At 72.8% G+C, this 56,470-nt stretch carries 49 protein-coding genes, 2 tRNA genes and 1 pseudogene (2 of these 52 only partly in view); 26 read left to right on the forward strand and 26 right to left on the reverse strand.

Annotation, left to right across the window (positions count from 1 at the left end; genetic code table 11):
- From ACI1MP_RS19510 to ACI1MP_RS19520, 3 genes are all read left to right on the forward strand, one after another.
- Positions 1 to 366: the 3' portion of a carbon-nitrogen family hydrolase gene (locus ACI1MP_RS19510; protein ID WP_380343135.1), read on the forward strand. Its footprint begins 432 nt before the window's first position; the window shows 366 of its 798 coding nt (coding positions 433-798); the start codon falls outside the window, past its left edge; the stop codon is at positions 364 to 366.
- A gap of 115 nt (positions 367 to 481) precedes the next feature.
- Complete coding sequence (locus tag ACI1MP_RS19515; protein ID WP_380343132.1) at positions 482 to 1,378, forward strand: GntR family transcriptional regulator; 897 nt, start codon at positions 482 to 484, stop codon at positions 1,376 to 1,378.
- A 45-nt stretch (positions 1,379 to 1,423) separates the two neighbouring features.
- The gene (locus tag ACI1MP_RS19520; protein WP_380343129.1) at positions 1,424 to 2,074 is read left to right on the forward strand and encodes a hypothetical protein; all 651 of its coding nucleotides are present in this window, start codon (positions 1,424 to 1,426) and stop codon (positions 2,072 to 2,074) included.
- 148 nt (positions 2,075 to 2,222) lie between these two features.
- Here the strand turns inward: ACI1MP_RS19520 and ACI1MP_RS19525 are convergent, their stop codons facing one another.
- Positions 2,223 to 3,008: an SLATT domain-containing protein gene (locus tag ACI1MP_RS19525; RefSeq protein ID WP_380343126.1), complete on the reverse strand. Its 786-nt coding sequence runs from the start codon at positions 3,006 to 3,008 to the stop codon at positions 2,223 to 2,225.
- A 415-nt stretch (positions 3,009 to 3,423) separates the two neighbouring features.
- On the opposite strand from ACI1MP_RS19525, the gene purD reads away from it, so the two are divergent.
- The 4 genes from purD (at position 3,424) to ACI1MP_RS19545 (ending at position 9,407) form a co-directional block, all read left to right on the forward strand.
- The gene (purD, locus tag ACI1MP_RS19530) at positions 3,424 to 4,668 is read left to right on the forward strand and encodes a phosphoribosylamine--glycine ligase (RefSeq protein ID WP_380343123.1); all 1,245 of its coding nucleotides are present in this window, start codon (positions 3,424 to 3,426) and stop codon (positions 4,666 to 4,668) included.
- A gap of 431 nt (positions 4,669 to 5,099) precedes the next feature.
- Complete coding sequence (locus tag ACI1MP_RS19535) at positions 5,100 to 6,590, forward strand: hypothetical protein (protein WP_380343121.1); 1,491 nt, start codon at positions 5,100 to 5,102, stop codon at positions 6,588 to 6,590.
- A 151-nt stretch (positions 6,591 to 6,741) separates the two neighbouring features.
- Positions 6,742 to 8,286, forward strand: coding sequence for a N,N-dimethylformamidase beta subunit family domain-containing protein (locus ACI1MP_RS19540; RefSeq protein ID WP_380343118.1), 1,545 nt, complete (start codon positions 6,742 to 6,744; stop codon positions 8,284 to 8,286).
- Positions 8,287 to 8,507: 221 nt separating this feature from the next.
- Positions 8,508 to 9,407, forward strand: a complete 900-nt coding sequence (locus tag ACI1MP_RS19545) for a phosphoribosylaminoimidazolesuccinocarboxamide synthase (RefSeq protein WP_380343115.1) — start codon at positions 8,508 to 8,510, stop codon at positions 9,405 to 9,407.
- Between the two features lie 30 nt (positions 9,408 to 9,437).
- On the opposite strand, the gene ACI1MP_RS19550 is transcribed toward ACI1MP_RS19545, so the two are convergent.
- From ACI1MP_RS19550 to ACI1MP_RS19580, 7 genes are all read right to left on the reverse strand, one after another.
- On the reverse strand, positions 9,438 to 10,052 hold the full coding sequence (locus ACI1MP_RS19550) for a response regulator (RefSeq protein WP_387995535.1): 615 nt from the start codon (positions 10,050 to 10,052) through the stop codon (positions 9,438 to 9,440).
- On the reverse strand, positions 10,049 to 11,224 hold the full coding sequence (locus ACI1MP_RS19555; protein WP_404869123.1) for a sensor histidine kinase: 1,176 nt from the start codon (positions 11,222 to 11,224) through the stop codon (positions 10,049 to 10,051). Before ACI1MP_RS19555 ends, ACI1MP_RS19550 begins: the two co-directional genes overlap by 4 nt.
- Before the next feature lie 125 nt (positions 11,225 to 11,349).
- A complete protein-coding gene (locus ACI1MP_RS19560) occupies positions 11,350 to 12,153 on the reverse strand; it encodes an ABC transporter permease (RefSeq protein ID WP_380343110.1) in 804 nt (267 codons plus the stop codon).
- On the reverse strand, positions 12,150 to 13,124 hold the full coding sequence (locus ACI1MP_RS19565) for an ABC transporter ATP-binding protein (RefSeq protein WP_404869124.1): 975 nt from the start codon (positions 13,122 to 13,124) through the stop codon (positions 12,150 to 12,152). Before ACI1MP_RS19565 ends, ACI1MP_RS19560 begins: the two co-directional genes overlap by 4 nt.
- A 152-nt stretch (positions 13,125 to 13,276) precedes the next feature.
- A tRNA-Gly gene (locus ACI1MP_RS19570) sits at positions 13,277 to 13,352 on the reverse strand.
- Between the two features lie 38 nt (positions 13,353 to 13,390).
- Positions 13,391 to 13,463: transfer RNA gene (locus ACI1MP_RS19575), tRNA-Gly, on the reverse strand.
- Positions 13,464 to 13,615: 152 nt separating this feature from the next.
- Positions 13,616 to 13,933: an Lsr2 family protein gene (locus tag ACI1MP_RS19580; protein ID WP_043915312.1), complete on the reverse strand. Its 318-nt coding sequence runs from the start codon at positions 13,931 to 13,933 to the stop codon at positions 13,616 to 13,618.
- A 421-nt stretch (positions 13,934 to 14,354) separates the two neighbouring features.
- Between ACI1MP_RS19580 and purS the strand changes: the two genes are divergently transcribed.
- The 4 genes from purS (at position 14,355) to ACI1MP_RS19600 (ending at position 18,422) form a co-directional block, all read left to right on the forward strand.
- Positions 14,355 to 14,609: a phosphoribosylformylglycinamidine synthase subunit PurS gene (gene purS, locus ACI1MP_RS19585; RefSeq protein ID WP_033250393.1), complete on the forward strand. Its 255-nt coding sequence runs from the start codon at positions 14,355 to 14,357 to the stop codon at positions 14,607 to 14,609.
- Positions 14,606 to 15,283: a phosphoribosylformylglycinamidine synthase subunit PurQ gene (purQ, locus tag ACI1MP_RS19590; RefSeq protein WP_043915310.1), complete on the forward strand. Its 678-nt coding sequence runs from the start codon at positions 14,606 to 14,608 to the stop codon at positions 15,281 to 15,283. Before purS ends, purQ begins: the two co-directional genes overlap by 4 nt.
- On the forward strand, positions 15,283 to 17,538 hold the full coding sequence (gene purL / locus ACI1MP_RS19595; protein WP_380343102.1) for a phosphoribosylformylglycinamidine synthase subunit PurL: 2,256 nt from the start codon (positions 15,283 to 15,285) through the stop codon (positions 17,536 to 17,538). Before purQ ends, purL begins: the two co-directional genes overlap by 1 nt.
- A gap of 71 nt (positions 17,539 to 17,609) precedes the next feature.
- On the forward strand, positions 17,610 to 18,422 hold the full coding sequence (locus ACI1MP_RS19600) for a sterol carrier family protein (protein WP_380343099.1): 813 nt from the start codon (positions 17,610 to 17,612) through the stop codon (positions 18,420 to 18,422).
- On the opposite strand, the gene ACI1MP_RS19605 is transcribed toward ACI1MP_RS19600, so the two are convergent.
- The 4 genes from ACI1MP_RS19605 to fbaA form a co-directional block, all read right to left on the reverse strand.
- Positions 18,419 to 19,282 carry a nucleic acid/nucleotide deaminase domain-containing protein gene (locus ACI1MP_RS19605; protein WP_404869125.1) on the reverse strand — a complete coding sequence of 288 codons (864 nt, stop codon included), beginning with the start codon at positions 19,280 to 19,282 and terminating at the stop codon, positions 18,419 to 18,421. The genes ACI1MP_RS19600 and ACI1MP_RS19605 overlap by 4 nt on opposite strands.
- 41 nt (positions 19,283 to 19,323) lie before the next feature.
- Positions 19,324 to 20,178, reverse strand: a complete 855-nt coding sequence (locus tag ACI1MP_RS19610) for a DUF3152 domain-containing protein (protein ID WP_232734252.1) — start codon at positions 20,176 to 20,178, stop codon at positions 19,324 to 19,326.
- Positions 20,179 to 20,399: 221 nt separating this feature from the next.
- Entirely contained in the window at positions 20,400 to 20,819 is a 420-nt protein-coding gene (locus ACI1MP_RS19615) for a DUF3151 domain-containing protein (protein ID WP_043915303.1), read from the reverse strand.
- A gap of 128 nt (positions 20,820 to 20,947) precedes the next feature.
- A complete protein-coding gene (gene fbaA, locus ACI1MP_RS19620) occupies positions 20,948 to 21,970 on the reverse strand; it encodes a class II fructose-bisphosphate aldolase (RefSeq protein ID WP_189277841.1) in 1,023 nt (340 codons plus the stop codon).
- Positions 21,971 to 22,220: 250 nt separating this feature from the next.
- Between fbaA and ACI1MP_RS19625 the strand changes: the two genes are divergently transcribed.
- Positions 22,221 to 22,946: a DedA family protein gene (locus tag ACI1MP_RS19625; protein ID WP_380343090.1), complete on the forward strand. Its 726-nt coding sequence runs from the start codon at positions 22,221 to 22,223 to the stop codon at positions 22,944 to 22,946.
- Positions 22,947 to 23,059: 113 nt separating this feature from the next.
- On the opposite strand, the gene pyrE is transcribed toward ACI1MP_RS19625, so the two are convergent.
- The 5 genes from pyrE to ACI1MP_RS19650 all read right to left on the reverse strand — a co-directional run bounded on the left by pyrE (position 23,060) and on the right by ACI1MP_RS19650 (position 28,538).
- Positions 23,060 to 23,596: an orotate phosphoribosyltransferase gene (pyrE, locus tag ACI1MP_RS19630; RefSeq protein ID WP_043915296.1), complete on the reverse strand. Its 537-nt coding sequence runs from the start codon at positions 23,594 to 23,596 to the stop codon at positions 23,060 to 23,062.
- 31 nt (positions 23,597 to 23,627) lie between these two features.
- Positions 23,628 to 24,488 (reverse strand): CoxG family protein, encoded by an 861-nt coding sequence (locus ACI1MP_RS19635; protein ID WP_404869126.1) that lies wholly within the window; start codon positions 24,486 to 24,488, stop codon positions 23,628 to 23,630.
- A gap of 127 nt (positions 24,489 to 24,615) precedes the next feature.
- Positions 24,616 to 26,283 (reverse strand): spermidine synthase, encoded by a 1,668-nt coding sequence (locus ACI1MP_RS19640; RefSeq protein ID WP_404869127.1) that lies wholly within the window; start codon positions 26,281 to 26,283, stop codon positions 24,616 to 24,618.
- A 79-nt stretch (positions 26,284 to 26,362) separates the two neighbouring features.
- The gene (locus tag ACI1MP_RS19645) at positions 26,363 to 26,989 is read right to left on the reverse strand and encodes a DUF2617 family protein (protein ID WP_380343082.1); all 627 of its coding nucleotides are present in this window, start codon (positions 26,987 to 26,989) and stop codon (positions 26,363 to 26,365) included.
- Between the two features lie 388 nt (positions 26,990 to 27,377).
- Entirely contained in the window at positions 27,378 to 28,538 is a 1,161-nt protein-coding gene (locus ACI1MP_RS19650; protein WP_380343079.1) for a pyridoxal phosphate-dependent aminotransferase, read from the reverse strand.
- Positions 28,539 to 28,747: 209 nt separating this feature from the next.
- Here ACI1MP_RS19650 and ACI1MP_RS19655 point away from each other — a divergent pair, with 209 nt between their 5' ends.
- The 3 genes from ACI1MP_RS19655 (at position 28,748) to ACI1MP_RS19665 (ending at position 32,050) form a co-directional block, all read left to right on the forward strand.
- The gene (locus ACI1MP_RS19655; protein ID WP_380343076.1) at positions 28,748 to 29,272 is read left to right on the forward strand and encodes a hypothetical protein; all 525 of its coding nucleotides are present in this window, start codon (positions 28,748 to 28,750) and stop codon (positions 29,270 to 29,272) included.
- Positions 29,273 to 29,276: 4 nt separating this feature from the next.
- Positions 29,277 to 30,362, forward strand: coding sequence for a peptidase (locus ACI1MP_RS19660; RefSeq protein WP_404869128.1), 1,086 nt, complete (start codon positions 29,277 to 29,279; stop codon positions 30,360 to 30,362).
- Between the two features lie 224 nt (positions 30,363 to 30,586).
- On the forward strand, positions 30,587 to 32,050 hold the full coding sequence (locus ACI1MP_RS19665; protein ID WP_232734254.1) for a DUF2079 domain-containing protein: 1,464 nt from the start codon (positions 30,587 to 30,589) through the stop codon (positions 32,048 to 32,050).
- Between the two features lie 68 nt (positions 32,051 to 32,118).
- Here ACI1MP_RS19665 and ACI1MP_RS19670 read toward each other — a convergent pair whose 3' ends face one another.
- From ACI1MP_RS19670 to ACI1MP_RS19680, 3 genes are all read right to left on the reverse strand, one after another.
- Positions 32,119 to 32,676 (reverse strand): YbjN domain-containing protein, encoded by a 558-nt coding sequence (locus ACI1MP_RS19670; RefSeq protein WP_100589127.1) that lies wholly within the window; start codon positions 32,674 to 32,676, stop codon positions 32,119 to 32,121.
- Between the two features lie 140 nt (positions 32,677 to 32,816).
- Positions 32,817 to 35,420, reverse strand: a complete 2,604-nt coding sequence (gene clpB, locus ACI1MP_RS19675) for an ATP-dependent chaperone ClpB (RefSeq protein WP_043916596.1) — start codon at positions 35,418 to 35,420, stop codon at positions 32,817 to 32,819.
- Between the two features lie 77 nt (positions 35,421 to 35,497).
- A complete protein-coding gene (locus ACI1MP_RS19680) occupies positions 35,498 to 36,427 on the reverse strand; it encodes a LysR family transcriptional regulator (protein ID WP_380343067.1) in 930 nt (309 codons plus the stop codon).
- Between the two features lie 71 nt (positions 36,428 to 36,498).
- Here ACI1MP_RS19680 and ACI1MP_RS19685 point away from each other — a divergent pair, with 71 nt between their 5' ends.
- The 6 genes from ACI1MP_RS19685 to ACI1MP_RS19710 all read left to right on the forward strand — a co-directional run bounded on the left by ACI1MP_RS19685 (position 36,499) and on the right by ACI1MP_RS19710 (position 43,147).
- The gene (locus ACI1MP_RS19685; RefSeq protein WP_404869129.1) at positions 36,499 to 37,608 is read left to right on the forward strand and encodes a TDT family transporter; all 1,110 of its coding nucleotides are present in this window, start codon (positions 36,499 to 36,501) and stop codon (positions 37,606 to 37,608) included.
- A gap of 641 nt (positions 37,609 to 38,249) precedes the next feature.
- Complete coding sequence (locus tag ACI1MP_RS19690; protein WP_100589131.1) at positions 38,250 to 39,254, forward strand: LuxR family transcriptional regulator; 1,005 nt, start codon at positions 38,250 to 38,252, stop codon at positions 39,252 to 39,254.
- Complete coding sequence (locus tag ACI1MP_RS19695; protein ID WP_404869130.1) at positions 39,247 to 40,212, forward strand: helix-turn-helix domain-containing protein; 966 nt, start codon at positions 39,247 to 39,249, stop codon at positions 40,210 to 40,212. The genes ACI1MP_RS19690 and ACI1MP_RS19695 overlap by 8 nt, the downstream gene beginning before the upstream one ends.
- Positions 40,205 to 41,155: a LuxR C-terminal-related transcriptional regulator gene (locus ACI1MP_RS19700; RefSeq protein ID WP_387995497.1), complete on the forward strand. Its 951-nt coding sequence runs from the start codon at positions 40,205 to 40,207 to the stop codon at positions 41,153 to 41,155. The genes ACI1MP_RS19695 and ACI1MP_RS19700 overlap by 8 nt, the downstream gene beginning before the upstream one ends.
- Entirely contained in the window at positions 41,152 to 42,105 is a 954-nt protein-coding gene (locus tag ACI1MP_RS19705; RefSeq protein ID WP_380343055.1) for a LuxR C-terminal-related transcriptional regulator, read from the forward strand. The genes ACI1MP_RS19700 and ACI1MP_RS19705 overlap by 4 nt, the downstream gene beginning before the upstream one ends.
- A gap of 58 nt (positions 42,106 to 42,163) precedes the next feature.
- Complete coding sequence (locus tag ACI1MP_RS19710; RefSeq protein WP_404869131.1) at positions 42,164 to 43,147, forward strand: LuxR C-terminal-related transcriptional regulator; 984 nt, start codon at positions 42,164 to 42,166, stop codon at positions 43,145 to 43,147.
- A 7-nt stretch (positions 43,148 to 43,154) separates the two neighbouring features.
- Here ACI1MP_RS19710 and ACI1MP_RS19715 read toward each other — a convergent pair whose 3' ends face one another.
- The 6 genes from ACI1MP_RS19715 to dnaK form a co-directional block, all read right to left on the reverse strand.
- A complete protein-coding gene (locus ACI1MP_RS19715; protein WP_043915284.1) occupies positions 43,155 to 43,766 on the reverse strand; it encodes a hypothetical protein in 612 nt (203 codons plus the stop codon).
- A 577-nt stretch (positions 43,767 to 44,343) separates the two neighbouring features.
- Positions 44,344 to 45,351, reverse strand: a complete 1,008-nt coding sequence (locus tag ACI1MP_RS19720) for a helix-turn-helix domain-containing protein (RefSeq protein WP_380343046.1) — start codon at positions 45,349 to 45,351, stop codon at positions 44,344 to 44,346.
- A gap of 206 nt (positions 45,352 to 45,557) precedes the next feature.
- Positions 45,558 to 46,082: a heat shock protein transcriptional repressor HspR gene (locus tag ACI1MP_RS19725; protein ID WP_229848544.1), complete on the reverse strand. Its 525-nt coding sequence runs from the start codon at positions 46,080 to 46,082 to the stop codon at positions 45,558 to 45,560.
- A 7-nt stretch (positions 46,083 to 46,089) separates the two neighbouring features.
- Entirely contained in the window at positions 46,090 to 47,235 is a 1,146-nt protein-coding gene (gene dnaJ / locus ACI1MP_RS19730) for a molecular chaperone DnaJ (protein WP_387995492.1), read from the reverse strand.
- A gap of 136 nt (positions 47,236 to 47,371) precedes the next feature.
- A complete protein-coding gene (gene grpE / locus ACI1MP_RS19735; protein ID WP_100589136.1) occupies positions 47,372 to 47,962 on the reverse strand; it encodes a nucleotide exchange factor GrpE in 591 nt (196 codons plus the stop codon).
- Positions 47,959 to 49,806 carry a molecular chaperone DnaK gene (dnaK, locus tag ACI1MP_RS19740; protein ID WP_043915278.1) on the reverse strand — a complete coding sequence of 616 codons (1,848 nt, stop codon included), beginning with the start codon at positions 49,804 to 49,806 and terminating at the stop codon, positions 47,959 to 47,961. The genes grpE and dnaK overlap by 4 nt, the downstream gene beginning before the upstream one ends.
- 304 nt (positions 49,807 to 50,110) lie before the next feature.
- Between dnaK and ACI1MP_RS19745 the strand changes: the two genes are divergently transcribed.
- The 5 genes and pseudogenes from ACI1MP_RS19745 to ACI1MP_RS19765 form a co-directional block, all read left to right on the forward strand.
- The gene (locus ACI1MP_RS19745; protein WP_380343040.1) at positions 50,111 to 52,324 is read left to right on the forward strand and encodes a (Fe-S)-binding protein; all 2,214 of its coding nucleotides are present in this window, start codon (positions 50,111 to 50,113) and stop codon (positions 52,322 to 52,324) included.
- Positions 52,325 to 52,413: 89 nt separating this feature from the next.
- Positions 52,414 to 53,502: a LamG-like jellyroll fold domain-containing protein gene (locus ACI1MP_RS19750; RefSeq protein ID WP_404869132.1), complete on the forward strand. Its 1,089-nt coding sequence runs from the start codon at positions 52,414 to 52,416 to the stop codon at positions 53,500 to 53,502.
- A 254-nt stretch (positions 53,503 to 53,756) separates the two neighbouring features.
- Positions 53,757 to 54,830, forward strand: a pseudogene (locus ACI1MP_RS19755) (sugar phosphate nucleotidyltransferase); the annotation flags it as partial.
- 173 nt (positions 54,831 to 55,003) lie between these two features.
- Positions 55,004 to 55,918 carry a Yip1 family protein gene (locus tag ACI1MP_RS19760; RefSeq protein ID WP_404869133.1) on the forward strand — a complete coding sequence of 305 codons (915 nt, stop codon included), beginning with the start codon at positions 55,004 to 55,006 and terminating at the stop codon, positions 55,916 to 55,918.
- Positions 55,919 to 56,022: 104 nt separating this feature from the next.
- Positions 56,023 to 56,470, forward strand: partial view of a metal-dependent hydrolase gene (locus ACI1MP_RS19765; RefSeq protein ID WP_404869134.1) — the 5' portion only. Its footprint extends 446 nt past the window's final position; the window shows 448 of its 894 coding nt (coding positions 1-448); the start codon lies at positions 56,023 to 56,025; its stop codon lies off the right edge, out of view.

The following is a 56,470-nucleotide window of genomic DNA, read 5'->3' on the forward strand; positions in this document are numbered from 1 at the left end:
ACCTGCTACGACCTGCGCTTCCCCGAGCTGTTCCGGGCCCTGCTGGACGCCGACGCCGAACTGCTGGTGATCCCCGCCGCCTGGCCCGCCCGGCGCGCCGAGCACTGGAACCTGCTGGCCCGCGCCCGCGCCGTCGAGGAACAGGCCTACGTGCTGGCCTGCAACACCGCCGGCACCCACGGCGGCGTCGAACAGGCCGGCCGCAGCCTGGTCGTCGACCCGTGGGGCCGGGTGCTCGCCGAGGCCGGTCCGGACGAGCAGGTGCTCACCGTCGAGTTCGACCCCGCCGAGGTCGCCAAGTGCCGCGCCGAGTTCCCGGTCCACCGGGACCGGCTGCTCGGAATCCCGGCACCCGTGCAACGCTGACATCTCGCCGCACATCGCCGTACCTTGGTCCGGATTGACCATTCCGGGGTAATCTGTGCGCGTTTTTGGGAGCTGGGTCCGGCCGCGGTCGGCACGACCCGGGGAGGGGGTGGCCATGACCGATGAAGGAGCCGGGAGCGGTCGTGCCCTGATCCGGCGCAACAGTCTCCGCGAACAGATCTCCGACGCCCTGCGCGACGAGATGATGGCCGGCCGGCTGCCCGCCGGCCGCAACTTCACCGTCAAGGAGATCGCCGACGTCTACGGCGTCTCCGCCACCCCCGCCCGGGAAGCCCTGGTCGACCTCGCCGCCCAGGGCCTGCTGGTCAGCGAACCCCACCGCGGGTTCACCGTCCCCGAATTCACCTGGGACGACTACCTGGAGATCCTCGAAGCCCGGGCCCTGCTCACCGACAACGCGCTGCGCCACCTCGGCAACCGCGACCACCCCTACGACTGGACCCGGACCGTCTCGCTGCGCCGCCGCGCCGAGGCCGCCACCCGGGCCGCCCGGGCCGGCCACCTCGACGTGCTGGTCGGCTGCGACCTGCGGTTCTGGCAGGAGGCCGCGGCCGTCCTGTGCAACGAGCGGATCGCCGACTACCTCGGCTGGCTGCGCGTCCAGTCCTGGATGTTCGCCGCTCCGCACCTGCGGGCCGTCGGCCGGTTGGCCGGCGTCTGCTGGGACCGGCACGGCGAACTCGTCGACCGGATCGAGGCCCGCGACCACGACGGCGCCCGACGACTGGTCAACCACCACAACCTGTTCACCATCGAACTGCTCGCCCGACTGCTCGACCGGTCGCTCGACGGGGTCTCCGTCCTGCACCTGCTGCGCGACCCGGCCGCGGTCGACCTGCCGTCAGCGCCACCGGCCGCGGCCCCGGAGCCCGCCCAACCACCGCACTCCACGGTCGGATTGGGGCAGGTCCCGCTGCCCAGGTTCGTCCCGTCCGGCCGGTACACCCGGTCGTTCCGGCCGGGGCACGGAGAGCCCGCCGCGGGCCGGTAGGGTTGGGGCCCATTGCCCCGTCCGACCGAGAGGATGAGCCGGCCCATGGCCTGCGACCTCTGGCTCGTCCCGCTCGTGGACGTGCTCACCCACAGCCCCGAGAACCCGTTCCGGGACGACCTCGACCGCTACAACGGGGTGCTCGCCCAGAACGGGCTGCCGCCCGTCCCGGTCAACCCCTACGTCCACGGCTTCTCCGGGGACGTCGAGACGATAGCCGCGTTCGACTACGACTCGCTCCACTTCCTGCGCCGCGCCTACCTGTTGGGGCTCACCGGCTTCGAGGTGGCGCCGGTGGACGCGCTCGGCAGCGACTACGAACAGCTGCTGGAGATGTTCGAGGCCACCGCCGAACAGTCGCACCTGGTCTGGCACTTCGACCACGCCGGAGCGTACGTCCCGGTCGACTTCCCGGTTCCGCTGGTCGCCGACGAACTCCTCGCCGCGGGCGGGCCCCTGGGTTCCTCGCAGGGACTCCTCCGCGAACTGGAGGCAGTCGCACCCCTGTTGGGCATCGATCCGCTCAACCCCCCGGCCCCCACCCGCCCCCTGGGCCCCACTCAGCTGGAACAGCCCTTCGGCCCCCCGATCGACGACTTCCAGCACCCCTTCGCGAGGGAGCGCCACGCCTGGGCCGGGCTCTGGTCGGCGGCGACGCGGAGCGTTGCCCAGGCCTCGATGATCGTCTTCGCGTAGGAGGGCGCGAACCCGCGGAGGGCACAACCAGGTGCTGGTGGGCGCCTTCCGCCTCGCGCAGTTCCGCCCCCACGGCCTCGCCCGGGGGCCCCAGCGCCCCTGGTTTCACGCCCGCCGGCCTTCGCGCTCGCGCCTGTCGGCCTGCCGACTAGCGCAGGGGCCCCTCCGGGGGACGCTGGCGCGGCATGGTGGGTCGGGTGCCCGGCGGGGGGAGGACGCGGACCTGGGCGCCGGTGCCGACCTCGGTGCGGCCGCCCCAGCTGCCCGGGACCTGGGTGGGGAGTTGGGTCATGCCGGCGCGGAATTCGAGCATCCACTCCGAGGTCTCGGTGCGGACCATCTCGGAGACGTCCTCGCAGAAGCGCCGCAGGACGCCGAGGCAGCGTTCGGCGGCTTCGCCGGCGGTGCCTTCGGTGGGGCCGAGGACCTCCCGGACGCATTCCGAGGCCCAGTCGAACTGGAACGCCTCCAGGCGGCGCTGGAGGGCCTGGGAGGTGGAGACGTCGCGCATCCAGCCGGAGGTGAGGCCGAAGGCGCGGTCGGCGACGAGCGAGGCGGCGGCGAGCGCGAGACCGGCGTAGCCCCATTCGAGGGCATGCGGGAGGACGCCGGTGAGGGAGACGATCGGGGCGGTGACGCCGCCGACGGTGAAGACGCCGGCGGTGAAGCGGAGCAGGCGGGCCCAGCGGCGCTTCCAGACGCGGTCGCGGCGGTACCACTCGATGGCCTCGACGGCGCGCTCCTCCGACCAGCGGTAGAGCTCTTCGAGGCGTTCGGCGGGCTCGCCCCAGTCGCCGAGCGGGAACTGACGGGCGCTCAGGTCGGTGCGGCGGCGGGTGGGGATCCGTCCGCCGGAGCCCGGGGCGGGCTGGTCGTCGTCGGCGACCTCTTTGCCCCAAGGACTCTCCTCGGGCTGCATTTCCGGCTGGCTCACCTGTGGCGCTCCCTGTGGCGGGGTGACTGCGGAGGCCCGGCGGGTACCGGGACTGACGGTGCGGACATCGATGCGGTGCGGGCTTGGCGGAGCCGCCCATGGTGCCGTGCCGGGCATGCGGCCGGGTCCCTTGTCCAACAGCACTTCTTACCGCCAAATGGCTGACCGTGTGGGCGCTTCCGCAGTGATCGTTATGTGATTTCACCTCCGGATGCCAAGGTCGGAGGGTTGTGCTGCCCGGCCGGATTTCACCCGTCCGAGCGAGGTGAACGGGGGCTGTCGGTGTGACTGCGCAGCTGTTCGAGCCGATCCTGTGTGTTCATACGAACAACGACTGCCGGATTCGCCCGGTACCTGGAGCTTCGTACGGAGCCGCCGACGGTGCGGAACGGGCCACCGACTAGGCTTGCCGGTCGTGAAGGTCCTCGTCATCGGCGGCGGCGCCCGCGAACACGCCCTGTGCCGCTCCCTGTCCCAAGATCCCGCTGTCACCGAGCTGCACTGCGCCCCGGGCAACGCCGGGATCGCGCGGGTGGCCACCCTGCATCCCGTCGACCAGCTGGACGGCGCCGCGGTCACCGCGCTGGCCCAGGAACTGGGCGCCGACCTGGTGGTGGTCGGCCCGGAGGCTCCGCTGGTGGCCGGTGTCGCCGACCCGCTGCGGGCGGCCGGCATCCCGGTGTTCGGCCCGAGCGCCGCGGCCGCGCAGCTGGAAGGCTCCAAGGCCTTCGCGAAGGACGTGATGGCCAGGGCCGGCGTCCCGACCGCGCGGTCCTACGTCTGCACCACCGAGCAGGAGGCCGCCGAGGCGCTGGACGCGTTCGGCGCCCCGTACGTGGTGAAGGACGACGGCCTGGCGGCCGGCAAGGGCGTCGTGGTCACCGAGGACCGCGCCGCCGCGCTGGAGCACGCCAAGGGCTGCGACCGCGTGGTGATCGAGGAGTACCTGGACGGCCCGGAGGTGTCGCTGTTCGCGATCACCGACGGCACCACGGTGCTGCCGCTGGTGCCCGCCCAGGACTTCAAGCGCGCGCTGGACGGCGACCAGGGCCCCAACACCGGTGGCATGGGCGCCTACACCCCGCTGCCGTGGGCCCCCGAGGGCCTGGTCGAAGAAGTGCTGGCCACCGTTCTCCAGCCGACCGTCGACGAGCTGCGCCGCCGCGGCACCCCGTTCTCCGGCCTGCTGTACGCGGGTCTGGCGCTGACCTCGCGCGGCACCCGGGTGATCGAGTTCAACGCGCGCTTCGGCGACCCGGAGACTCAGGTGGTGCTGGCCCGGCTGCGCACCCCGCTGGCCGGCGTGCTGCTCGCCGCCGCCAACGGCACGCTGGCCGAGCTGGAGGCGCTGCGCTGGGACGAGGGCGCCGCGGTCACCGTGGTGCTGGCCTCCGAGGGCTACCCCGCGAACCCGCGCACCGGTGACCCGATCGAGGGCCTGGACGAGGCGGAGGCCGACGGCACCGCGTTCGTGCTGCACGCCGGCACCAGGTCGGGCACCGACGGCGAGGTGCTCACCGCGGGCGGCCGGGTGCTGTCCGTCACCGCCACCGGCGCGGACCTCGCCGAGGCCCGGGCCAAGGCGTACGCGGGCCTGTCGAAGATCTCCTTCAAGGGCGCCCAGCACCGCACCGACATCGCGGCCAGGGCCGCGCAGTAAAGAGGACTGCCCCCGCGGGGCGCTGCGCCCGGACGACCCGTCCGGACGCAGCGCCCCGCGGCGTTTCCGGAGCCGGGGACGGAGTGGGCCGCACGTCGAAAAAGCAGTCCTTCGGGTGATCTGTTGGTCATCCTGCTGACGGGGCCGGAGCCCCCGCCGTAGGGTGCGCTGCATCGCGCAGGGGCGGGGGCACCGGCGTGGGCGCAGCTCGTCGCCACGACGCGCCCGGGGGATGCTGGGAGCGGTGGCGCGCCCCGCCGCAGTGTCACCAGGACGGGTGGTCTCCCCGGAGTTCCGGAACACCCGCCCGTACCGGGGCGTCGAGACTGGCAGGAAAGCGCCACGCGAGTCGTACCACCGGGTTCGGCACCCGCCGCTTCCCGTACCGGAATTGATCGAGTCGAGTCGGCTGCGAAGGGGGTGCCGCGGCGATGGCTGCAGTGGACACCGCACGCGCACGAGCCCGGGCCGTCCTGCGTCTTCGCGGACGGGCCGTGGCCGCCGCCGCGCTGCCCGCCGCCTGCGCGGTGGTGCTGCTGGTCGGGCGGTTCACCGGACGGATAGGCGCGGCCGGGTCACCGGACGCCCCGCTCTGGGACGGCATCCGCTGGGCGGTCGGCGCGGTCGCCGCGGCGACGCTGCTGCTGGCCGCCATGGTGGCCCGCGCACACCGCCGGGCCGTCCCCCCGGTCACCCCCGCGGTGCCGCTGACCAGGGCGGACGCACCCGAGCTGTACCGCCTGATCGAGGAGCTCGCCGACCGGCTGGACGTGCCGGCGCCCGCCGCGATCGCGCTCACCCCCGACTGCGACAGCTGGCTGGAGGAGCCGCACCGCCCCGGTCGGCGGGCCGTGCCCGGCGCGCCGGTGCTGGTGATCGGCTCCCCGTTCCTGTGGTGGATGCGGGCCGGCGAGCTGCGCGCCCTGTTGGCCCCGGTGGTGGCCGGCACCGCGGCCGCCGCCGACCCGGACATCGCCGCCGCTCGCCGCTGGCTGCGCACCCTGGACGCCGCGCTCGGCGACCGGCGCCGCGGCCCGGCCGCGTTGGTCGACCGGATCGACCGGCGCCTGCTCGGCGCCTGCCGCGAGCACTCCGCCGAGCTGGAGCACGCCGTCGCCGCCTGGGCGTCCGAGCAGGCCAAGGCCGTCGACTACGGGCTGCGGATTGCCGCCCAGGAGCAGGTCGGCCTGGCCTACGCCGGCTGGGACCGGCTGCTCACCCGGGTCGCGCTGCCCGCCTGGCGGCTCGGCCGGCACCCCTCGCACCTGAACGCCGGCGTGGTCGCCGCGCTCACCGAGCTGTCCCGCCGCGACCGGCTCGCCGACGGCTACGGGAACCGGCTCGGCGACCGCCCCGCCTGCGACCTGCTGGAGGAGCCCGGCCTGGTGGACACCCGGGTGTCCCGGCTGGCCGCCGAACTGCTGCACGAGGAACCGCCCGGCGGCTGGCAGCCGCTGGACTGGGAGGACTACCCGGAGCAGGTCGTCGACCACGGCTGGCGGGAGCACGCAGCGGCCCTGCAGGCCGCCCTCGGCGACGACCACCCGCACACCGGGCCCGCGCTGGACAAACTGCTCGCCCGGCTGGCTGCCGGGGAGGCCGAGACCCTGGCGGCCGCACTGGCGGGCGGGGTGGCGCGCGCCGCCGAGGTCGCGCCCCCCTTGCCTCCCGTGCGCAGCGGACGCGACCTGCTGGTCGACCACCTCAGCGCCACCGTCTGCTGCGCCGCGGTGGACGCGGGCACCGCGAGCCCCGGCCTGGACTGGCTGGACGGCCCGGTCCTGCTGTCCCGCGCGGCGCCCCGGGCCGGGCTGGCCCCGGCGGTGGCGGCCGCGGCGGAGGCCGGCCAGGACGGCCCGCTGCGGGCCTGGCTGGAACGTGCCGGGGTGCGGCTCGAACGCCCGGTACGGCTTTCCGGCTGAATTTCCGAAAGATCCCGGAAAACCCGGTTTCGCCGGTACCAATTGCTACCGTGGGGTGACACTGCGCCAGCAAACTGTGGTGTGCTGGCTGGCACGCACATCCGTATGGCAATTGCCACCCTCGACGGATGCGCACGTGTGGGGAGGGCGTGTGGGGACGGAATCCAACCGCCGGTGGGAGTCCGGCACGCTGGCGCACGGGGTGTCCGATCCGTTCGGCCAGGGCCCGCTGCCGTGGCTGCGCAGCCCCGACCACTACCTGGCGGACGGCGAGGGCGCGGTGCCCTGGTACGTCAGCGTGGACGCCCCGGGGCAGCGGCCGCTCGAAGGCGCGGCCCGGCCGCCGCGGCCCGCGGTGAGCGGCCCGCGCAACTCCGACGACGTGCGGCAGCAGATCAAGGGCTTCGCCTCCGCGGGCGTGGCGCGGCCCGGCGGTTCGGTGGACTTCCGGGTGACGGTCCACCCGCCGCAGGAGTTCCAGGTAGACGTCTACCGGATCGGCCACGACGGCGGCGACGGCGCCCGCCAGGTCGCCTCCAGCCCGCTGATCTCCGGGCTCGCCCAGCCCGCCCCGATGGTCGCCGACCGCACCGTCTCCTGCCACCACTGGTGGCAGTCCTGGCGGCTGCAGGTCCCCACCGACTGGCGGCCCGGCGCGTACGTGGCGGTGCTGACCACCGCCGACGGCGGGCACCGCAGCCACATCCCGTTCACCGTCCGGGACTTCGACCCGGCGGACCTGCTGCTGGTGCTGCCGGACGTGACCTGGCAGGCGTACAACCTGTTCCCGGAGGACGGGCACCAGGGCGCCAGCCTGTACCACGCGTGGGACGCGGCGGGGCGGCTGGTGCACGAGGAGCAGGCGGCGGTCACCGTCTCCTTCGACCGGCCGCACGCCGGGGCCGGGCTGCCGCTGCACGTCGGGCACGCGTACGACTTCATCCGGTGGGCCGAGCGGTACGGCTACGACCTGGGCTACGCCACCGCCACCGACCTGCACGCCGGGCTGGTCGACGCCGACCGGTACAAGGCCCTGGTGTTCCCCGGGCACGACGAGTACTGGTCGGAGCCGATGCGGCGGGCCGTCGAGCGGGCCCGGGACGGCGGCACCTCGCTGGTGTTCCTGTCCGCCAACTCGCTCTACTGGCGGGTCGAGCTGACCGCCGGCCCGAACGGCGAGCCGTCCCGGCTGCTGAACTGCCGCAAACGGCAGAAGGTCGCCGCCGACCACCCCGCCGCAGGCACCGCGGGCGCGACCAGCGCACTGTGGCGGGACGCCGGCGAGCCCGAGCAGCACCTGCTGGGCATCCAGTACGCGGGCAGCGTGCCCGCGCCGGTGCCGCTGGTGGCCCGGAACACCGCGCACTGGCTGTGGCAGGGCACCGGCCTGGCCGAGGGCGAGGAACTGCCCGGCCTGGTCGCGGGGGAGGCCGACCGCTACTACCCGAAGGTCGCGCTGCCCGCCTGCACCGAACGCACCCTGCTGGCGCACTCCCCGTACCGGGACGCCGCCGGGCGGCTCACCCACCAGGAGACCTCGCTGTACCGGGCTCCCAGCGGGGCCTACGTGTTCGCGTCCGGGACGTTCGCCTGGTCGCCCGCGCTGGACCGGCCCGGGCACACCGACGAGCGGATCCAGCGGGCCACCGCCAACCTGCTCGACCAGCTGTGCAAGGAGGGGCGCACCGGCCCCTGATGCGGTGCTGTTCCGTCGCGTGGGGCGGGGGCCGCACCGGCCCCCGATCCGCCCCTCGTGCTGTGCCTGTCTCCCCGCGTGGGGCGGGGGCGCACCGGCCCCCGACCTGCTCCTCGTGCTGTGCCTGTCTCCCCGCGTGGGGCGGGGGCGCACCGGCCCCCGATCCGCCCCTCATGAAAGACTCCCTCGCAGAGCCCCCCAGCTGTGAGGACTGACTGACCGTGAGCGGATTCGTCACCAAGCCCGAGCCGGTCCAGGTGCCCGGCCTGGTCCACCTGCACACCGGCAAGGTGCGCGACCTGTACCGGGACGGCAACGGCAACCTGGTGATGGTGGCCAGCGACCGTACCTCCGCCTACGACTGGGTGCTGCCCAACGAGATCCCCGACAAGGGCCGGATCCTCACCCAGCTGTCGCTGTGGTGGTTCGAGCGGATCGCCGACCTGGTGCCCAACCACGTGATCTCCACCGAGCTGCCCGAGGGCGCCCCCGCCGACTGGGCCGGCCGCACCCTGATCTGCCGCAGCCTGGAGATGGCGCCGGTGGAGTGCGTGGCGCGCGGCTACCTGGCGGGCTCCGGCCTGGAGGAGTACCGGGTCTCCCGCACGGTGTGCGGCATCGCGCTGCCCGAGGGCCTGGACAACGGCTCCGAGCTGCCCGCCCCGATCTACACCCCGGCGCTGAAGGCCGAGGTCGGCGAGCACGACGAGAACGTCTCCTACGAGGAGACCGCCCACCGGGTCGGCGCCGACCTCGCCGCCACCCTGCGGCAGACCACCCTCGCCGTGTACTCCCGGGCCCGCGAGATCGCCCGCGAGCGCGGCCTGATCCTCGCCGACACCAAGTTCGAGTTCGGCCTGCTGGACGGCGAACTGGTCATCGGCGACGAGGTGCTGACCCCCGACTCGTCCCGCTACTGGCCCGCCGACGAGTGGCAGCCCGGTCGCGACCAGCCGTCCTTCGACAAGCAGATCATCCGCGACTGGCTGACCTCGTCCGCCTCCGGCTGGGACCGCAAGAGCGACAACCCGCCGCCGGCGCTGCCCGCCGAGATCGTCGAGCACACCCGGCAGCGCTACATCGACGCCTACGAGAAGCTCACCGGCCTCGCCTGGAAGTGACGCCGTCGCGCGGCCGGCTGTGGCGGTGCGTCACAGCCAGCCGTGCTCGCGGGCGATCCGCACCGCCGCGTGCCGGTTCTCCGCGCCCAGCTTGCCCGCCGCCGAGGACAGGTAGTTGCGCACCGTGCCCGGGGACAGCGACGCCCGGTCGGCGATCTCGGCGATCGAGGAGCCGTCCGCGGCCAGCTCCAGCACGTCCGTCTCGCGCGGCGTCAGCGGGGAGTCGCCCGCGCTGATCGCCTCCGCGGCCAGTTCCGGGTCCACGTAGCGGCCGCCCGCGCGGACGGTGCGGATGATGCCCGCCAGGTCGGAGGCGGAGACGGTCTTCGGCAGGAAGCCGCGCACCCCGACCTCCAGGGCCCGCTTCAGGTAGCCCGGGCGGCCGTGCCCGGTCACAATCATCACCCGGCAGTCCGGCAGCCGGTGCCGCAGTTCGGACGCCACCTCCAGGCCGTCCAGGCCCGGCATCTGCAGGTCCAGCACCGCCACGTCCGGGCGGTGCGCGGCGGCCATCGCCAGTGCCTCCGGGCCGGACGCCGCCTCGGCGACCACCGTCAGGTCGTCCTCCAGTGCCAGCAGCGCCGCCAGCGCCCCGCGGATCAGATGTTCGTCGTCGGCGAGCAGCACCCGCACCCGGTCCGTCATGCCACAGACTCCCTTGCTGCCGTCGGTAGTTCGGCGGTCACCCGGAACCGCCCGGGGCCGGGGCCGGCCGCCGTCAGGGTGCCGCCGTGGGCGGCCAGTCGCTCGCGCAGGCCGCGCAGGCCGCTGCCCGCGCCCTCGGTGCGGGACGGCGGGACGGCGGGCACGCCGTCGTTCTCCACCTCCAGCACCGCGGTGCCGCCCGACACCCGCAGCCGGAACGAGCAGTTGGCGGCCTCGGAGTGGCGCAGCACGTTGGTCGCCGCCTCCCGCACCACCCAGCCGAGCACCGACTGCGTCTCGGTCGGCAGTGCGTCCGTGCCCGCCAGTTCGGTCCGGCAGTCGACGTTCGCGGCGCGCAGCACCGAGGCCGCGCCGATCAGTTCGGTGTGCAGTTCGACGGTGCGGTAGCCGCGCACCACCTCGCGGACCTCGCGCTGCGAGTCCTGGGCGATCCGCTGCACCTCGGTCATCTGGTCCACCGCCTCCGGGCGTTGACGGCGGGCCAGCTGCACGGCCAGTTCGCTCTTCAGTGCGATGGTGGCGAGGTTGCGGCCCAGCACGTCGTGCAGGTCGCGGGAGAACCGCAGCCGCTCCTCGGCGACCGCGAGCCGGGCCTGGGCCTCCCGGGCCCCGTCCAGCTCCCACACCACCTTCGCCGTCCAGGACGAGCAGCGGGCGGTGGCGCCGGCCATCGCGGCTCCGAGCAGGCAGCCCACCACCAGGCCGGCCACCCCGGCCGGGTGGGCGCCGGTCAGCAGCAGCGGCACCGCGAGCAGCGTCAGTGAGACGGCCGCGGTCAGCAGTGCCTCGCGCACCGACAGGGCGAGCACGCAGGCACCGAGCCAGAATGTCACCGTCATCGGCGCGATCGCGGCCGGCACCATCGCGTCGTCGCCGGTCATCGATGCGGTGGGCAGCATCATCGCCAGTGATGTTCCGACCGCCACCGCCCCCGTCAGCGTCACCCAGCCGTACGGGTGCGGGCGGCGGCCCAGGTAGGCATCCAGCCCGGTGCGGAACAGCACCACGTTCAGCGCCGCCGCCAGCAGGACGCCCGGCACCGCCAGCAGGAGCTGGAAGGTCGGCACCTCCCGTCGGGCGGCCACCGACCCCACCACCAGGAGTGCGGCGAGCAGCTGCATCACCGACACCAGGTACAGCGACCAGCGCACGTACAACTCGGTGCGCTGAGGTTTCGACAGGGACCGCCAGCGCCCGATCGGCCTCGGCCTGTTCACCGCTGGGTACCCCGCTTCCTGACGACTCCCCAGCATCCTGCCAGCCCGCCCGCGACCGCTCAGCGCCGCGGCTCCCAGCGGAACCAGCGGCGGCCCGCCCATGTCGCGACGCCCGTCCACAGTGCGGCCATCAGCAGCGGCGTCGCGCCCTGCGACCACGTGCCGGCGAAGCCCTCGGCCGGGCCCGAGCCGTCGGTGCCGAACCAGCCGATCCGCAGCAGCTGCAGGGCCGGGGTGGTCGGCAGCAGGCGGCAGACGTTCGCCACCGAGTCCGGCAGCGACTCCAGCGGGAGCATCAGGCCGGAGCCGAGCTGCGCCACCAGCAGCAGCGGCAGGGTGGTGATGCCCGCGGTCTCCACGGTCTTGGTGACGGCGCTGGACAGCGCGGCCAGCCCGGTCAGCAGGGCCACCGTGAGCGCCAGCCCGGCCACCAGCAGCAGCGGGTTCGCCGGGGCGGGCAGGTCGAGCAGCAGCGCGCCGCCGACGCCCAGCAGCAGGCACTGGGTGAGCGCCAGCCCGATCGACGGGACGGCGGTGCCGAGCAGGATCTCGGTGTCGGTGGCCTCCCCGGTGCGCAGCCGCTTCAGCACCAGGTCGCTGCGCCGCGCGGTGTAGGCCGAGGTCAGGTTGCAGTAGACGACGATCAGCAGCACGACGCCCATCGAGCCGACCACCAGGTTGGCGTTCACGTCCAGGCCGGGGGTGCGCTCGGCGGCGGCGTCGAGGACCGAGCGCATCGAGGCGACCAGCACCAGCGGCAGCGCCAGGGCCATGAACATCGCGGTGCGGTTGCGGCGCAGCAGGGTGGCCTCGGCGCGGCCGAGGGCGAGCAGGCGTCCGGCGGGGGTGGTCGCGGCGGTCATGCGGCACGTCCGATCTGCGGCAGGGTGGCCGCGTCGGACGCGGCGATGGCGAGGAAGGCCTCTTCCAGCGAGGCGCTGCGGGCGTCCAGCCGGCCCAGGGCGACCCGGTGGCGGGCGGCCCAGCCGAGCAGTTCGGTCAGGGTGCCCTGCAGGTCGGTGGTGCGCAGGGTGATCCGGCGGCCGTCGATCCGCAGGTCGGCGCCGGGCAGCGCGGGCAGGTCGAGCGAGGCGTGCGGGCCGGAGCGCTCGGGCAGTTCGAAGCTGATCCGGGCGGGGTGGTCGGCCAGCACCTCGTCGACGGTGCCGCCGGCCACCACCCGGCCGCCGTGCATGATCGCCAGTCGGTCGGCGAGTTCCTCGGCCTCTTCCAGGTAGTGGGTGGTGAGCAGCACGGTGGTGCCGGCCGCGCGCAGCTCCCGGATCAGCCGCCACACCGAGGCGCGGGCCTCCGGGTCCAGGCCGGTGGAGGGCTCGTCCAGGAACAGCACCTCGGGGCGGCCGAGCAGGGCCATCGCCAGGTCGAGGCGGCGGCGCTCGCCGCCGGACAGCTGTTTGACCCGGACCGTGCGCCGAGGCAGCAGGCCCACCAGGTCGAGCGCCTCGTCCACGGCGCGGGCGTCGCTGGTCAGTCCGTTCCAGCAGCGCCCGGTCTCGGCGACGGTCAGCTCGCCGGGGAAGCCGCCCTCCTGCAGCATGATGCCGATCCGCGGCCGGAGCGCGGCCCGCTCCCGGGCCGGGTCCAGGCCGAGCACCCGGACCTCGCCGGCGCTCGGCGCGGCCAGGCCCTCCAGCACCTCCATGGTGGAGGTCTTGCCGGCGCCGTTGGTGCCGAGCAGCGCGAACAGCTCGCCCCGGGCGACGCCGAGGTCCAGGCCGCGGACGGCCTCGAAGCCGGCGGTGCCGGACGGTCCGTAGCGGCGGTGCAGGCCGCGGGCCTCGACGGCGGGACGGGGACGGCTGGTGTCGGTCATGGCTCCAGCCTTCCGCCGGGCCGGGCCGTCCAGTAGTGCGGGCCGTCACCGGGTGCCGGTGGAGTTCCACGGGTCGGCGATGACAAATGTCATCGGGTGCCGCGGTGGGCCGGAAACGCCGAAGGCCCCCTCGACGAGGGGGCCTTCGGAACTGGAGCGGACGACGAGATTCGAACTCGCGACCCTCACCTTGGCAAGGTGATGCTCTACCAACTGAGCCACGTCCGCATGATATTGAGTTGTGACAGCTTGTCACGCTAGCTGCGAGCGGACGACGAGATTCGAACTCGCGACCCTCACCTTGGCAAGGTGATGCTCTACCAACTGAGCCACGTCCGCACGGTGCCTGAGCACCGGCCGCCCCGATCGGGTTCCCCCGGTTGCGGCGACGAGAAGAACTCTACAACATCAAACGGCCTGCTCGCCCCATCCTTCCCCGGCGGCGTGGCCGGGGAAGGCGCCGGCGGCCCGCGACGGGCGGCCGGGAGGGGTCAGTTGTTCTCGGAGAACGCCTCGTACACGTGCTTCGGGATGCGGCCGCGGGCGGGCAGTTCCATGCCGTTCGACTGCGCCCAGGCGCGCACCGCGGCCGGGTCCGGGGTGAGCGCGGTGCGGCGGAAGGACTTTCCGCTGCGGCTCTGCCGGCGGCCCGCGGCGACGAACGGGGCGAGGGCCTCCCGAAGCTTTTCCGCGTTGTCGGCGGACAGATCGATCTCGTACGACTTCCCGTCCACGCCGAAGTGGACGGTTTCCGCGGCGGTGCCGCCGTCCAGGTCGTCGGAGAGCGTGACGACTACACGCTGAGCCATGGGTGTCAATCCTCTCGGGCAATTCGGCCGACGGAGGTCTCGGATGCCCCGCCGGTCCGCTGGGCCGGGATCACGGCATCCGTCGGCGGGCAGGGGGCCCACGCCGAGATGCGGCGCGTTCGGCTGCCGGTCGCCCTATTCTGCACCCGGAACCTGCTGAAATCGAAGAGTTCGGGATTCCTTTTTTCCGGATATTCACGGGGTTCCCCCGGATGCCGATACGGTCTCGTTACAGACGGGATTAAACCGACGAAATGGGATGGCAACGGGGACCCGGACGGCCCGGTGGCCGGGCCCGGAAGCCTTGGCACGTAAGGGGCATTGGTCTACGCGCGTTGCCGCAGGTGGGCCGCAAGATGACCGTCCGGCACAGGTAGGCTGAAGGTCCCCCGCCTGAACGCAATCACCACCGGGAGTGCCAGTGGCACGCGTCGTAGTCGACGTCATGCTCAAGCCGGAGATCCTCGACCCGCAGGGACAGGCGGTGCAGCGTGCACTGCCCCGTCTCGGATTCGCCGGGATCGCCGACGTCCGCCAGGGCAAGCGTTTCGAACTGGAGCTGGAGGGGCCGGTCGACGACGCCGCGCTCGCCCGCATCCGTGAGGCCGCCGAGACCTTCCTCGCCAACACCGTGATCGAGGACTTCACCGTCCGCGTCGAGGAGGAGGGCAAGTGACCACCCGCATCGGCGTCGTCACTTTCCCCGGTTCCCTCGACGACCGCGACGCCCAGCGTGCGGTCCGCCTGGCCGGCGCCGAGCCGGTCGCCCTCTGGCACCGTGACAAGGATCTCCACCAGGTCGACGCGGTCGTCCTGCCCGGCGGATTCTCCTACGGCGACTACCTGCGCTGCGGTGCCATCTCCCGCTTCTCCCCGGTGATGGACACCATCATCGAGCAGGCGAAGCTCGGAATGCCGGTCCTCGGTATCTGCAACGGCTTCCAGGTGCTGTGCGAATCGCACCTGCTGCCCGGCGCGCTCACCCGGAACGACTCGCTGCACTTCATCTGCCGCGACCAGAAGCTCCGCATCGAGAACGCCGACACCGCCTGGACGCGGGATTACTCGGCCGGCCAGGAAATCGTCGTTCCGCTGAAGAACGGCGAAGGCCGGTTCGTCGCCGACGAGCACGTCCTGGACGAACTCGAGGCGGAGGGCCGCATCGTCGCCCGGTACCTCGATGTGAACCCGAACGGTTCGTACCGCGACATCGCCGGCATCACCAACGCCGCCGGCAATGTCGTCGGCCTGATGCCGCACCCGGAGCACGCCGTGGAGCCGCTCACCGGTCCGACCACCGAGGGCCTGGGCTTCTTCACTTCCGTCCTGAAGCAGCTGGTGAACGCCTGATGAGCCTCGACACCGTCAAGAACGCCGAGCAGACCCCGGACGCCGGTCAGCCCTGGGCCGAACTCGGCCTCAAGGAGGACGAGTACGCCCGGATCCGCGAGATCCTGGGCCGCCGCCCGACCGGCGCCGAGCTCGCCATGTACTCGGTGATGTGGTCGGAGCACTGCTCGTACAAGAGCTCCAAGGTCCACCTCAAGCAGTTCGGCGAGAAGGCCCCGGAGAACGACGCGATGCTCGTCGGCATCGGCGAGAACGCCGGTGTGGTCGACGTCGGCCAGGGCTACGCGGTCACCTTCAAGGTCGAGTCGCACAACCACCCGTCGTACATCGAGCCCTACCAGGGCGCGGCCACCGGCATCGGCGGCATCGTGCGCGACATCCTGGCGATGGGCGCCCGCCCGGTCGCCGTGATGGACCCGCTGCGCTTCGGTGCGGCCGACCACCCGGACACCCGGCGCGTGCTGCCCGGGATCGTCGCGGGCATCGGCGGCTACGGCAACTGCCTGGGCCTGCCGAACATCGGCGGCGAGGTCGTCTTCGACTCCTGCTACCAGGGCAACCCGCTGGTCAACGCGCTGTGCGTCGGCGTGATGAAGCACGAGGACATCCACCTCGCGAAGGCCTCCGGCCCCGGCAACAAGGTCATCCTGTACGGAGCCCGCACCGGCGGCGACGGCATCGGCGGCGTCTCCGTGCTGGCCTCGGAGACCTTCGACGCGACCGGCCCGGCCAAGCGCCCCGCCGTCCAGGTCGGCGACCCGTTCCAGGAGAAGCTCCTCATCGAGTGCACCCTGGAGATCTTCAAGGAAGACCTCGTCGCGGGCATCCAGGACCTCGGTGGCGCCGGCCTGTCCTGCGCCACCTCGGAGCTGGCCTCGGCCGGCACCGGCGGCATGCGGATCGAGCTGGACACCGTGCCGCTGCGCGACCACACGCTCTCGCCGGAGGAAATCCTCATGAGCGAGTCGCAGGAGCGCATGTGCGCCATCGTCGAGCCCGGCAAGGTCGACCGCTTCCTGGAGATCTGCGAGAAGTGGGACGTCATCGCCACCGTCATCGGCGAGGTGACCGACGGCGAGCGCCTGGAGATCTTCTGGCACGGTGAGCTGGTGGTCGACGTGCCGCCGCGCACCGTCGCCCACGAGGGCCCGACCTACCAGCGCCCGTACGCCCGCCCGTCCTGGCAGGACGCCCTGCAGGCCGACGCCCCGACCGCCGAGCGGCTCGCCCGCCCGGCCGACGGCGACGAGCTGAAGGACGCGCTGCTGAAGGTCGCGGGTTCGCCGAACCAGGCCTCCAAGGCGTGGATCACCGACCAGTACGACCGCTACGTGCTGGGCAACACGGTGCTCGCCACCCCCGAGGACTCCGGCATGATCCGGATCGACGAGGAGACCAACCTCGGCGTCTCGGTCGCCACCGACGGCAACGGCCGCTACGCCAAGCTGGACCCGTACACCGGCGCCCAGCTGGCCCTGGCCGAGGCGTACCGCAACGTCGCGGCCGGCGGCGCCAAGCCGCTCGCGGTCTCCGACTGCCTCAACTTCGGCTCCCCCGAGGACCCGGACGTGATGTGGCAGTTCGCCGAGGCCACCCGCGGCCTGGCCGACGCCTGCCAGGTGCTCGGCACCCCGGTCACCGGCGGCAACGTCTCGCTGTACAACCAGACCGGCGACGTCGCCATCCACCCGACCCCCGTGGTCGCGGTGCTCGGCGTCATCGACGACGTCACCCGGCGCACCCCGGTCGGCTTCGCCGAAGAGGGCCAGCTGCTCTACCTGCTCGGCGACACCGCCGACGAACTGGGCGGCTCCGCCTGGTCGCAGGTCGTGCACAACCACCTCGGCGGCCTGCCGCCCAAGGTGGACCTGGAGCGCGAGCGCCTGCTGGGCGACATCCTGATCGCCGCCTCCCGCGACGGCATGATCGACGCCGCCCACGACCTCTCCGACGGCGGCCTCGCGCAGGCCCTGGTGGAGAGTTGCCTCAAGGGCGGCAACGGCGCCCGGGTGGTCGTGCCCGAGGGCGTCGACCCGTTCGTGTTCCTGTTCTCCGAGTCCGCCGGACGTGCCGTGGTGGCCGTCCCGCGCAGCGAGGAGCTCCGGTTCAACGACATGTGCGGCGCCCGCGGCCTGCCCGCGGCCCGGATCGGCGTGGTCGACGGCGACGCCCTGGAGGTCCAGGGTCAGTTCACCGTCACCCTGGCCGAGCTGCGCGACGCCCACACCGGCGTCATCGAGGCGCTGCTCGCCTGACACGGCATCGTTCGACGGGCGGTCGGTTCGGATTCCCGGACCGGCCGCCCGGCTTTTTGTACGCTGCGGGCATGCCCACTGCGAAGCCTCGGACCTACGACCCGGTGAAGGTGCGCGCCGCGCTCACCGGGCAGCTCGACGCGATCTCCGCCACCGTCCGCTCGCTGGACGACGAGCAGCTCGCCCTCCCCACCCGGCTGGGGGACTGGCGGGTGCGTGAACTCGTCGCCCACCTCGGCATGGTGGTCAGTTGGGTGCCGCGGCACCTGCACGACCCGCTGCCGCCGCAGGCCTTGATCGCCCCGTCGGACTGGGCGTCGCGGACCCGCACCGCGGCCGCGTCGATCAACGCCACCGCGCTGGAGCTGGTGGCCGAGCAGTTCGCCGGGGACGCCGCCCAGGTGTCGGGCGAACTCGACCGGCAGATCGGCGAGTTGTGGCGCGCCCTGGACAGTGAGGAGGGGCGGCAGCCGGGCCGGGTGATCCTGATGCGCTTCGGGCCGATGCTGCTGGCCGACTTCCTGGTCGTCCGGCTGGTGGAGACCGTGGTGCACGCCGACGACCTGGCCGATGCGCTGGGCCTGGCCGACTTCCCGCACGACCGCTTCGCGCTGGCCTCCGTCACCCGGCTGCTGGCCGACGCGTTCGCCGGCCAAGTGCCGGGCGGAGCCGTCGAGTTGCGGATCCCGCCGTTCGCCGTGGTGCAGGCCGTCGAAGGCCCCCGGCACACCCGGGGCACCCCGCCGAACGTGGTCGAGGCCGACCCGCTGACCTGGATCCGGCTGGCCACCGGCCGCCTCGCCTGGGCCGACGCACTGGACGCCACCCTCACCGCGAGCGGCGAACGCAGCGACCTGGCCGGCTTCCTGCCCGTGCTGGGTTAACCCCTCGCGGCCAGGGCGGCCGCCAACTCCCGGATGCCGGCGTCGCGTTCGGCCGCGGTGTCGCCGTAGTCGAAGCTGTGGCTGAACGCGGCGTCCGGGAAGGTCCGGGCCAGCCACACGCTGCAGTAGTGGCCGGGCTGGAAGCAGGCCTGGAGCTCGGTGTAGACCTCCAGCACGTCCGCCGGGTCGAGGCCGGCCGCGGTCAGCTGCTGCCGGAGCGTCTCCTCGGGATGCAGCGCGAGCGAGCCGTCGGCGGTGAGGACGAACGGCTCGCCGTCCTGCCCGCGGACCTTGAACGCGGCGTACCCGGGCACGCCGAGGGTGTGCCGGACGTCCTCCAGCACCCGCGGCCACCACTGCTCGTCGCTCTCGAACGCCCGCAGGTCGGTGCCGCGGATCCGGCTCTCCGCGGTCGAGAGCAGCCGGAAGATCTCCTCCGGGTGCTCGGCGGCCGCCAACTCCCGCAGGTTCTGCTCCACTTCGCACAGGTTGCCGAGGAACGCCGCCAGGTCGGCGTCGACCAGGACCGGCGGCTCGCGGAACGCCAGGTACACCGCCCAGACGCGCCCCTGCCCGTCCAGGCACAGCTCCGCGCCCCGGTCGGTGCCCAGCCGGGCCCAGTCGGCCTCCGGACGGCCGTCGACCGACAGCCCGGCCCGGTGGGCCCAGTCCGCCAGCCGCAGCGGCTCCCCGGCGGACGCGGTGAAGTACGGTCCGACCCGCAGCGGCAGGCCGGCGGCGGACAGCAGCGCGGCGGCGGCGGCCGGGACGGCCGTGGCGGCGGTCTCGGCGGGGGCGGGGCGGTACAGGCCGGCCGGGCCGAAGCGGTCGAGCAGGCGCTGGGTGAGTTCGGTGGTCATGGTTCCTGGTTCGGGGTCGGTGGCCGGGGCGGCGGGGCCCCTCAGGGGACGGACGGCCCGCTGAGGTAGCTGCCCTTGGCGTCGTACGGCCAGGCGTTGGCGGTGCAGCCCTTGAGGCCGTAGATCTGCTGCATCATCGCGGGGGCGGGCTTGCCCGGGCCGGGGCAGTCCTCGTGGCCGTGGCCGATCCGGTGGCCGACCTCGTGATTGACGATCAGCGCCCGGTAGTCGTCCAGGCTGCCGTCGAACTGGGGCGAACCGGTCAGCCAGCGCTTGGAGTTGACCACCACCTGCTTGCCGACGTCGCAGTTCACCTCGCCCTTGGTGTCCAGGCCGCCCGCGCCGCAGATCCTGTCGGTGGTGTCAGGGGAGGCGATCTTGACGGTGAAGTCGTAGGAGCCGGAGGAGACCAGCTTGAAGCTGTTGCGCTTGTCTGCGGTCCAGCTGCGCTTGTCGGCCAGCACCGCCTGCACGGCGGCGGCGGCGGTCTTCGGGTCGATGTTGATGCCGTCCTCGACCTCGACCTGGTAGCGGCGCACCGTGCCGCCGGTGCCGACCGTGGTGCCGGACGCGGCGGCGGTGGTGAAGCTGCCGCTACCGTGCTGGACGACCTGCGGGGCGGCGGGCGGCGTGGTCTTCGGGGCTGCGGTCTGCGGCGGCGGGTTCTCCTCGGTCCGGACGGGCTCGGGGGATTCGCTGACCGGCGGGACGGGTCGGGCCTGCGTGGTGGACCCGGCCTCCGGCGACTGCGCGGCGGTCGAGTGGAGGAGAGTGAATCCGGCCGTGCCGAGCACGGCCAGCGCCGCGGTGCCGCCCAGCGTGAGGGCCAGCCGGCGGCGGCGCGTCCTGGCGCGGCGTCGGGCGGACCTGCCGGGTGACCTGCGGGCTGCGGGCATCTGGTTTCCCTCGGGACGACGACATGGCGATCCGTGCGGCCCGGTGACCCGATTCGCACGAATGTGCTGCATCGTGAACATACGCGGTATGGCCGCGGTTGGTTCCCCGGGGCCCCCGGTCCCGGGCCGTGCGTCCGGCGCCGTGCGGAGCCGACGGGACGCCGGTAAGCCGTCGGCGCCCCGTCCCGGCCCGGAGGCGGGAGGGGCGCCGACGGACGGGGTCACTGCTTGAGTTCGGCGTACGCCTCGGCGCTGCTGTCCTTCAGGAACTGCCAGCAGCGGGCCTCCTCCTCGGTCTCGCCGATCGACCCGGCGGCCCGGGCGAGCGCGGCCAGGCAGCGCAGGAAGCCGCGGTTGCCGCGGTGCTCCCACGGGATCGGGCCGTGTCCGTGCCAGCCGTTGCGGCGCAGCGCGTCCAGGCCGCGGTGGTAGCCGGTGCGGGCGTACGCGTAGGACTCGACGGTGCGGCCGGCCGCGAAGGAGTCGTCCGCGAGCATCGCCCAGGCCAGGCAGAACGCCGGGTAGTCGGCCGCCACCTGGGTCGGCGACGCGGACTCCTCGGCCAGCATCCGGTACGGCTGCTCCTCCTCGGGCAGGAGGGTCGGCTCGGGCCCGTCGAGCAGGTTCTTGTGCATCTCCATGGTGTGCCAGTCTGCCACTCGGATCTTGTGGAGCAACCATGCTCGACCCGAAGGGGAGGCTGCCGCGAGCAGAACGCACGGTGCCCCCGTACCCGGGCGGGTACGGGGGCACCGTGCCGGGCCGTGCCCTACTTCATGCGCTTGCCGGCCGAGCGCAGCTGCTGCGCGGCCTCCAGCACGCGGGCGGCCATGCCGGCCTCGGCCAGCTTGCCCCAGGTGCGCGGGTCGTAGGTGTTCTTCTTGCCGACCTCGCCGTCGACCTTCAGCACGCCGTCGTAGTTGCGGAACATGTGGTCCACGACGGGGCGGGTGAAGGCGTACTGGGTGTCGGTGTCGAGGTTCATCTTGACCACGCCGTTCTCCAGCGCGGTCCGGATCTCCTCCGCGGTGGAGCCCGAGCCGCCGTGGAAGACGAAGTCGAACGGGTCCTGCTTGCCGTACTGCTTGCCGATCTCGGTCTGCAGGTCGGCCAGCAGCTCCGGACGCAGCACCACGTTGCCCGGCTTGTACACGCCGTGCACGTTGCCGAACGAGGCGGCCAGCAGGTAGCGGCCCTTCTCGCCCAGGCCGAGCGCCTCGGCGGTGCGCACCGCGTCGTTCACGGTGGTGTACAGCTCGTCGTTGATCTCGTGCGAGACGCCGTCCTCCTCGCCGCCGGTCGGGGTGATCTCGACCTCGAGGATGATCCTGGCGGCGGCGGCCTGGGCCAGCAGCTCCTGCGCGATGGACAGGTTGTCGGCCAGGGTCTCGGCCGAGCCGTCCCACATGTGCGACTGGAACAGCGGGTTCTCGCCGCGGGCGACGCGCTCGGCGGAGATCGCCAGCAGCGGGCGGACGTAGCCGTCCAGCTTGTCCTTCGGGCAGTGGTCGGTGTGCAGGGCCACGGTGACGTCGTACTTGGCCGCGACGATGTGCGCGAACTCGGCCAGCGCGACGGCGCCGGTCACCATGTCCTTGTTGTGCTGGCCACCCAGGAACTCCGCACCACCGGTGGAGATCTGGATGATGCCGTCGCTCTCGGCCTCGGCGAAACCGCGCAGCGCGGCGTGCAGGGTCTGGGACGAGGTGACGTTGATGGCCGGGTAGGCGAACTTGCCCGCCTTGGCCCGGTCGAGCATCTCGTTGTAGGCCTCGGGAGTTGCGATGGGCATGCGAATCCGCTCCTGTCGGTGTGGGGCGATCGGACGACGCTGTCCGAAGGCTCGATACGCCTGTGGTTCACGACGGATGCGGTACGAGCTGAGGGTGGTTGCTCGACCGCGGGCCGGACACCTCGGTCATCCTCCCAGACTCGCCCCGCGGACACACCCAGCGGCCCGCCACTTGGGACGGCAGCTCCGACAAGGGCTTCGCGGGTCGCCTGTTGCGGCTTTGCCGGGTGAGTCGGGCTATCCTGCGCGCGTGGAACACATCCAGCTCGCCGTCAACGTCCTTGACGCCAAATCGCTCGTCGCCTCCGTCGGCGCCATCGGGATCCTGGCGATCATCTTCGCCGAGACCGGCCTGCTGGTCGGGTTCTTCTTCCCCGGTGACTCGATGCTCATCCTGGCCGGTGTCGCCGCCTCCAGCGCCGCGCCCGCGGTGCTCGGCGACGGCGCCCAGATGAACATCGGGATGCTGCTGGTCGGCGCGCCGCTCTGCGCGATCGCCGGCGCCCAGCTCGGCCATCTGCTCGGCCGCAAGGTCGGCCCGAAGATGTTCGACAAGCCGAACTCGAAGATCTTCCGGCCCGAGTACGTGGAGAAGGCCGAGGAGTACTTCGAGAAGTTCGGCCCGGCCAAGGCCGTGGTGCTGGCCCGCTTCATCCCGATCGTGCGGACCTTCCTCAACCCGGTCGCCGGCACCCTGCAGATGCCCGCCAAGACCTTCCTGCTCTGGAACGTCGTCGGCGGCGTGCTGTGGACCGAGTCCATGCTGCTGATCGGCTACTTCACCGGCGACCAGCTCGCCCCGGTGATCGACAAGTACCTGCTGCCCGCGATGGCGCTGATCATCCTGATCTCGGTCTCGCCGATCATCGTCGAGGTGATCCGCGAGCGGAAGAAGAAGAAGGCCGGCGAGGGCGCCGTCGAGGCCGAGGCGCCGACCGCCGAGTCGGTCGCCGGGGGCCGGCACCGCAAGCACTGAGCCCGCACCGCGGGACGCGAGAGGCCCCGGCCACCCGATGAGGGTGGGCCGGGGCCTCTCGCCGTTCGACGTGGTCGACGTGGAACCGGCCCCGTCCGGGCCGGCCCCGGGGCTCACAGGCCCAGGTCGTCCAGGGTGTACGCGGTGATGTACGGCAGGCCGGTCTCCGCGATCGCCGGGGCCGCGCCGCGCTCCACGATCACCGCGACGCCGACCACCTCGGCGCCCGCCTCGCGCAGCGCCTCCACCGCGGTCAGCACCGAACCGCCGGTGGTCGAGGTGTCCTCCACCGCCAGCACCCGGCGGCCCTTCACGTCCGGGCCCTCGATCCGGCGCTGCAGGCCGTGCGCCTTGCCCGCCTTGCGGACCACGAAGGCGTCCAGCTTGCGGCCGCGGGCCGCCGCCGCGTGCAGCATCGCCGCGGCCACCGGGTCGGCGCCCAGGGTCAGGCCGCCCACCGCGTCGAACTCCAGGTCCGCGGCCGCGTCCAGCATCACCTTGCCGACCAGCGGGGCCGCCTCCGCGTCCAGGGTGATCCGGCGGAGGTCGACGTAGTAGTCGGCCTCCCGGCCCGAGGAGAGGGTGACCTTGCCGTGCACGACGGCCTTGTCCTTGATCTGCGCCAGCAGGGCGTCCCGGTCGTTGCTCATGGTCAGCGATTTTACGGGCCGCCCGGCCCGGTCAGCGCCGCCGCAGGGCGCGGACCAGCACCACCGCGCCGCCGAGCAGCGCCACCCCGCCGCCGATCACCCACGGCAGCGCGCTGCGCTCGCCGCCCGCACCCGGCACCAGGGCCGGCTCGCCGCCCCAGCGGGTGGCCGCCCGGGCCCGCGCGCTGTGCGCCGGCGGGGCGGGCGCGTACCGGCCGTGCGGCGGGGCGTGGTCCACCTCCTCGGCGGAGCGGCCGACGATGCTGCGCCGCACCGGGGCGCTCTCCTGCTCGAACGCCGCGTCCGGGCGCGGCACCGGAACCGGCTCGGGCAGGTCGTCCTCGCTGAACGCGATCAGGTCCGACAGGTCGTCGTCCAGGTCCGGGCCCTGCGCCCGCTCGTCCAGGAACACCACGGTCGCGCCGTCCGCCGGGTCCTCCTCGGCGTCCTCGCCGGGCCCGGACAGCTCGGCCACCAGGGCCGCCACCGCCCGGTCGATCAGCCGGCGGCCGGCCGTCTCCAGCACCGGGCCGTCGAAACCGGCCAGTCGGCCGGAGGCGGTCAGCGAGGTCGTGAAGCACACCGCGGTCTCGCCCGGCCGCTCCCGCAGGGTGACCCGCAGCTCGGCGGTCACCGGGGCCGCGCCGCGGATCTCCTCGCCGGTCAGCCGCAGCTCCAGCGCGTCGTCCTGCCAGCCGCCCACGGACAGCCGGCCGGCGAAGGTGATGGTGGAGCCGGCGATCCGGATCCTGAGCCGGCTGTCCGCCGCCGAGGGTGCGGACGTGGACGCGACCGCGCTCAGCCCCGGCACGCAGCGGGCCACCAGCTCGCGGTCCACCAGCGCCTCCCGGACCACCTCGGCGGGCACCGGGACGACAACCTCATGCTCCATACCGGCGAGCCTACCGACCGGCCGCCGCCGTGCCGAGCCCCGCACCCGAAGCCGGGCCGGGAGTGCCGCGAACGGGCGCACGGCGGGCGGTCGTTCGCCGGAACGGGGGCGGCCGGACGGAGACCGGTCAGGGGCCGATCAGCGAGTGCGGCGGGGGCAGCGGCGACGGCCGGCGGGCGGACAGCCGGGCCGCCGTGCCGCGCAGCGCGTCGACGGTGAGCGAACGCGGCGCCGGCGCGTCCGCGGCCAGCGCCAGCGCGGGGGCGTCGTGTCCGGCCAGCAGGAACGCCGGGGCGGGCCCGGCCTGCCCGCAGTCCTCGGCGGCCGGGGCGACGCCCTGGTACGGGACGGCGTCCAGCCCGGCGGCGGCCAGCCCCGCCTCGGAGCTCCACAGCACGCCGTCCGGGGCGCCGCCGCGCACCGCCAGTCGGCCGTCCGGGGCGAGCCGCCGGGCGGCCAGGCCGTAGAACTCGCGCGAGCGGTACTTGCCGTGCGCGGCCTCGTCGTCCAGGTCGGAGACGATCACGTCGAACTGCCCGGCGGTCCTGCGCAGCCAGCCCATCGGCTCGGCGGTCACCAGCCGCACCCGGGGGTCGTCCCAGGCGTGCTCGGTCAGCGCGTCGTAGGCGTCGTCCCGGCGGGCCAGCGCGGACAGCTCCGGGTCGCGCTCGACCACCAGCACGCTGCGCACCGCCGGGTGCCGCAGCACCTCGCGCAGGGCCAGGCCGTCGCCGCCGAGCACCAGTACCCGGGAGCTGGGGCCGTCGCCGAGCGCGGGGCGGACCAGCGCCTCGTGGTCGCGGTACTCGTCGGGGCCGCAGACCGCGAGCCGGCCGTCCAGGAAGAGCTTCAGCGGCGGCGGGGTGCGCTGCTCGGCGCCGGCCGGGCCGCCGGTGAGGACGATCTCCTGGTAGCGGCTCTGCGCGACGAACCGGATCGGCCCGCCGTACAGGGCGTGCCGGGCCGTGCGCTCGATCGCGCCGGTGCAGGCGGCGGCCAGCGCGAGGACGGCGAGCACCAGGCCGCAGCCGGTCCACAGCAGCAGCCGGGCGCGGGGGGTGGGTTCGGCGCGGAACAGCCAGAGCACCACCACCGCCCCGGCGACCGCGTTGACGGCGCCGGTCACCAGCGCGCCGGCGGCCTGCCCGAGCGCGGGCAGCAGGACGAACGGGAAGGCCAGGCCGCCGATCAGCGCCCCCACGTAGTCGGCGGCGAACAGGTCGGCGACGGCCCGGCCGGCGTGCTCCCGGCGGATCCGCTGGATCAGCGTCATCAGCAGCGGGATCTCGGCGCCGATCAGCAGGCCGATCAGTACGGTGGCGGCGACCAGCGCGATCAGCGTGGCGTGCGGCTGGCGCAGCCACGCCCAGCCGCAGTACAGGGCGAGCGCGGACAGGCCGCCGGTCAGCGACAGCGCGTACTCGACCAGGGCGAAGGAGGTGGCCGGGCGGCGGGTGAGGCCCTTGGCGAGCAGCGAGCCGACGCCCATCGCGAAGACCATCACGGAGAGCACCACGGAGGTCTGGGTGACCGAGTCGCCGAGCAGGTAGCCGCCGAGCGCGACCAGTTCGAGTTCGTACACCAGGCCACAGGCCGCGCAGACGAACGCGGCCAGCAGCACCAGGATCCGGGCCGGTCGGGCGGGCAGGGCGAGCGGTATGGCGCCGCCGGCCCGGACCGCGCCGCCGAGGCCCGCGGTGCGGGGGGCGGTGGTGGGCCGGTGCTCGGCCGTCTGCGGGGGAGCGGGGGCGTCCGGAGCCGGCTGCGCGGACCGTCCGACCGGATGGTTGATCATGAAGGGAACGCTAGGCGAGAGCCCGGGCGAATGGCTGCGCCCAATCGGGGGACAGCAGGCGGCGTCCGGTTGACGCCGGTCACCACTCTGCCTGCGGCTCCGGACCGTTGTGGCGGGCGCTGCCGCGGCCGCTGTGCCCGCCGTGCCCGACCCGGCCCCCCTGGGCGTCGACGGTGCGGCGCAGCGAGAGCGAGGAGCGGGTGCACACCAGCCGGCCCTCCTGCGGGTAGGCGTGCCAGGTGCGCCAGTGCACCCGGCGGTCCCCGCAGTGGGCGACCAGGGCGGTGAACGCGCTCGGGTCGCCGGGGAAGATCCCGGCCAGCGCCCGCGGGTGCCCCTCGACCAGGGCCAGCAACTCCTGGGCGCGGGCCGCGAACACGTGCGGCGGGAGCTCCTCGATCCGGGCGGCGAACTCGTACTCCCAGCCGGCCACCTGCTCGGCGACCCGGGCCGGCAGCGGCGTGCGGCGGCCGGGCAGGCAGGCCACCGTCTCCAGGCAGTCGCCGGGCCCGGCCGCCAGGACGACCTGGTGGGAGGCGCCCAGCAGCCGCAGCTGGAGGGTGCCGCCGAAGGCGTCGGAACGGCCGGTCCCGTCGTCGAGCCCGATGTCGCGGACCGCCAGTGCGGGCAGCGGCTCGCCGCCCAGCTGCCAGGCCAGGTCGCCGGCGCGGGTGTCCGTGTAGGAGGTCTGCAGGGTGGTGAGCATGCTCGGCTCCGCGTTTCAGCTCCGTACGCGCCCCTTCGGCCGGAGTCCACTCCTCGTGCGCGAGGCTGTTCGAGACTGTCCGATCCGGGGCGCGGCCGACCGTGGAAGGAGGGATTCCGGCTGGAGATTCAGCAGCAGAGAAGCACGAATTCTCCGGGTCCGTCAGGGATTTACCCATGTTTGGCACTCATTCACCGCTCTGAGGCCTGTGCCCGACTGGGTGTGATCGGTCCCGGGTTGCACTCTGTCCGGCGAGCGCTGCCACGCCCGTCGCGTGCGCCGTGCACTCCTGGAGCGATTGCGGGGCGAACGGCCTTCGGACATGCCGGGGCGCCCGGCGGCGGTCCCCGGCCACCGGGCGCCCCGGCTGCAGCGTCCGCTCCGGCCGCTACAGGCGGTGCAGCCGCTCGACGGCCTCCCGCAGCACCGACTCCCGCTTGCAGAACGCGAACCGCACCTGGGCGAGGCCGATTTCGGTGCGGTCGTAGAAGACCGCGTTGGGAATGGCCACCACGCCGCATCGCGCGGGCAGCGCACGGCAGAATTCGATTCCGTCCTTCTCGCCGAGCGGAGTGATGTCGGTGGTGATGAAATACGTCCCCTGCGGCTCGAACACCCGGAACCCGGCCTCGGTCAGACCGGCCGCCAGCAGGTCGCGCTTGCGGTGCAACTCGGCGCGGAACTCCGCGAAGTACGCGTCGGGCAGCCGCAGCGCCTCGGCGACCGCGTACTGGAACGGGCCGGCTGAGACATACGTCAGGTACTGCTTGGCGGTGCGGACCGCGGCGACCAGTTCGGGGGCGCCGGTGACCCAGCCGACCTTCCAGCCGGTGAACGAGAAGGTCTTGCCGGCCGAGGAGATCGCGACGGTGCGCTCGCGCATCCCGGGCAGGGCGGCCAGCGGATGGTGCGCGCCGTCGAACACCAGGTGCTCGTAGACCTCGTCGGTGATCACCAACAGGTCGTGCTCGACCGCCAGTTCGGCGATCGCGGCGAGCTCCTCGGGGGTCAGCACGGTGCCGGTCGGGTTGTGCGGGGTGTTGATCAGCAGCAGCCGGGTGCGCGGGGTGATCAGTGAACGCAGCTCGTCCAGGTCGGGCCGGAACGCGGGTTGACGGAGCGTCAGCGGAACCCGCACCGCGCCGGCCATCGCGATGCAGGCCGCGTAGGAGTCGTAGAACGGCTCGAACGCGATCACCTCGTCGCCGGGTTCCAGCAGGGCGAGCAGCGCGGCGGCGATGGCCTCGGTGGCGCCCGCGGTGACCAGCACCTCCCGGTCGGGGTCGTACGTCAGCCCGTGGAAGCGCTGCTGGTGCTCGGCGATCGCCTCCCGCAGTTCCGGCACGCCCGGCCCGGGCGGGTACTGGTTGCCGCGCCCCTCGCGCAGCGCCCGCACCGCCGCCTCCCGGACCTCCTGGGGCCCGTCCGTGTCGGGGAACCCCTGCCCGAGGTTGATCGAGCCGGTGGCGGTGGCCAGGGCGGACATCTCCGCGAAGATCGTCGTGCCCATGCCCGCCAGCCGGCGGTTCAGCAGTGGCCTAGCACCCATTGCGGCTCCTCGCAGCTCGTGTTCGGCCAATCCTCCGACGGCTGCGGGCCGCGGACAAGCTTCGGTCGGCGGGAGCGTGGTCATCCCGGTGGCGGAGACCGGTGCGCGTCGACTTGCGGGGGTATGGCGCGCTCGATTGTCTGATCGTACGTCAAAGGGCGTGCTCAATCGGCATGTCCGCCGGTCGGGGGGATACTTCGGGAGCCACTGTGCGTGCACGAATCCTGTCCGCTGCGGCTGCGGCCGCCGCCCTCGCTCTGGCCCAGCCGGGCCTCGCCCTCGCGGAGGAGGAGGGCGACGATCCCAGCACCACCGTCACGTTCGTCGTCACCTCCGGGGCGCTGACGCTGTCGGTGCCGGCCTCCGCCGCCCTCGGGTCGGGAGCGCCCGGCACCTCGATCGGCGCGCCGATCGGCCCCTGCACCGTCGTCGACAACCGGGCCCTGCTGTCGGCGAGCTGGACGGTGACCGCGGCGGAGACGGACTTCGTCAACGGCCCGTCGACGATTCCCGCCACCGACGCCACCTACACGGTCGGGTCGGTGACCACCACCGGCACCATCACCGTCACGTCGACCAACGTGACGCTGAGCAATTCCGCGCAGACGGTGCTCACCGGGAGCGCCGGGGTCGGGGACAACACCGCGACCTGGGACCCGACTGTCACGGTCAGCGTGCCCGCCAGTGCCGTCAGCGGGCTCTACACCGGCACGCTGACCCAGTCCGTTGCCTGACGTGGTGAGGGGTGCGCGCCGGTCCTGGGCGGTGCTGACGGTGCTGGCCGTGGTGTACGCGGTCGGGGTGGGACCGGCGACGGCGGACGGGATGGGCGGGCCCTCCGCGGTGCCGGGCGTCACGGAGCACGAGCACGAGGCGCACGAGCACGAGACGCCGTCCCCGGAGCCGAGTCCGACGGCGCAGACCATCGGCATCAAGCTGCTCGACGCGCCGGAGAACCGCCGGGACGACCCCCGGGCGCAGGCGTACATTGTCGACCACCTCGCGCCCGGCTCGACCATCGAGCGGCGGGTGGAGGTCGTCAACGAGTCGTCCGCGCCGATGCACGTCGACGTCTACGCCGCGGCGGCCGCCATCGTGAAGGGGCAGTTCGCCTTCGCGGCGGACCGCGCCGCGAACGAGCTGACCGGCTGGACGTCGCTGGACGCCTCGGGGCTCGACCTGGCGGCCCACGGGACGGCGAAGGTCCGGGCCACGATCCGGGTGCCCAAGGAAGCCGCCGCCGGCGAGCGGTACGGCGTGGTCTGGGCGCAGACGAGTTCGCCGGCGGACCGCCGGCACAACCTGGCGATCACGGGCCGGGTGGGCGTCCGGATGTACCTGGACGTCGGCCCGGGCGGCGAGCCGGCCTCCGACTTCGAGATCGAGCAGCTCTCGCCCGCCCGGGGCCGCGACGGGCGGGCCGAACTGCACGCCCGGATCCACAACACGGGGGGACGCGCCCTGGACATCAACGGGGTGGTCTCGCTGTCCGACGGACCGGGCGGACTGCGCGCCGGACCCTTCACGGCGAAGACCGGCACCACGCTGGCCCCGGGCGACCGCGCCGAGGCGGTCGTCCCGCTGGACTCCCGGCTGCCGGACGGCCAATGGAACGTGGAACTGACGCTCAGGAGCGGACTGGTCGAGCACACCGCGCGGGCCGCCGCCACGTTCCCGACGACGCCCGGCGGCGCCGGGGCGGTGACCGCGTCGGCCGCGCAGTCGGAGAGCTACCCCACTCCCGTGGTCGCGGGGCTGTCGGCGCTCGTCCTCGCCGCGGGGAGCTTCCTGTTCCTCAGGTCCCACCGGCGGCGGCACCGCTGACGACCCGTTCGGTCGCAGGGCACGCCCCAGGGCCGCGGAAGCGCCGGACACCGTCCGGCGGGTCCGCGGCCCTCGCCCGCTCCTGGCCCAAACGGATCGTTCACCCGCGGAGGCTGGTCTAGTCTGCCGCCACAGGGGTGATCCTCGTTCGGGGATCCGCGGGCCGGGGGGAACCGGGCCCGCGTGGGGCTATCGGAAGTGAAGCAATGGCGTCCGGAACAGTCGTGTCGTCGTCTCCCGTCCGGCCGCGCGAGGGCGACGGCGATCCACCGGCCGGGTGGCGCGGGATCACCCGGGCGCGGCTGCTGCCGTGGGGCCTGGCCGCCGGGTTCTTCGCGTTCTACGCACTGTTCTGCCTGCGCCGCCACGGGCTGCTCCTGACCACCGGGTACGACCTGGGGATATTCGAGCAGGCGGTGCGCAGCTACGCGCACTTCGAACTGCCCGTCGCCTCGCTGAAGGGCGACGGGTACAACCTGCTCGGCGACCACTTCTCGCCGGTGCTGCTGGCGCTGGCGCCGTTCTACCTGGTGTGGCCGACCGCGAAGACGCTGCTGTTCGCGCAGGCCGCCCTGCTGGCGCTGGCCGTGGTGCCGATCTGCCGTTGGACGCAGCGGGAGCTGGGCGCCGCGGCGGCCGTCGCGGTGGGGATCGGCTACGGGTTCTCCTGGGGCGTAGGCTCGACGATCGGCTTCGACTTCCACGAAGTGGCTTTCGCCGCACCGCTGTTGGCGTTCTCGGCGGTGGCGCTGGCGGAGCGGCGCTGGGTGGCCGCGGCGGCCTGGGCGGCGCCGCTCTGCCTGGTGAAGGAGGACCTCGGCCTGACCGTCGCCGTCATCGGCGGCTTCATCGCCTGGCGCGGGGCGCGGCGGCTCGGGGCGGCGACGGCGCTGTTCGGCGTGCTGGCCAGCGCGCTGGAGTTCCTGGTGCTGCTGCCGGCCATGAGCCCCAGCCACGCCTACAACTACTGGGACAACCTGGAGGCCGCCCCGGGGACCGAGCCGAGCCTGCTGGAGCGGGTGTTGGCGGTGCCAGGGCACCTGCTCACGGCCACCGTCCAGGGGCAGCTGCTGTTCTTCCTGCTGATCCCGACCCTGCTGCTGGCGCTGCGCTCGCCGCTGTTCCTGGTCGCCGTCCCGACGCTGGCCTGGCGGCTGCTCAGCAAGAACGAGATGTACTGGGGCACCCGCTACCACTACAGCGTGGTGCTGATGCCGATCGTGTTCGTCGCGTTCGTCGACGGGCTGATCCGGCTGCGTGCCGCGAAGCCGCACTGGGGCCGCTGGGCGACGACGCCGTTCCTGTGCGGCAGCGTGCTGGTCACCGCGGTGTTGTTCCCGTTCTTCCCGATGGCGTCAGCGGCCGACGCGGGCTTCTGGCGGGATTCCGCGCACGTGCGGACGGTGCAGTCGGTGCTGGCCGACATACCGTCCGGCGCGAAGGTCGCGGCCGGCAACCGGCTGGTGCCCCAACTGACCGGCCGCTGCACGGTGTTCGAGTTCGGCTGGCCCAAGGACTGGCGCACCGCGGAGTGGGTGGTGGTGGACACCCGGAACCCGATGGGGTGGCCGCTGAACGGGGCGCAGGAGGCCGAGGAGATCGCGAAGCTGCGGGCGGAGGGCTTCCGGACGGTGCGCGAGGACGAGGGGGTCCTGCTGCTGCGCGCGCCGTCGTCCGAGGGCCGGTAGCGCCGGGCACGCGGAAGGGCCCGCCCACCGATCCGGTGGGCGGGCCCTTCTGACGGTTCGTCGGAGGCTCAGGCCTCGTCGGCCGGGCCGTCCTCGCCGTCGGTGGCGTCCTCGACCTGCTCCTGCAGGCCCAGGCGCTCGACCATCCACTGCTCGAAGCCGACCGCGGCCTGCGTCCAGTTGGCGGTGGTGCCGACGAAGTACTCCAGGCTGACGCCGTTGCCGACGATCATCTGGGACTCGCCGATCAGGCGGACCACGCCGTCCTCGTGGGTGTGGGTGTAGACCTTGGGCCACAGGGTCTCGCGGTTCCACTCGTCGATCAGGTCGAGGATCTCGCCCTTCTTCTCCATCGGGAACGCGCGGTCGTAGAAGGCGCGGACCGCGAACAGCTCCTTGTGGTCGCCGCGGAACATGTAGTAGACGCGGAAGTTCTCCCAGGGAGCAGTGAGGTCGCCCTCCTCGTCCACCACGTGCTTGAGCTGCATCTGGTCGAGCAGCTGGGCGACCAGGTTCTGGTCCGGGACGATCACCGGCGGCGGCCCGGCCGGAGCGCCACCGGGCTGTCCGCCCTGCGGCGGCTGCGGCAGGCCGAAGGACGGGATGGACGACGGGTCGATGCTCACGGGGGTGTCCCTTTCACGGTGCACAAGGTCGGCTGCCGATGGGGGGCCGCCTTCTCATACCCCCATCCTGCCTCATTCGGAGCTCCCGGCACAGAGTGACTCGGGGTGCGCCTCGCCTGCTCCCGACCGGCGTGCGGACGTCACTTCACCAGCGAGGGCTTCGGGCCGACGCTGAGCCGGTCGTTCGCCTCGTCCCGGTCGACCAGGACGGTGTCACCGTCGTGGACGCGGCCGGAGAGGATCTCCTTGGCGAGCTGGTCGCCGATCGCGGACTGCACCAGACGGCGCAGCGGGCGGGCGCCGTACGCCGGGTCGTAGCCGGTCAGCGACAGCCAGTCCCGGGCGGCCGGGGTGACGTCCAGGGTGAGCCGGCGCTCGTGCAGGCGGCGGGCCAGCGCGGCGATCTGGAGGTCGACGATCCGGCTGAGCTCCGCGGTGCCCAGCGGGTCGAAGACCACGATGTCGTCCAGCCGGTTGAGGAACTCCGGCTTGAAGGACTGCCGGACGGTCTCCAGCACCAGCTCCTTCTTGCGCTCCTCGGGGGTGGCCGGGTCGACCAGGTAGGCCGAGCCGAGGTTGGAGGTGAGGATCAGGATGGTGTTGCGGAAGTCGACCGTGCGGCCCTGGCCGTCGGTGAGGCGACCGTCGTCCAGCACCTGGAGCAGCACGTCGAACACCTCGGGGTGGGCCTTCTCCACCTCGTCCAGCAGCACGACGCTGTACGGGCGGCGGCGGACCGCTTCGGTGAGCTGGCCGCCCTCCTCGTAGCCGACGTACCCGGGCGGGGCGCCGACCAGGCGGGAGACCGAGTGCTTCTCGCCGTACTCGCTCATGTCGATCCGGACCATCGCCCGCTCGTCGTCGAACAGGAAGTCGGCGAGCGCCTTGGCCAGTTCGGTCTTGCCGACGCCGGTCGGGCCGAGGAACAGGAACGAGCCGGTCGGGCGGTCCGGGTCGGCGATGCCGGAGCGGGTGCGGCGCACCGCGTCGGAGACCGCCTGGACGGCCTCCCGCTGGCCGATCAGGCGTCGGCCCAACTCGTCCTCCATGCGCAGGAGTTTGGCGCTCTCGCCCTCCAGCAGCCGGCCGGCCGGGATGCCCGTCCAGGAGGAGACCACGTCGGCCACGTCGTCCGGGCCGACCTGCTCCTTGACCATGGTGGTGTTCGGCTCGTCCGCCGCGCGGTCCTGGGCCTCCGTCAACTCGCGCTCGGCGGCGGGGATCTCGGCGTACATCAGCTTGGAGGCGCGCTCGAAGTCGCCGTCGCGCTGGGCGCGGTCCAGTGCGCCGCGCAGGTCGTCGAGGCGCTCCTTGAGCTCGCCGACCCGGTTCAGGGACTTCTTCTCCTGCTCCCAGCGGGCGTTGAGGGTGCTCAGCTGCTCCTGCTTGTCGGCGAGGTCGCGGCGGAGCCGGCCGAGCCGCTCGACCGAGGCCGGGTCGGACTCCTTGTCGAGCGCCAGCTCCTCCATCCGCAGCCGGTCCACGGCGCGCTGGAGCTCGTCGATCTCCACCGGGGAGGAGTCGATCTCCATCCGCAGCCGGGACGCCGACTCGTCGACCAGGTCGATCGCCTTGTCGGGCAGGAAGCGGGAGGTGATGTACCGGTTGGACAGGGTGGCGGCGGCGACCAGCGCGGCGTCGGTGATCTCCACCTTGTGGTGCGCCTCGTAACGGCCCTTCAGGCCGCGCAGGATGGCGATGGTGTCCTCGACGGTGGGCTCGCCGACCAGCACCTGCTGGAAGCGGCGCTCCAGGGCCGGGTCCTTCTCGATCCGCTCGCGGTACTCGTCCAGCGTGGTGGCACCGACCATGCGCAGTTCGCCGCGGGCCAGCATCGGCTTGAGCATGTTGCCCGCGTCCATCGAGGAGTCGCCGCCGGCGCCGGCGCCGACCATGGTGTGCAGCTCGTCGATGAAGGTGATCACCTGGCCGTCGGAGTCCTTGATGTCGTTCAGGACGGCCTTCAGGCGCTCCTCGAACTCACCGCGGAACTTGGCGCCGGCGACCATCGCCGCCAGGTCGAGCGAGACCAGGCGCTTGCCGCGCAGCGACTCCGGCACGTCTCCGGCGACGATGCGCTGGGCCAGGCCCTCGACCACGGCGGTCTTGCCGACGCCGGGCTCGCCGATCAGCACCGGGTTGTTCTTGGTGCGGCGGGAGAGCACCTGCACCACCCGGCGGATCTCCTGGTCGCGGCCGATCACCGGGTCGAGCTTGCCGTCCCGGGCGGCCTGGGTGAGGTCGGAGCCGTACTTCTCCAGCGCCTTGTAGGTGCCCTCCGGATCCGGCGAGGTGACCCGGGCGCTGCCCCGGACGTCCTTGAACGCCGCGAGCAGGGCCTTGGCGGTGGCGCCGTGCTGCTTCAGCAGCTCGGCCACCGGGCCGCCCTCGGCGGCCAGGCCGACCAGCAGGTGCTCGGTGGAGACGTACTGGTCGTCCAGGTCGGCGGCGCGCTTGCCGGCCTCCTCCAGCACCGCCAGGGTGTCCCGGGCGAGCTGGGGAGCGGCCACCGTGGAGCCCTGGGCGGCGGGCAGCGCGGCGGCCTGCCGGCGGGCCTCGACGGCGATCGGCGCGGCGTCCGCCGCGACGGCCTTGAGCAGCGGGCGGGCCAGTCCCTCCGGCTGTTCGAGCAGGGCCAGCAGGATGTGCACCGGCTTGACGTCGGGGTTCCCCGCGGCGCCGGCCTGGCGGATGGCGGAGGACAGGGCCTCCTGCGTCTTGCTGGTGAACTTACTGGCGTCCACTGCGGGCGTACCCCTCTCGTCTTCGGGACAGCTCAAGTCTGCTGACTACAGCATGCACTAAGTTGAGTCTATTCCGCTCAACTTTTTTTGGAAGGGTGCCCGGGGTTCGGCCCGCGGGTCAGCCCGAGCAGCAGCCGGGCCGGTCCGGCCGGGCGCTGACCGGCCGGCCAGACCGCGCGCAGCGGCCGCTGCAGGTCCAGGCCGGCCAGCGGGACGGCGACCAGCCGGCGGGTGGCCAGCTCCTCGGTGACCGCCAGTTCGCTCAGGCAGACCGGGCCCGCACCGGTCATCGCCGCGGCCTTCAGCGCCGTCGAGGAGGCCAGCTCCAGCCGGGGCGCGGCCGGCCCGCCGTACGGCGCGAGCGCCTCCTCCAGCACCTCCCGCGTCCCGGAGCCGACCTCGCGCAGCACCAGCGGGGTGGCGGCCAGCTCGGGGCCGGTGACGGGGGTGCGGCGGCGGGCCCAGCGGTGCTCGGGGGAGACCACCACCACCAGCCGGTCCGCGGCGACCACCACGCCGGACAGGCCGGGCGGGGTGGAGGTGCCCTCGACGAACCCGAGGTCGGCCTCGCCGGCCAGCACCCGGGCCGCGACGTCCGCCGAGTTCGCGGTGCGCAGCGTGACGGCCGTGCCGGGGCTGGCCTCGTTCAGCGCGAGCAGCCAGCCGGGCATCAGGTACTCGGCGACGGTCAGGCTGGCCACCACCCGCAGCCGGGCGTCCCGGCGTTCGCGCAGCGCGTCGATCCCGGCGTCCAGTGCCTGGGCGGCCTCCACCACCTGCCGGGCCCACTCGACCACCAGCCGGCCCGCCTCGGTGGGCCGGGAGCCGCGCGGGGAGCGCTCCAGCAGAGCCACCCCGATCTGCCGCTCCATGCCCTTGATCCGGGCGCTGGCGGCGGGCTGGCTGACGCCGAGTTCGGCCGCGGCCCGTCCGACGCTGCCCAGCCGGGCCACCGCGAGCAGCAGCTCCAGGGCGCCGAGTTCGGGGACGTGCGGAGAGAGAGCCATAGGCTCAGGCTATGTCCTCATAGCGGAGGCCTCGCTACCGCCTTCCCGCGGGCGGGAGGACGGTGGGTGCCATGGCAACCCTCCTCGCGCCGCAGACCCGCCCGCACACCGCCGGCTCGCCCGCACTCTCCCGGCTCGGACCGAACTGGTACGCCGCCGTGATGGGCACCGCGATCACCGGCAACGCCGCCGCCGCGCTGCCGATCGACCTGCCGGGCCGGCTCGCCCTGGCCGAGGCGGTGTGGACGCTGTCGCTGCTGCTGCTGGCCGTCCTGCTGGCGGCCCGCGCCGTGCACCTGGTGCGCCACCGCGAGCAGGCCCGCCGGACCCTGCTGGAGGACCCGTCCGCCGCGGTGTTCTACGGCTGCCCGCCGATGGCGCTGCTGGCCGTCGGCTACGGCGCGCTCGCAGTCGGCGGGCCGGTGGTCGGCGAGCCGGCCGGCCTGGCGCTGGACGTGCTGCTGTGGGGCGCCGGGACGCTGTACGCGGTGGCGGTGGCCGCCGGGCTGCCGTACCTGATGATCACCCGGCACCGGCTGTCCGCGCTGGAGGCCAACCCGACCTGGCTGCTGCCGGTGGTCGCCCCGATGGTGGCCGCCGCGCTCGGCCCCGCGCTGGTGCCGCACCTGCCGGAGGGGGTGGCCCGGCAGGCGCTGCTGTACGGGTGCGTGGCGATGTTCGGGGCCAGCCTGCTGGCCACCCTGGTGCTGCTGCCGGTGGTGTTCGGCGGGCTGGTGCACAGCAAGCTGCCCGCGGTGGTGCTCACCCCGTCGCTGTTCCTGGTGCTGGGCCCGCTCGGCCAGTCCACCACCGCCGTCCACCAGTTCGCCGACGCGGTGCCGCTCGCGCTGCCGGCCGCCGGGGAGCAGGGGGCGGCGGTGGCCCGCGGCCTGGCCGAGGTGTACGGGGTCGCGGTGATGGGCTTCGCGCTGCTCTGGCTGGCCGTGGCGCTGGTCGCCAACCTGCGGGCGCTGCGCGCCGGGATGCCGTTCGCGATGACCTGGTGGGCGTTCACCTTCCCGGTCGGCACGCTGGTCACCGGCACGGCCGCGCTGGCCCGGCACACCGGGTTCGGCGGCTTCACCGGGCTGGCCGTCGCACTGTGGCTGCTGCTGTTCACCGCCTGGGCGGTGGCCGCGGGCCGCACCCTGGCGGGACTGCGGGCCGGGCGGCTGCTGTAGCGGCGGGGGAGCGCGCCGGCCGCGGATCGGGGGCGGCGACTCGGCGCGGGCGATTCCGGATCGGCGGATTCGGAAAAGATTCGCCGAATTCTCGGATCCGGCAGTGACATTTCGGCGGCCCATGACGCCACCGCTTGGGCGACCGGCCCGGCGGGTACCGAATGCCTGTTCGGAGAGGGGGGAAATGCTGCGGGATTCAGGATTCCGGTCACTCGATCGAGTGGTTTGTTGCAGGTTCCTGCACTTGCGGGAACCTGCAGCCTGAGACCACTTGTTCGACGTTCCCCGCACTGTGAGGGTGTAGTCACGCCAAGTCGTCCCGGGCCGCCGCAGCCCGGTCGGCGACTTGCTCTTCGCGTGGGGGCGACAGGTGCGTTCGTATCTGCGCTACGGGGGGAAGAGCACCGGTCCGGACGCCATGTGTGGTGATGGCCGACGGACGGGTATCGGTGAGGCGTTGCTGCTCCGCCTCGCCGAAGCGCCTTGACGCTTGGCGTGACACGAGCGGGTCCTCCGGGGCCGGGTGCCCGGCATCCGCCCCGGAGGGACCGCCCGTCCCGCGGGGGCTCCCGCCGTCGAGCCGGACCGCCCTGCTGAGATCATCATCCGCAAGCGGAGGAACACGGCAGGGAGAGCTCGACGTGGCTGCGGACCACCCGACGTCCGACCCGGACGACACACTGCCCGAGGACGACGCCGCCCGGCTGTACCTGGCCATCCTGACCGCCGGCGGTCGCGTCCCGCTGGAGGACCCGGCGCTGCCCGGCTCCGACTTCGCCCCCGAACGCCAACGGGCCCTGCTGGCCCAGCTGGTGGCCGTCGGGCTGGTGCTGCCCAACCGGGCCGACGGCTGCTACGTCGCGGTCAGCCCGCGCGCCGTCGCCGAACGCCTCGGCACCGACCTGCGGGCCCGGGCCACCCGGCTGCTGCTCGACGCCGACCGGCTGCCCGCCGCCCTCGACCCGCTCGCCCGCGCCTACGACGCCGTTCCCCGGCCCGCCGACCGGGCCCGGCAGGCGGTCTACGTGGACGGCCAGGAGAGCATCCGGCTGCGGATCGCCCAGCTGGTCTCCGACTGCCGGCTCGAACTGCTCAGCGCCCAGCCCGGCCTGCGCCCGCCCGCCGTCCTCGAACTCGCCCACACCCAGGACCAGTTGATGCTCCGCCGGGGCGGCACCATGCGCACCCTCTACCAGCCGGTCGCGCTCACCGAGGACAGCGCCGTCCGGCACGCCACCGCGATGGCCGAGCAGGGCGCCCAACTGCGCGTCCTGGACGAGCCGTTCCTGCGCATGATCGTCATCGACCGGCGGATCGCCGTGATCCCCGCCGCCGACGACCACAGCCGCGCCGCATTCGTCGAGGACCCCGCCGCCATCGCCTACCTGGTGGCCGGCTTCGAACGCGACTGGGCCCGAGCCGACCACGTCCACTGGAACAGCCTCGACGGCCGCACCCTCACCCGCACCGCCACCCACCGGGTCGGCCGGCTGCTCGCCCAGGGCCTCACCCAGCGCGCCGTCGCCACCCGCCTCGGCCTGTCCGAACGCACCGTGGCCGGCCACATCTCCCGGCTGCGCGAACTGCACAACGCCCAGACCCTGTTCCAGCTCGGCTGGTTGATGAGAGGCGGCGGACGTGGCTGACCCCGCGCCCACACCGGTCGGCGACCTCGCCCAGTGCCTCTACCTGGAGATCCTCGACGCCGGCGGCCGGATCGCCACCGAGCGGATCGCCGACCCGCAGCGGCCCGCGCTCGCCGAACTGCTCCGCACCGGCCTGCTGATCTCCGACGGCCTGGACGGCGCCTACCTGGCCGTCGACCCGCGGCTGGTGGCCGAGAGCCTCGGCACCGAGATGAACACCGAGGCCGCCCGCCTGCTCAACCGCGCCGAATGCCTGCCCGGCCGCCTCGACCCGCTGATCACCGCCTACGAGAACGTCCGCCACCCGATCGAACCCGCCGTCTGCGACGTCCAGGTGATCGGCCGCGAGCAGGTCCGCCGGCGGATCGCCCAGCTCGCCGCCGACTGCTGCGAGGAGACCCTCACCGCCCAGCCCGGCGAGCTCCTCCCCAGCGTCCTGGAGACCTCGCTCCACCAGGAGCTCCCGATGCTGCGGCGCGGCTGCCGGATCCGCACCCTGTACCGGCCCGGCGTGCTCGCCGAACCCTCCGCGATCCGCTACGCCGCCGCCCTCACCGAGGCCGGCGGCGAGGTCCGGCTGCTCGACGAGCCGTTCCAGCGCGCCCTGGTCTTCGACCGCACCGCCGCCGTCGTCCCCGCCGCGGAGGACCACAGCCGGGCCGCGCTGATCCTCGACCCCGCCACCGTCGCGACGATCGTGGCCGGCTTCGAACGCGACTGGGCCCGGGCCGAACGCGTCCGCTGGGACCTGCTGCTCGACACCGCCCCCGCCCGCACCGCCGCCGACCGGGTCGGCCGGCTGCTCGCCCAGGGCCTCACCCAGCGCGCCGTCGCCACCCGCCTCGGCCTGTCCGAGCGCACCGTGGCCGGCCACATCTCCCGACTGCGCGAACAGCACGGCGCCGACACCCTGTTCCAGCTCGGCTGGCTGATGCGCGGAGGCGAGGACCGTGACTGAGCCGGACGCCGTCCCCCCGACCGAGGCCGAGAAGGCGCTCTACCTCGCCGTCCTGCGGGCCGGCCGGGTCTCGCTGCGCGAGGCGATGGAACAGGACGCCGCCGCGGCCGCCCGGCTGCTGGAACTGGGACTGCTGGAGCACTACCTGGTCGGCGGCTGGGTGACGGCCGTCAACCCGCGCACGATCGGCAACCGGCTCGGCACCGCCCTGCGCGAGCACGCCACCGGCCTGCTCGCCCGGGCCGAACGGACGGCGGCCGACTTCGACGAACTGGCCGAGTCCTACGACGCGGCGCAGCGGCGCACCGAACCGGGCGCCGGGATCGCCCACCTGACCAGCGTCCAGCAGATCCGGCAGCGGCTGCTGCAGATCGAGGCCGGCTACCACGAGGAGGCCCTGGCCGCCCAGCCCGGCCCGCGCGCCGCCGAGTACCTGGAGGACAACTCCCGGCTGCGCAGGGCGCTGGCCCGCGGCGCCGTCGTCGACGTCCTCTACCAGCCGCTCACCCGGCACACCCCGCACACCGTCGCCTACGCCTCCGACGCCACCGACTGGGGCGTCCGCCTGCGGGTCCTGGACGAGCCCTTCGCCCGGATGATGGTCTTCGACCGGCGGGTGGCGGTGATCTCCGCGTCCACCGAGACCCTCGCCGCCGCGTTCATCGAGGACCGCGCCGTGGTCGACCACCTGGTCGCCGTGTTCCGGCGCGACTGGGCCCGCGCCGTCCGGGTCCCCTGGCACGACCTGACGGGCCGGCAGATCCCGGAGACCCCCCGCCGGGTCGGCGAACTGCTCGCCACCGGCCTCACCCAGCGCGCCGTCGCCTCCCGGCTCGGCCTGTCCGAACGCACCGTCGCCGCCCACATCGCCCGGCTGCGCGAGCGCTACGACGCCGAGACGCTGTTCCAGCTCGGCTGGCTGATGCGGGACGGCGCCCGGTGAAGGACCGACTGCCGGACGAGAGCGAGCGGGCGCTGTACCGCCAAGTGATGGAGCAGGGCGGGCGGGTGATGTTCCGTGAGGCGATGCAGCAGAACGCCGCCGCCACCCTCCGGCTGATCGAACTCGGCCTGCTGATCCACCACGACGTCGACGAGTCGCTGAGCGCCGTCAACCCCCGCTCGGTGGCCGACCGGCTGAGCGCCGACCTGCGCGACGCGGCCATCCGCAAGCTGGCGCGCTCGCAGCGGGCCTCGGCTCAGCTGGAGGACCTGGTGCACGCCTACGACCAGGCCCCGCGCCGCCCCGACCGGGCGCACGCGGTGGAGCGGGTGCACGACCGGCTGCAGATCCGGCACCGGATCACCCAGCTCGAGTCCGAGATGCACGAGGAGACCCTGGCCGCCCAGCCCGGCGGCGCCCGCCCGGTCGGCCAGATGCAGCAGGCCCTGAAGCGCTCGCTGGCGTTCCTCGCCCGCGGCATCGGCATCCGCACCCTCTACCAGCCGGGCGCGCTCGCCGACCCGCCCACCGTCGACTACGCGGCCACGCTCGCGTCCGGCGGCGAGCGGATCCGGGTCCTGGACGAGCCGTTCCGGCGGATGCTGATCTTCGACCGGCGGATCGCGATCATCACCGCCTCGCCGGACAACAACCAGGCCGCCTTCGTCGAGGACCCCGCCGTGCTGGCCACCCTGATCGACCTGTTCGAGCGGGACTGGGCGCGCGCCACCCGGATCGACTGGCACGCGCTGGCCGGCCGCCCGCGCGGCACCGGCGTCCCCAAGGAGGTCGGCGCCCTGCTCGCCCAGGGCCTCACCCAGCGCGCCATCGCCTCCCGGCTCGGCCTGTCCGAGCGGACGGTGGCCGCCCACATCGCCCGGCTGCGCGAGCTCTACGATGCGGAGACCCTGTTCCAGCTCGGCTGGCAGCTGCGCGGAGCGCCGGAATGACCGATCGGAACCGACCGCCCGGGCGCCGTCCCGGGGCGGCCCGGAAGGAGTGGGACCAGTGAGCGAGTCGACCGGAGCCGCCCTGCCGACCGAGTCCGAACGACGGCTCTACCAGCGGATCCTGGACCAGGGCGGCCGGGTGGACTTCCGCGAGGCGGTGGAACAGGACCCGGCGGGCGTGCTGCGACTGCTGGAGCTCGGCCTGCTGGCGCACGACGGGGCCGACCAGTCGCTGACGGCCGTCAACCCGCGCACCGTCGGCGACCGGATCAGCGCCGACCTCCGCGCCGAGGGCACCCGGATGCTGCTGCGCGCCGAGGAGATGCCCGTCCTGCTGGAGGACCTCACCCACGCCTACGACGCCACCCCGCGCCGCGCGGACCGCTCCAGCGTGGTCCAGCACGTCGACCGGACCGACCGGATCCGGGAGCGGGTGCGGCAGCTGGAGAACGAGGCGGCGGAGGAGGTGCTGGCCCTGCAGCCCGGCGGGGTGTTCCCGGGCGACCACCAGGCCGACTCCCTGGAGCGGGTCCGCTGCTTCCTGAGCGGCGGCGCCGTGCTGCACACGGTCTACGAGCCCGCCGCGCTGCTCGACGAGACCACGGTCCGCTGGGCCGAGGCCGTCACCGGCTGGGGCGGCCGGTTCCGGACGCTGAGCGAGCCGTTCAGCCGGATGACCATCTTCGACCGCCGGATCGCCGTCGTCCCGGCGTCGGCGGACAACTCCAGCGCCGCGGTGGTCGAGGACCCGGCAGTGGTCTCGTTCCTGGTCGCCGCCTTCGAACGGGACTGGGAGCGGGCCGAGCGGGTCCGCTGGCGCTCGGCCGACCGCGAGGGCGAGAGCGTCGTCCCGGTCCACGAGCAGGTCGGCCGGCTGCTCGCCCAAGGGCTGACGCAGCGTTCGATCGCCACCCGCCTCGGCCTGTCCGAACGGACCGTGGCGGGCCACATCTCCCGGCTCCGCGAGCTGCACGACGCGGAGACCCTGTTCCAACTCGGCTGGCAGATGCGGGGATCCGAGGACCCCGCGGCGGCGGGCTGACGGCAGGTCAGCCGGTGGCGATCTCGGGGGACCAGAAGCCGTAGGGGCCGGTGTGCTCGCGGCGCGGCCGCGGGAACTGCTCGCCCGGCGCGGTCCAGAAGCCGCTGCGCAGCGACAGCGCCATGCCGGCCCAGTCCAGCGCGGTCTCCACGGTGTGGTGCAGCGCCTCCTGCGACCAGGTGTCGTCGAACACCAGCGGCAGCACGGGGGAGACCTGCTCGATGGTGGCGATCAGCGGGTTGTGGGTGATCGCCTCGTCCACCAGCATCACGATCGGCTTGCGCAGCGCCGAGGCCCAGCCCAGCTCCAGGCTCACGCCGGCCGACAGCGGGGCGCCGACGTACGCGAACACCAGGTCCGCGCTCTGCATCGCCCGGAAGTCCGAGGGCACCCGCTGCTCCGGCGCCCGACCGGCCACCGTCCACGCGTCGCTGTGGTGGGCGCTGTACACCGCGGCTCCGCTGCGCAGCAGCGTGCTCCGCAGCGTGGTCAGTCTGGTGCGGCTGGCCAGCGTCACCACGCTGTCCGCCGGCCCGGTCAGCCGCATCAGGGGCGCGGCGAGGAAGACCCGTGCGCGCCGCCCCTCAGAGGCCTGGTACTGCAGGTGGGGCTCACTCATGTCGACTCCGGGTGTGGTGATTCGGCCGGCTCGGCCCGGATGATCCTGTCCGGTGGACGCGGTACAGGCCCGAAGACTGCCGCACTTCGGGGTCGAGCGGGCCGACGTGGAACTCGCTGATCATGCCGCTTTGGCTACGACTAGCTGATCGTCCATCTCCGAGCGTCAGGGAGTCCACTGGCGCATGGTGGCATCTGACTGCCTGGCGGATAGATGACACCTCTATCCATCATCCGGACTTCTAAGCGCCGACATGCACATTTCATGGCCCGGGGGGAGTCTGCCAACCCCGGTAGGTGACGGCGGGGCGGTTGATGAGTAATCATATGGTGCCAATTGATGCGAACATCGATCGGGGGACGATGCTCGCTATGGATTTGTCCGAAAGGGGTGATTTTGTGCTGAAGGCCCGCCGTATCCTGATCTCGACGCTCCTCCTGGGCATCACCGTGTTCCTCGGAGCCGGCCCGGCGAGTGCGGACTCTCACTGGTTTGCGTCCCAGACCCCCAGCCAGGTGGTCTCCTTCGACAGCTACTGGTAGAGCCCTGAAGCGTGGGACGGAGGGGCCGTCGGCGTCTAGGCTGTCGGCCCCTCCGTTTGCGCCAGTTTCCAGCCCAGTTGGAAAAGCGTGTCGACCCCGTACTCCTCGCGCATTTCGGCGATGTGTCGGGCCAGCGTTCGTTCACTGAGGCCCAGACGTCTGGCGATCGTTCGGTGCGCGATCCCTTCCAGCAGCATCCGTACGATCTGCCGGCGCATTCTCGTGACCACCTGGGGTGGAATCCCGTGGTCGCCGGTGAACGGAATCGCCCGTTCCCATTGGCTGTTGAACACCCCGACGATGTAGTCGATGACGGACTCGTCCCGGATGAACGCCGCCCGATCGCGGTTCTGCTCGTCCCCCACGGTGATGACGGCGACTTTGCGATCGATCACGATGAGCTTGGTGAAGGCCTCGTCGAGCGTCCTGACCTGGCATCCTTCCTGGGTGACCGCCTGGACGTAACTGACCGTCGGGTTCGAATAGCGGGCGCTGGGCTGATAGATCGTCCGGATCGTGCCGCCGCGTTCCACGAATTTCAGATCGCGGGCGATCGCAATTTTCAGCGCGTCCTCCCCGCGGCCGCCGCCGGGTTGCGCGGTGAGCATTTCCTCCGAGCCGTTGGCCATGGTCGTCGCCAGCTGCTGGTTGATGTTTCCGCGACCCTGGACGTAGGCGATGGAACCTCCGGACACCGGGTGGCTGACGTAGGTCTGATATTCCCGGTGCAGGTCCTGCAGGGTGTGGTGGAGCGAGACCGAGCGCCGGAGTATTTCGCCGGCTTCCCGTTGGAACTCCAGCGCCAGTGATTCCGCCAGTTGTTGGGGATCCTTCACGGCGTAGGTGCCGGAGGGTCCCACCTCCGACTGGAGCAGACCGAGAGCGAGCAACTCCTGCAAGGGGCCGTCGATTTGATCGGACGACAAGGCGTCGGCTTCGCACTCGGTCAGTCGGCCTCCGGTCTGCACGGCGCGGACGTAGAGGGACCTGGCCTCCGGTGACAGGGCCGGGGCGCCGGCACTGCTCCTCTGCTCAGTACTCATGTCCATGACTCCTCGCCTGAGCTGGGGGCTTCTGGCAGTTCGGGGGCGTCTTCCGGCCCGCATCATAGAGCGAAGGGCGCTCGGTTCCCCCGAATTACGGATCGATACGGGTCGGAAGCCTGTCCTCATCAAGACTCTGACAGCACACCGAAACCGCCGACACCCCCCGGTGGGAAGGAATGTCGACGGTTCCTGGTCGGGTCGGGTCAGCGCTTGGGGCGCCAGACCACCAGTGCGCTGGACTGCTGGACCTGCTGGTAGGGCACCAGGTCACGGCGGTAGGAGGCGTGCACGGCGGCCTCCCGCTGCTGGAGCGTGGCGGCGGCGCCCTCCAGGGCGTCGACCAGCTCGGAGACCCTGGACTGCAGGGCAGCGACCTGGTTCTCCAGTTCGATGATCCGCTTGATGCCCGCCAGGTTGATGCCCTCGTCCTGGGAGAGCCGCTGGACCTCGCGCAGCTGCTGGATGTCGCGCGCGGAGTAGCGGCGGCCGCGCCCGGCGGTGCGGTCGGGGCAGACCAGGCCGAGCCGGTCGTACTGGCGCAGCGTCTGCGGGTGCAGGCCGGAGAGTTCGGCGGCGACCGAGATCACGTAGACCGGGGTGTCCTCGGTGAGGACGTACGTCGGCGGGCCGGCGGGGCGGGTGCGGCCGCCGCCGCCGGGCAGGCCCTCGCCGATGCCGGAGCCGATCCGGCCCTCGTTGCCGTGCGGGCTGTCGGGGTGGGGACTCATCGGGGTCTCACGCTCCCTCTGCCGCCTTGAACAGGGCGGCTCGCGGGTCGTCCGAGGCGGTGGCCTCGCGGTACTGCTCCAGTGCGCTCAGGGCGTCTCCGCTGACCACTTTGGGCACGGCGACCTCGACGGTGACCAGCAGATCGCCACGGGTGCCGTCCTTGCGGGTGGCGCCCTTGCCGCGGGCCCGCATGGTCAGGCCGTTGGCGCTGCCCGGGGGCAGCTTGAGCTTCACGGCCGGGCCGTTCAGGGTCGGCACCTCGATGGTGCCGCCGAGCGCGGCCTCGGGGAAGCTGACCGGCACCGTCACGGTGAGGTTGTCACCCTTGCGTCCGAACACCGGGTGCGGGTCGACGTGCACGGTGACGTACAGGTCGCCGGGCTGGCCGCCGCGCTCGCCCTGGGCGCCCTTGCCCTTGAGCCGGATGCGCTGGCTGTCCTGCACACCGGCCGGGATGCGGACCTGCATGGTGCGGGCCGAGGAGGCCCGGCCGCTGCCGTGGCAGACGGTGCACGGGTCGTCGACGATCATGCCGCGGCCCTTGCAGTCCCGGCACGGCTCGGAGAGCGCGAAGGCGCCCTGGCCGCGGCTGACGGTGCCCGCGCCGACGCAGGTCGGGCAGACCCGGGGGGTGGTGCCGGTCTTGGCGCCGGTGCCGGCACAGGCCCGGCAGGCGGCCTGGGAGGTCATCCGCAGCGGCACCGTCGCGCCGTCCACGGCCTCCTCGAAGTTGAGGGTGACCTCGGTCTCGACATCCGCGCCGCGGCGCGGCTGCGCGGTCTGCCGGCCGCCGCGGTTGAACAGGCCGCCGAACACGTCGCCGAGCCCGCCGCTTCCGCCGCCCCCGCCGTTGAACAGGTCGCCGAAGTCGAAGCCGCCGGCGCCGCCCGCCCCGCCGGGCCGGAAGCCGCCGCCGGCGAACAGCGAGCGCGCCTCGTCGTACTCCTTGCGACGCTTCTCGTCGGAGAGCACGTCGTACGCCTCGGAGATGTCCTTGAACCGCTCCTCGGCCTTGGCATCGCCCTTGTTGGCGTCCGGATGGAACTCGCGCGCCAGCTTGCGGTACGTCTTCTTGATCTCGGCGGCGGTGGCGTCCTTGGGCACGCCGAGGACCTTGTAGTAGTCCTTCTCCACGTAGTCCTTAGCGCTCATGGCCTTTGACCGCCACCTCCCGTAGTTCTGAAGTCTGTTGGTGAAGAGTGCTGTTGCGAAAGAGCCGGGATACGGCGCTGCGGAGCCGGCCGCCGTACTGGACGACGTACGACTCCGCAGCGCACGGGGACCCTACTCAGCTGTCGGACGAGCCGTCAGCCTTGTCGCCGTCCGGTTCGCCGGTGGTCTGGGCGCCCGGCTGGGGCTCCGCGACCGCGACCATCGCCGGGCGGATGATCCGCTCGCCGATCCGGTACCCGGGCTGGAGGATCTGCACGCAGGTGTCCTCCGTGACGTCCGACGAGTAGCTGTGCATCAGCGCCTCGTGGATGGTCGGGTCGAAGGGCTCGCCCTCCTTGCCGAACTGCTGCAGCCCGAGCTTGGCGACGACCGTCTCCAGCGACTCGGCGACGGACTTGAAGCCGCCCGTCACCTCGCCGTGCTCACGGGCCCGGCCGATGTCGTCCAGCACCGGGATCAGCGATTCCACGATGTTGGAGACCGCGATCTCCCGGACGGTGGCCCGGTCGCGCTCGACCCGCTTGCGGTAGTTCTGGTACTCGGCCTGGAGACGCTGCAGGTCGGCGGTGCGCTCGCCGGCCTCGCGCTTGGCGGCGGCCAGCTCGTCGGCACCCGCGCCTGCGACAGCCTCTTCGGCGGCCTTCAGCACGGCTTCCTCGGCGGCGGAGTCGTCGCCGGGCTGTTCGCCCTGCGGCTTCTCCGTCATGCCGCACCGCCCTTGGGCTTCTCGTCGTCGACGATCTCGGCGTCGACCACGTCGTCGTCCTTGGCGCCGGCCTCGCCGGCACCGGCCGCACCGGTGGCCGCACCCGCGCCGTCGGCCTGCGCGTACAGCGCCGCGCCGAGCTTCTGGGCGGTGGTGGAGACCTTCTCGGTGGCGGTGCGGATGGCCGCCATGTCCTCGCCCTTGAGGGCTTCCTTGAGCTCGCCGATGGCGGTCTCGACCTCGGTCTTGACGTCGGCCGGGAGCTTGTCGGCGTTGTCGGCGATGAACTTCTCGGTCGAGTAGACGAGCTGCTCGCCCTGGTTGCGGGTCTCCACGGCCTCGCGGCGCTTGTGGTCCTCCTCCGCGTAGCGCTCGGCCTCCTCGCGCATGCGGTTGACCTCGTCCTTCGGCAGCGAGGAGCCGCCGGTGACGGTCATCTTCTGCTCCTTGCCGGTGCCGAGGTCCTTCGCGGCCACGTGCATGATGCCGTTGGCGTCGATGTCGAAGGTGACCTCGATCTGCGGCAGGCCGCGGGGGGCCGGCGGCAGGCCGGTCAGCTCGAACATGCCGAGCTTCTTGTTGTACGCCGCGATCTCGCGCTCGCCCTGGTAGACCTGGATCTGCACGGAGGGCTGGTTGTCCTCGGCGGTGGTGAAGATCTCGGAGCGCTTGGTCGGGATCGTGGTGTTGCGCTCGATCAGCTTCGTCATGATGCCGCCCTTGGTCTCGATGCCCAGGGACAGCGGGGTGACGTCGAGCAGCAGGACGTCCTTGACCTCGCCCTTCAGCACACCGGCCTGCAGGGACGCGCCGATGGCGACGACCTCGTCCGGGTTGACGCCCTTGTTGGCGTCCTTGCCGCCGGTCAGCTCCTTGACGAGCTCGGCGACGGCCGGCATGCGGGTCGAGCCACCGACCAGGACCACGTGGTCGATCTCGGACAGCTGGATGCCGGCGTCCTTGATGACGTTGTGGAACGGGACCTTGCAGCGGTCCAGCAGGTCGGCGGTGAGCTGCTGGAACTGCGAGCGGGTGAGCTTCTCGTCCAGGTGCAGCGGGCCCTCGGCGGAGGCCGTGATGTAGGGCAGGTTGATCGAGGTCTCCGAGGAGGAGGACAGCTCGATCTTGGCCTTCTCGGCAGCCTCGCGCAGACGCTGGACGGCCATCTTGTCCTTGGACAGGTCGACGCCGTGGCCGGACTGGAAGACCTTCACCAGGTGGTCGACGACGCGCTGGTCCCAGTCGTCACCGCCGAGGTGGTTGTCGCCGTTGGTGGCCTTGACCTCGACCACGCCGTCGCCGATCTCCAGCAGGGAGACGTCGAAGGTACCGCCACCGAGGTCGAAGACCAGGATGGTCTGGTCGTCCTTGTCCAGGCCGTAGGCCAGGGCGGCGGCGGTCGGCTCGTTGACGATGCGCAGGACGTTGAGGCCCGCGATCTCGCCGGCCTCCTTGGTGGCCTGGCGCTCGGAGTCGTTGAAGTAGGCCGGGACGGTGATGACGGCGTCGGTGACCGTCTCGCCCAGGTAGGCCTCGGCGTCCCGCTTGAGCTTCTGCAGGACGAAGGCGGAGATCTGCTGCGGCGTGAAGTCCTTGCCGTCGATGCCGATCTTCCAGTCGGTGCCCATGTGGCGCTTGACCGAACGGATGGTCCGGTCGACGTTGGTGACCGCCTGGCGCTTGGCGACCTCGCCGACGAGCACCTCGCCGTTCTTGGCGAAGGCGACGACGGACGGCGTGGTCCGAGCGCCCTCGGCGTTGGTGATGACCGTGGGCTCACCGCCCTCAAGAACACTGACGACGGAGTTCGTCGTACCGAGGTCGATGCCGACCGCGCGTGCCATCGTGAATACCTCCGGGGAGAAGTTGAGCAGTACAGGCTCAAGGATGCACGACCGACGCGGAAGCGTCAACAGCTTTGAGTCCTTGTCGCTCAACTTTACTGAGCGCTTATGTCGCGAGCCGTCCGACGTGGGTTTTCGGTGTGCTCCGGACGGGTGAGTCCGGGCATAGTGACTGCCGCCATACCTTGAACATCTTCTGGGTGGGTGTTAACGCGCGGTAATGTCCGGCCCGTCGACCCGGAAAGTTACCGACCAGTACACTCCGGGTAGGACTCGGACCATAGCCGCTGGAGACGGAGAGCCGATGCAGCTAGCAGCGATCGTCATCTCGCTGGTCACCTTTGTGATCGGCACCGCGCTCGCCGCCCGGGCGGCGCTGTACATCTACAAGGTGGTGCGCACCGGCTCTGCCGACAGCACCCGATTCGGGCAGCCCGCGCAGCGCGTTGCCACCGTGGCCAAGGAGTTCCTCGGCCACACCCGGATGAACCGCTGGGGCGTGGTCGGCGTCGCCCACTGGTTCGTCGCGGTCGGCTTCTTCTCGCTGATCCTCACCCTGGTCAACGCGTTCGGTCAGCTCTTCGACGCCGAGTTCGCGCTGCCGATCATCGGCCACTGGCTGATCTGGAACATCTTCGTCGAGCTGATCGGCACGCTGACGACCCTGGGCATCGCCGTCCTGATCGTGATCCGGCTGCTCAGCCTGCCGTCCCGGTCCGGCCGCAAGTCCCGGTTCGCCGGCTCGATCGCCTGGCAGGCGTTCTACGTCGAGTACACGATCCTCGGCATCGGCATCTGCATCATGATGCTGCGCGGCCTGGAGGGCGCCCTCGAAGGCGTCACCTCCTACGACCCGACGTACCTGATCTCGTACCCGATCGTCGCCGCGTTCGAGGGCACCGCCCACGGCACCCTGGTCAACCTGATCTACCTGTTCGCGATGCTGAAGATCGTCATCTCGTTCGCGTGGGCCACCACCATCGGCATCAACCCGTCGATGGGTGTCGCCTGGCACCGCTTCCTGGGCTTCTTCAACATCTACTTCAAGCGCGAGGAGGACGGCGGCACCGCGCTGGGCGCCCTGCGCCCGATGACCAGCAACGGCGCCCCGATCGACTTCGAGGACCCGGCCGACGACGCGGTGTTCGGCGTCTCGCAGGTCGAGCACTTCTCCTGGAAGGGCATCCTCGACTTCTCCACCTGCACCGAGTGCGGCCGCTGCCAGTCGCAGTGCCCCGCCTGGAACACCGGCAAGCCGCTGTCGCCCAAGCTGCTGATCATGAGCCTGCGCGAGCACGCCTTCGCCAAGGCCCCGTACCTGCTGGCCGGTGGCGGCAAGGACATGGAGGGCGAGGAGAAGGCGTCGAGCGAGCAGCTCGCCGGGGTGCCGGCCGAGGCCCTCGCCGAGGCCGAGCGCCCGCTGATCGGCACCGCCGAAGAGGGCGGCGTCATCGACCCGGACGTGCTGTGGTCCTGCACCACCTGCGGCGCCTGCGTCGAGCAGTGCCCGGTCGACATCGAGCACATCGACCACATCGTCGACATGCGCCGCTACCAGGTGATGATCGAGAGCAACTTCCCGACCGAGGCCGGGACGATGCTCAAGAACCTGGAGAACAAGGGCAACCCGTGGGGCCTGGCCACCAAGGCGCGCCTGGACTGGGTCAAGGAGCTGAAGAAGGAGACCGGCATCGAGGTGCCGGTGATCGGCGAGGACATCGACCCCGCCGAGGTCGAGTACCTGTACTGGGTCGGCTGCGCCGGCGCCCTGGAGGACCGGGCGAAGAAGACCACCAAGGCCTTCGCCGAGCTGCTGCACACCGCGGGCGTCAAGTTCGCGATCCTCGGCAAGGAGGAGACCTGCACCGGTGACTCCCCGCGCCGCCTGGGCAACGAGTTCCTGTTCCAGATGCTCGGCGCGCAGAACGTCGAGACCCTGAACGCCGCGCTGGAGGACGCGCCGACCAAGCGGATCGTCGCCACCTGCCCGCACTGCTTCAACACCATCGCCAACGAGTACCCGCAGCTCGGCGGCCACTTCGAGGTCATCCACCACACCCAGCTGCTGCAGCACCTGATCGACGAGGGCAAGCTGCTGCCGGTCAACCCGGTGGAAGGCCTGATCACTTACCACGACCCGTGCTACCTCGGTCGGCACAACAAGGTCTACACCCCGCCGCGCGAGATCATCGGCAAGGTGCCCGGCCTGCGCAACGAGGAGATGCACCGCCACAAGGAGCGCGGCTTCTGCTGCGGCGCCGGCGGCGCGCGGATGTGGATGGAGGAGCGGATCGGCAAGCGGATCAACAACGAGCGCGTGGACGAGGCGCTGTCCCTCAACCCGGACATCGTCTCCACCGCCTGCCCGTTCTGCCTGGTGATGCTCTCCGACTCGGTCAACGGCAAGAAGAACGAGGGCGCCGCCAAGGAGCACCTGAAGGTCGTGGACGTCGCCCAGCTGCTGCTGGAGTCGGTCAAGGCCCTCCCCGCCGCCGACGCGGAGCCGGTCGAGGCCTGACGCCCGCTCGCTCCCCGGACCCCGGACGCCCGTTGCGGCTCCGGGGTCCGGGCGTTCTGGATGATCAACGATGACCTAGCATCTGCCGCATGACTGCTGACGGGGGAATACCGGGGCCCGGTGGCTTCGGCGGGAGACCCTCCTACCAACTGCCGCCGGTGACCAGCACGGCTCCCGACTGGGCGGCGCTCGCCGAGGCCAACGAACGCGAGCACCGACGTCGCCGCCTGCGGCTGCAGATCGGCGCCGGCGCGCTCGGCGTGGCCCTGATCGGCGGCGCGGTCGCCACCGCCGTCGCGCTCTCCGGGCCGTCCGACAACGCCAGGAACACCTCCGCGCCCGCCGTCACCGCCCAGCCCGACGGCCCCGCCTCCGGCGCACCGAGCGCCGACCCGAGCCCCGGCCCGTCCGACCCGGCGTCCGCGTCCGCCCCGGCCTCGGCGTCCGGCTCCGCGCAGCCATCGGGCTCGGCGTCCGCCCGGACCGGCGCCAAGCCCACCGGGAGCGCCACCGGAAAGCCGAACGCGCCCGCGCCGACGCTGCCCGGGCTCACCCTCGGCGGCGGCGCCGCGGTCGGCGGCACCGCCGGCCACACCGGGTCCACCCTGGTCCTGCACGGCAACACCGACGGCTGGGCGGACAGCGGCAGCCCCGTGGTCGACACCTCCCGGTCCTTCACCGTCTCGGCGGTGGTCCGCAACAACGCGCCGACCGGCGGCCGGGCCGTGGTCACCCAGGGCGGTGACAGCTACTACTCCTTCTACCTGGGCCGGGACGACTGGGGCACCCACAACCAGTGGGTGTTCAAGGTGCAGACCGCCGCCGGAGCCCAGGACAACACCACCTACCAAGCCTTCTCCGCCGCCGCCGGCGCCGCCACCACCGGCCGGTGGACGCTGCTCACCGGCGTCTACGACGCGGGCGCCAAGAAGATCACGCTGTACGTCGACGGGGTGCTCCAGCAGACCACCGCGGTCCAGGGCGTCTGGCAGACCACCGGCGGACTCCAGCTCGGCCGGGTGCGCTACAAGAACACCTGGAGCGACTTCTGGGACGGCGCCATCTCCGACGTGCAGGTCTGGGACCAGGCGCTGCCCGCCACCGCCGTCGCCCAGTTGAACGGATCCGGTGGCACCGGCGCCGGAACCACCGCCAAACGCTCCTGGCTGCTGCCGTAGGGGTCGCGGCCCCAGGGCCGGTGGCCTGCGGCGCGGGTGCGAGGACGGGGCCCCGGACCCGGTCGATGCCCGTACAGCTGCCCGACGGGGTCAGTGGTTTTGACACGGTGTTCGAGCAAATAGAGTATGCGGCGGGGCCAGGTAAGGTGCCGGTTCCCGTCGGAGGCCACCTGATGCCGGCCGACACAGTCACCGAGCAGCGCACCGGACCCAGTCGAGCCGGGCCGCCGAAATCTGACCAGGGGAGATAGCACATGACCGAGGCGATCATGTTGGTCGGCGGCAAGGGCACTCGACTGCGCCCGTTGACCACGCACACGCCGAAGCCCATGCTGCCCGTCGCCGGCGTCCCGTTCATCGCCCACCAGCTGGCCCGCGCCGCGGCCGCCGGTGTCACCCGCGTCGTGCTCGCCACCTCCTACCTGGCCGACGTCTTCGTCGACCACTTCAAGGACGGCAGCCCGTACGGCCTCGAACTGGTCTACCTCACCGAGGACGAGCCGCTGGGCACCGGCGGCGCCATCCGGAACGCCGCGGCCGGCCTGACCTGCGGCCCCGACGAGCCGGTGCTGATCTTCAACGGCGACATCCTGTCCGGCCTGGACATCGCCGGCCTGCGCGACGAGCACGCCGCCTCCGGCGCCGACGTCACCCTGCACCTCACCCGGGTGGCCGACCCGCGCGCCTTCGGTCTGGTCCCGACCGACGAGAGCGGCCGGGTGCTCGCCTTCCTGGAGAAGCCCGAGACCCCCGAGCAGATCGTCACCGACCAGATCAACGCCGGCTGCTACGTCTTCACCCGTTCGGTGATCGACCGCATCCCGGCCGGCCGTGAGGTCTCCGTCGAGCGCGAGACCTTCCCCGAGCTGCTCGCCACCGGCGCCCTGCTGCGCGGCGTCGTCGACACCTCCTACTGGCTGGACCTCGGCACCCCGGCCGCGTTCGTCCGCGGCTCCGCCGACCTGGTGCTCGGGAAGGTCGACTCCCCGGCCGTCCCCGGCCCGACCGGCGAGGCCCTGCTGCTGGCCGGCTCGCAGGTCGACCCGGCCGCCGTGCTCAGCTCCGGCACCGTGGTCTCGGCGGGCGCCGAGATCGCCGCCGGCGCCATCGTCGAGGGCAGCGTGGTGCTCCAGGGCGCCCGGATCAAGGCCGGCGCGTACGTCAAGGACTCCATCGTCGGCGCCTTCGCCGAGATCGGTGAGCGCTGCTCGCTGGACGGCGTGGTGATCGGCGACGGCGCCGCCCTGGAGGCCGAGAACGAGCTCTCCAACGGCCTGCGGATCGCCTGCGGCACCCGCCTGCCGGTCGGCGCCGTGCGCCTGTCCGCCGGCCCCGGCGGCTGCGAGGCCGGCCTGAGCAACGCCGCCGCGGTGCACGCGCCCGGCAGCCGCGTCGCCGGCTGACGCACGCCCCACGCGGCCGCGTCACAGGACGGCTGCAATCCGGCCCCGCCGTCATGATCACCCGACCGGGGCCGGCCCCTTGCGGGTACCGTCATGGCGTGGCTGGCAATCGACACGACGACGGACGGGGTGCCGACCCCCAGTACGGCTGGACGGCACCCCAACCGGGCGCCCCGCAGGGCGACCCGTACCGCGGCGCGCCCACCGGCGTCCCCGAGTACTTCACCGCCCCGACCCCCGGCTACCCCGGCCCCCCGCCCGCGCAGCCCGGCGACCGCTACGGCGACCAGCCCGGCCACACCCGGGCCTTCGCGGTCGGCGAGCAGCCGTACGACGCGTCCTACGGCGAGCCGTACGGCGGCGCGGACGACGGCTACTACCAGCAGCCGTACGAGCAGGGCGGCCGGCCGGTCGAGGACAACGTCGCCGTCTACCGGGCCGGCGGGCAGGCCGCGCCGCACCTCGGCGGGCCCCGGCTGCCCTGGCGGGAGCTGCTCGCCGGGATCTACCGCCGCCCGAGCGCGACCTTCGACCGGATGCGCGACCACCAGGTCTGGCTGCCCGCGCTGTGCGTGTCGCTGCTGTACGGCGTGCTCGCGGTGTTCGCCCTCGACAGCACCTACGACGAGGTGGTGCACTCCACCTTCGCGGTCGCGCTGTGGGCGATCGCCGCCGCCGCGATCGGCTTCACGGTGGCCGGCGGCATCCTCAGCGCCGTCACCTACGCGCTGGCCCGGCAGTTCGGCGGCGACGGCCCCTGGCAGTCGACGATCGGCCTGTCCGTGCTGGTCAGCTGGACCACCGACGCCCCGCGGCTGCTGCTCGCGCTGTTCCTGCCCGCCGACAACCTGGTGGTGCAGGCCGTCGGCTGGGCGACCTGGGTGGGCTGCGCGGCGCTGCTGACCATCCTGGTGCGGCGGATCCACGACCTGCCCTGGGGCAAGGCGGCCGGAGCGGCGGCGGTGCAGCTGCTCGCGCTGCTGGTGCTGATCAAGCTGCCCACGCTGGGCTGAGCCGCGGCCGCTGCGGCCGCCGCGGAGCCCCGGCCGTCCGGATGGCGGGATCTTTGTAGGGTGAGGTGTTCGGCCCACCCTCAGAACCCGTCCGGAGCCCGCGCATGAGCCTGCCCACCACCCACGTCAGCTTCCCGGCCGGGGCGGTGACCGGCGCCTCGCCGATCCTCGCCGTGCACACCCTGCCGGACGGGCGCACCGCCGTGGTCACCGAGGCCACCCCGTTCCACCCCGTCGACCACACCTGGCCCGACCAGCCCGCCGACCTCGGCACCCTCACCGTCGACGGCGTCGCGCACCCCGTCGTCGACTGCCTCACCGGTGGCCACGGCCCGGCCGGCGAGTTCGCGGCCGGCGCCGACATCCCGGTCCGGCGCGGCGACGAGGAGTGGTCCTGGCTGGTGCTGCACGTGCTGCCCGCCGACGCGCTCGGGCCGGAGGCCGTCGGCCGCACCGCCGAACTCGCCGTCGACGCCGAGCGCCGGGCGCTGCTGTCCGCCGCGCACACCGGCTGCCACCTGCTGGCGCTCGCCCTGAACGCCGCGCTCGCGC

The sequence above is a fragment of the Kitasatospora griseola genome, from assembly GCF_044999035.1.
Classification (GTDB): Bacteria; Actinomycetota; Actinomycetes; order Streptomycetales; family Streptomycetaceae; genus Kitasatospora; species Kitasatospora griseola.

Bases quoted from the DNA above. Each gene is read 5' to 3' on its own strand.
- fbaA (WP_189277841.1), bottom strand. From the start codon at position 21,970: ATGCCCATCGCAACTCCCGAGGCCTACAACGAGATGCTCGACCGGGCC.
- ACI1MP_RS19720 (WP_380343046.1), bottom strand. From the start codon at position 45,351: ATGAGTACTGAGCAGAGGAGCAGTGCCGGCGCCCCGGCCCTGTCACCG.
- grpE (WP_100589136.1), bottom strand. From the start codon at position 47,962: ATGACGGAGAAGCCGCAGGGCGAACAGCCCGGCGACGACTCCGCCGCC.
- ACI1MP_RS19680 (WP_380343067.1), bottom strand. From the start codon at position 36,427: ATGGCTCTCTCTCCGCACGTCCCCGAACTCGGCGCCCTGGAGCTGCTG.
- dnaJ (WP_387995492.1), bottom strand. From the start codon at position 47,235: ATGAGCGCTAAGGACTACGTGGAGAAGGACTACTACAAGGTCCTCGGC.
- ACI1MP_RS19725 (WP_229848544.1), bottom strand. From the start codon at position 46,082: ATGAGTCCCCACCCCGACAGCCCGCACGGCAACGAGGGCCGGATCGGC.
- ACI1MP_RS19550 (WP_387995535.1), bottom strand. From the start codon at position 10,052: ATGACGGACCGGGTGCGGGTGCTGCTCGCCGACGACGAACATCTGATC.
- ACI1MP_RS19685 (WP_404869129.1), top strand. From the start codon at position 36,499: ATGGCAACCCTCCTCGCGCCGCAGACCCGCCCGCACACCGCCGGCTCG.
- ACI1MP_RS19600 (WP_380343099.1), top strand. From the start codon at position 17,610: ATGCCCACTGCGAAGCCTCGGACCTACGACCCGGTGAAGGTGCGCGCC.
- ACI1MP_RS19635 (WP_404869126.1), bottom strand. From the start codon at position 24,488: ATGGAGCATGAGGTTGTCGTCCCGGTGCCCGCCGAGGTGGTCCGGGAG.
- ACI1MP_RS19520 (WP_380343129.1), top strand. From the start codon at position 1,424: ATGGCCTGCGACCTCTGGCTCGTCCCGCTCGTGGACGTGCTCACCCAC.
- ACI1MP_RS19640 (WP_404869127.1), bottom strand. From the start codon at position 26,283: ATGATCAACCATCCGGTCGGACGGTCCGCGCAGCCGGCTCCGGACGCC.
- ACI1MP_RS19715 (WP_043915284.1), bottom strand. From the start codon at position 43,766: ATGAGTGAGCCCCACCTGCAGTACCAGGCCTCTGAGGGGCGGCGCGCA.
- ACI1MP_RS19650 (WP_380343079.1), bottom strand. From the start codon at position 28,538: ATGGGTGCTAGGCCACTGCTGAACCGCCGGCTGGCGGGCATGGGCACG.
- pyrE (WP_043915296.1), bottom strand. From the start codon at position 23,596: ATGAGCAACGACCGGGACGCCCTGCTGGCGCAGATCAAGGACAAGGCC.
- ACI1MP_RS19745 (WP_380343040.1), top strand. From the start codon at position 50,111: ATGCAGCTAGCAGCGATCGTCATCTCGCTGGTCACCTTTGTGATCGGC.
- ACI1MP_RS19750 (WP_404869132.1), top strand. From the start codon at position 52,414: ATGACTGCTGACGGGGGAATACCGGGGCCCGGTGGCTTCGGCGGGAGA.
- ACI1MP_RS19615 (WP_043915303.1), bottom strand. From the start codon at position 20,819: ATGGAGATGCACAAGAACCTGCTCGACGGGCCCGAGCCGACCCTCCTG.
- ACI1MP_RS19535 (WP_380343121.1), top strand. From the start codon at position 5,100: ATGGCTGCAGTGGACACCGCACGCGCACGAGCCCGGGCCGTCCTGCGT.
- ACI1MP_RS19580 (WP_043915312.1), bottom strand. From the start codon at position 13,933: ATGGCTCAGCGTGTAGTCGTCACGCTCTCCGACGACCTGGACGGCGGC.
- ACI1MP_RS19605 (WP_404869125.1), bottom strand. From the start codon at position 19,282: ATGACCACCGAACTCACCCAGCGCCTGCTCGACCGCTTCGGCCCGGCC.
- ACI1MP_RS19565 (WP_404869124.1), bottom strand. From the start codon at position 13,124: ATGACCGACACCAGCCGTCCCCGTCCCGCCGTCGAGGCCCGCGGCCTG.
- purL (WP_380343102.1), top strand. From the start codon at position 15,283: ATGAGCCTCGACACCGTCAAGAACGCCGAGCAGACCCCGGACGCCGGT.
- ACI1MP_RS19610 (WP_232734252.1), bottom strand. From the start codon at position 20,178: ATGCCCGCAGCCCGCAGGTCACCCGGCAGGTCCGCCCGACGCCGCGCC.
- ACI1MP_RS19560 (WP_380343110.1), bottom strand. From the start codon at position 12,153: ATGACCGCCGCGACCACCCCCGCCGGACGCCTGCTCGCCCTCGGCCGC.
- ACI1MP_RS19645 (WP_380343082.1), bottom strand. From the start codon at position 26,989: ATGCTCACCACCCTGCAGACCTCCTACACGGACACCCGCGCCGGCGAC.
- dnaK (WP_043915278.1), bottom strand. From the start codon at position 49,806: ATGGCACGCGCGGTCGGCATCGACCTCGGTACGACGAACTCCGTCGTC.
- ACI1MP_RS19515 (WP_380343132.1), top strand. From the start codon at position 482: ATGACCGATGAAGGAGCCGGGAGCGGTCGTGCCCTGATCCGGCGCAAC.